This window comes from Glaciimonas immobilis, from assembly GCF_011947285.1.
Taxonomy (GTDB): domain Bacteria; phylum Pseudomonadota; class Gammaproteobacteria; order Burkholderiales; family Burkholderiaceae_D; genus Glaciimonas; species Glaciimonas immobilis.
On record NZ_JAAOZT010000001.1, the window covers coordinates 229,534 to 287,204 of the forward strand.

The 57,671-nt window shown below is 50.8% G+C and carries 42 protein-coding genes, 1 tRNA gene, 1 other RNA gene and 2 pseudogenes (2 of these 46 only partly in view); 27 read left to right on the forward strand and 19 right to left on the reverse strand.

Annotation, left to right across the window (positions count from 1 at the left end):
* From HAV38_RS01045 to HAV38_RS01055, 3 genes are all read left to right on the forward strand, one after another.
* A protein-coding gene (locus tag HAV38_RS01045; RefSeq protein ID WP_168051560.1) for an OmpW/AlkL family protein crosses the window boundary here: on the forward strand, positions 1-586 show its 3' portion. Its footprint begins 140 nt before the window's first position; 586 of the gene's 726 nt are visible here — the last part of the coding sequence; the start codon falls outside the window, past its left edge; it ends in the stop codon at positions 584-586.
* 318 nt (positions 587-904) lie between these two features.
* On the forward strand, positions 905-1,435 hold the full coding sequence (gene msrA, locus HAV38_RS01050) for a peptide-methionine (S)-S-oxide reductase MsrA (RefSeq protein WP_168051562.1): 531 nt from the start codon (positions 905-907) through the stop codon (positions 1,433-1,435).
* A gap of 217 nt (positions 1,436-1,652) precedes the next feature.
* Positions 1,653-3,320 (forward strand): PAS domain-containing sensor histidine kinase, encoded by a 1,668-nt coding sequence (locus HAV38_RS01055; protein ID WP_168051564.1) that lies wholly within the window; start codon positions 1,653-1,655, stop codon positions 3,318-3,320.
* Positions 3,321-3,449: 129 nt separating this feature from the next.
* On the opposite strand, the gene HAV38_RS01060 is transcribed toward HAV38_RS01055, so the two are convergent.
* The 3 genes from HAV38_RS01060 to HAV38_RS01070 form a co-directional block, all read right to left on the reverse strand.
* Positions 3,450-4,661 (reverse strand): SAM-dependent methyltransferase, encoded by a 1,212-nt coding sequence (locus tag HAV38_RS01060; RefSeq protein ID WP_168051566.1) that lies wholly within the window; start codon positions 4,659-4,661, stop codon positions 3,450-3,452.
* Between the two features lie 132 nt (positions 4,662-4,793).
* Positions 4,794-5,429 carry a pyridoxamine 5'-phosphate oxidase gene (gene pdxH / locus HAV38_RS01065; RefSeq protein WP_168051994.1) on the reverse strand — a complete coding sequence of 212 codons (636 nt, stop codon included), beginning with the start codon at positions 5,427-5,429 and terminating at the stop codon, positions 4,794-4,796.
* A 20-nt stretch (positions 5,430-5,449) separates the two neighbouring features.
* Complete coding sequence (locus HAV38_RS01070; RefSeq protein ID WP_168051568.1) at positions 5,450-5,986, reverse strand: hemerythrin domain-containing protein; 537 nt, start codon at positions 5,984-5,986, stop codon at positions 5,450-5,452.
* 376 nt (positions 5,987-6,362) lie between these two features.
* Between HAV38_RS01070 and tcdA the strand changes: the two genes are divergently transcribed.
* A complete protein-coding gene (gene tcdA, locus HAV38_RS01075) occupies positions 6,363-7,289 on the forward strand; it encodes a tRNA cyclic N6-threonylcarbamoyladenosine(37) synthase TcdA (RefSeq protein ID WP_168051570.1) in 927 nt (308 codons plus the stop codon).
* A 61-nt stretch (positions 7,290-7,350) separates the two neighbouring features.
* Here the strand turns inward: tcdA and HAV38_RS22200 are convergent, their stop codons facing one another.
* Together HAV38_RS22200 and HAV38_RS01085 are read right to left on the reverse strand one after the other, a co-directional pair.
* A complete protein-coding gene (locus HAV38_RS22200) occupies positions 7,351-7,554 on the reverse strand; it encodes a spore coat protein U domain-containing protein (RefSeq protein WP_375791680.1) in 204 nt (67 codons plus the stop codon).
* 669 nt (positions 7,555-8,223) lie between these two features.
* Positions 8,224-9,117, reverse strand: a complete 894-nt coding sequence (locus tag HAV38_RS01085; protein ID WP_168051573.1) for a LysR substrate-binding domain-containing protein — start codon at positions 9,115-9,117, stop codon at positions 8,224-8,226.
* A gap of 253 nt (positions 9,118-9,370) precedes the next feature.
* Between HAV38_RS01085 and HAV38_RS01090 the strand changes: the two genes are divergently transcribed.
* From HAV38_RS01090 to HAV38_RS01105, 4 genes are all read left to right on the forward strand, one after another.
* Entirely contained in the window at positions 9,371-10,183 is an 813-nt protein-coding gene (locus HAV38_RS01090; RefSeq protein ID WP_168051574.1) for a class II aldolase/adducin family protein, read from the forward strand.
* A 213-nt stretch (positions 10,184-10,396) separates the two neighbouring features.
* Positions 10,397-11,734, forward strand: a complete 1,338-nt coding sequence (locus HAV38_RS01095) for an MFS transporter (protein ID WP_168051575.1) — start codon at positions 10,397-10,399, stop codon at positions 11,732-11,734.
* A 309-nt stretch (positions 11,735-12,043) separates the two neighbouring features.
* Positions 12,044-12,943, forward strand: coding sequence for a LysR substrate-binding domain-containing protein (locus HAV38_RS01100; protein WP_168051576.1), 900 nt, complete (start codon positions 12,044-12,046; stop codon positions 12,941-12,943).
* 241 nt (positions 12,944-13,184) lie between these two features.
* Complete coding sequence (locus HAV38_RS01105) at positions 13,185-13,772, forward strand: thiamine phosphate synthase (RefSeq protein ID WP_245182126.1); 588 nt, start codon at positions 13,185-13,187, stop codon at positions 13,770-13,772.
* A 141-nt stretch (positions 13,773-13,913) separates the two neighbouring features.
* On the opposite strand, the gene HAV38_RS01110 is transcribed toward HAV38_RS01105, so the two are convergent.
* Positions 13,914-15,443: a Rieske 2Fe-2S domain-containing protein gene (locus HAV38_RS01110; protein ID WP_168051578.1), complete on the reverse strand. Its 1,530-nt coding sequence runs from the start codon at positions 15,441-15,443 to the stop codon at positions 13,914-13,916.
* A 369-nt stretch (positions 15,444-15,812) separates the two neighbouring features.
* Between HAV38_RS01110 and HAV38_RS01115 the strand changes: the two genes are divergently transcribed.
* Positions 15,813-16,817 (forward strand): PDR/VanB family oxidoreductase, encoded by a 1,005-nt coding sequence (locus HAV38_RS01115; RefSeq protein ID WP_168051579.1) that lies wholly within the window; start codon positions 15,813-15,815, stop codon positions 16,815-16,817.
* A gap of 58 nt (positions 16,818-16,875) precedes the next feature.
* On the opposite strand, the gene chrA is transcribed toward HAV38_RS01115, so the two are convergent.
* A complete protein-coding gene (chrA, locus tag HAV38_RS01120) occupies positions 16,876-18,240 on the reverse strand; it encodes a chromate efflux transporter (RefSeq protein WP_168051581.1) in 1,365 nt (454 codons plus the stop codon).
* A gap of 620 nt (positions 18,241-18,860) precedes the next feature.
* Between chrA and HAV38_RS01125 the strand changes: the two genes are divergently transcribed.
* Entirely contained in the window at positions 18,861-20,486 is a 1,626-nt protein-coding gene (locus tag HAV38_RS01125) for an OpgD/OpgG family glucan biosynthesis protein (protein ID WP_168051583.1), read from the forward strand.
* Positions 20,487-20,587: 101 nt separating this feature from the next.
* On the opposite strand, the gene HAV38_RS01130 is transcribed toward HAV38_RS01125, so the two are convergent.
* Both HAV38_RS01130 and HAV38_RS01135 read right to left on the reverse strand, forming a co-directional pair.
* Entirely contained in the window at positions 20,588-22,186 is a 1,599-nt protein-coding gene (locus tag HAV38_RS01130; protein WP_168051585.1) for a sensor histidine kinase, read from the reverse strand.
* Between the two features lie 586 nt (positions 22,187-22,772).
* Positions 22,773-23,216 carry a hypothetical protein gene (locus HAV38_RS01135; protein ID WP_168051587.1) on the reverse strand — a complete coding sequence of 148 codons (444 nt, stop codon included), beginning with the start codon at positions 23,214-23,216 and terminating at the stop codon, positions 22,773-22,775.
* A gap of 229 nt (positions 23,217-23,445) precedes the next feature.
* On the opposite strand from HAV38_RS01135, the gene HAV38_RS01140 reads away from it, so the two are divergent.
* Both HAV38_RS01140 and HAV38_RS01145 read left to right on the forward strand, forming a co-directional pair.
* Positions 23,446-23,787: a helix-turn-helix domain-containing protein gene (locus tag HAV38_RS01140; protein WP_168051589.1), complete on the forward strand. Its 342-nt coding sequence runs from the start codon at positions 23,446-23,448 to the stop codon at positions 23,785-23,787.
* 384 nt (positions 23,788-24,171) lie between these two features.
* On the forward strand, positions 24,172-24,855 hold the full coding sequence (locus tag HAV38_RS01145; protein WP_168051591.1) for an SOS response-associated peptidase: 684 nt from the start codon (positions 24,172-24,174) through the stop codon (positions 24,853-24,855).
* Positions 24,856-25,055: 200 nt separating this feature from the next.
* Here the strand turns inward: HAV38_RS01145 and HAV38_RS01150 are convergent.
* The 3 genes from HAV38_RS01150 to HAV38_RS01160 form a co-directional block, all read right to left on the reverse strand.
* Positions 25,056-25,166: transfer RNA gene (locus HAV38_RS01150), tRNA-Ser, on the reverse strand.
* A 78-nt stretch (positions 25,167-25,244) separates the two neighbouring features.
* Positions 25,245-26,594: a type II toxin-antitoxin system HipA family toxin gene (locus HAV38_RS01155; RefSeq protein ID WP_168051593.1), complete on the reverse strand. Its 1,350-nt coding sequence runs from the start codon at positions 26,592-26,594 to the stop codon at positions 25,245-25,247.
* Between the two features lie 7 nt (positions 26,595-26,601).
* Positions 26,602-27,105 carry a helix-turn-helix domain-containing protein gene (locus tag HAV38_RS01160; protein WP_168051595.1) on the reverse strand — a complete coding sequence of 168 codons (504 nt, stop codon included), beginning with the start codon at positions 27,103-27,105 and terminating at the stop codon, positions 26,602-26,604.
* A 1,089-nt stretch (positions 27,106-28,194) separates the two neighbouring features.
* On the opposite strand from HAV38_RS01160, the pseudogene HAV38_RS01165 reads away from it, so the two are divergent.
* Together HAV38_RS01165 and HAV38_RS22205 are read left to right on the forward strand one after the other, a co-directional pair.
* Positions 28,195-29,748 (forward strand): annotated as a pseudogene (locus tag HAV38_RS01165) (IS3 family transposase).
* 46 nt (positions 29,749-29,794) lie between these two features.
* Positions 29,795-29,971, forward strand: a pseudogene (locus HAV38_RS22205) (hypothetical protein); the annotation flags it as partial.
* 204 nt (positions 29,972-30,175) lie between these two features.
* Here the strand turns inward: HAV38_RS22205 and ssrA are convergent.
* Both ssrA and HAV38_RS01175 read right to left on the reverse strand, forming a co-directional pair.
* Positions 30,176-30,538: a transfer-messenger RNA gene (gene ssrA / locus HAV38_RS01170) on the reverse strand.
* 85 nt (positions 30,539-30,623) lie between these two features.
* On the reverse strand, positions 30,624-30,905 hold the full coding sequence (locus tag HAV38_RS01175; protein ID WP_168051597.1) for a hypothetical protein: 282 nt from the start codon (positions 30,903-30,905) through the stop codon (positions 30,624-30,626).
* Positions 30,906-30,940: 35 nt separating this feature from the next.
* On the opposite strand from HAV38_RS01175, the gene HAV38_RS01180 reads away from it, so the two are divergent.
* Complete coding sequence (locus HAV38_RS01180) at positions 30,941-31,408, forward strand: hypothetical protein (RefSeq protein ID WP_168051599.1); 468 nt, start codon at positions 30,941-30,943, stop codon at positions 31,406-31,408.
* 92 nt (positions 31,409-31,500) lie between these two features.
* On the opposite strand, the gene HAV38_RS01185 is transcribed toward HAV38_RS01180, so the two are convergent.
* The 3 genes from HAV38_RS01185 to ubiG form a co-directional block, all read right to left on the reverse strand.
* Positions 31,501-35,229, reverse strand: a complete 3,729-nt coding sequence (locus tag HAV38_RS01185) for a DUF748 domain-containing protein (RefSeq protein ID WP_168051601.1) — start codon at positions 35,227-35,229, stop codon at positions 31,501-31,503.
* A gap of 291 nt (positions 35,230-35,520) precedes the next feature.
* Positions 35,521-36,192 (reverse strand): HAD family hydrolase, encoded by a 672-nt coding sequence (locus HAV38_RS01190; RefSeq protein ID WP_168051603.1) that lies wholly within the window; start codon positions 36,190-36,192, stop codon positions 35,521-35,523.
* 260 nt (positions 36,193-36,452) lie between these two features.
* Entirely contained in the window at positions 36,453-37,151 is a 699-nt protein-coding gene (gene ubiG / locus HAV38_RS01195; RefSeq protein ID WP_168051998.1) for a bifunctional 2-polyprenyl-6-hydroxyphenol methylase/3-demethylubiquinol 3-O-methyltransferase UbiG, read from the reverse strand.
* A gap of 605 nt (positions 37,152-37,756) precedes the next feature.
* On the opposite strand from ubiG, the gene HAV38_RS01200 reads away from it, so the two are divergent.
* Positions 37,757-39,571, forward strand: coding sequence for a GGDEF domain-containing protein (locus HAV38_RS01200; protein ID WP_168051605.1), 1,815 nt, complete (start codon positions 37,757-37,759; stop codon positions 39,569-39,571).
* A gap of 315 nt (positions 39,572-39,886) precedes the next feature.
* On the opposite strand, the gene ompA is transcribed toward HAV38_RS01200, so the two are convergent.
* Both ompA and HAV38_RS01210 read right to left on the reverse strand, forming a co-directional pair.
* The gene (gene ompA, locus HAV38_RS01205) at positions 39,887-40,525 is read right to left on the reverse strand and encodes an outer membrane protein OmpA (protein WP_168051607.1); all 639 of its coding nucleotides are present in this window, start codon (positions 40,523-40,525) and stop codon (positions 39,887-39,889) included.
* A gap of 357 nt (positions 40,526-40,882) precedes the next feature.
* Entirely contained in the window at positions 40,883-41,182 is a 300-nt protein-coding gene (locus tag HAV38_RS01210) for a hypothetical protein (RefSeq protein ID WP_168051609.1), read from the reverse strand.
* 128 nt (positions 41,183-41,310) lie between these two features.
* On the opposite strand from HAV38_RS01210, the gene gyrA reads away from it, so the two are divergent.
* From gyrA to HAV38_RS01265, 11 genes are all read left to right on the forward strand, one after another.
* Positions 41,311-44,058, forward strand: a complete 2,748-nt coding sequence (gyrA, locus tag HAV38_RS01215) for a DNA gyrase subunit A (protein WP_168051611.1) — start codon at positions 41,311-41,313, stop codon at positions 44,056-44,058.
* Positions 44,059-44,316: 258 nt separating this feature from the next.
* Positions 44,317-45,429 (forward strand): 3-phosphoserine/phosphohydroxythreonine transaminase, encoded by a 1,113-nt coding sequence (gene serC, locus HAV38_RS01220; RefSeq protein WP_168051613.1) that lies wholly within the window; start codon positions 44,317-44,319, stop codon positions 45,427-45,429.
* A 95-nt stretch (positions 45,430-45,524) separates the two neighbouring features.
* Positions 45,525-46,598, forward strand: coding sequence for a prephenate dehydratase (pheA, locus tag HAV38_RS01225; protein WP_168051615.1), 1,074 nt, complete (start codon positions 45,525-45,527; stop codon positions 46,596-46,598).
* A gap of 186 nt (positions 46,599-46,784) precedes the next feature.
* A complete protein-coding gene (gene hisC / locus HAV38_RS01230; RefSeq protein WP_168051617.1) occupies positions 46,785-47,891 on the forward strand; it encodes a histidinol-phosphate transaminase in 1,107 nt (368 codons plus the stop codon).
* 228 nt (positions 47,892-48,119) lie between these two features.
* A complete protein-coding gene (locus HAV38_RS01235; protein ID WP_168052000.1) occupies positions 48,120-49,016 on the forward strand; it encodes a prephenate dehydrogenase in 897 nt (298 codons plus the stop codon).
* Complete coding sequence (gene aroA / locus HAV38_RS01240; RefSeq protein ID WP_168051619.1) at positions 49,016-50,377, forward strand: 3-phosphoshikimate 1-carboxyvinyltransferase; 1,362 nt, start codon at positions 49,016-49,018, stop codon at positions 50,375-50,377. The genes HAV38_RS01235 and aroA overlap by 1 nt, the downstream gene beginning before the upstream one ends.
* A gap of 6 nt (positions 50,378-50,383) precedes the next feature.
* Positions 50,384-54,034, forward strand: a complete 3,651-nt coding sequence (locus tag HAV38_RS01245; protein ID WP_168051621.1) for a DEAD/DEAH box helicase — start codon at positions 50,384-50,386, stop codon at positions 54,032-54,034.
* Between the two features lie 159 nt (positions 54,035-54,193).
* Complete coding sequence (gene cmk, locus HAV38_RS01250) at positions 54,194-54,865, forward strand: (d)CMP kinase (protein ID WP_168051623.1); 672 nt, start codon at positions 54,194-54,196, stop codon at positions 54,863-54,865.
* A gap of 276 nt (positions 54,866-55,141) precedes the next feature.
* Entirely contained in the window at positions 55,142-56,857 is a 1,716-nt protein-coding gene (gene rpsA / locus HAV38_RS01255) for a 30S ribosomal protein S1 (protein WP_168051625.1), read from the forward strand.
* A 23-nt stretch (positions 56,858-56,880) separates the two neighbouring features.
* Positions 56,881-57,186 (forward strand): integration host factor subunit beta, encoded by a 306-nt coding sequence (locus HAV38_RS01260; RefSeq protein ID WP_168051627.1) that lies wholly within the window; start codon positions 56,881-56,883, stop codon positions 57,184-57,186.
* A 414-nt stretch (positions 57,187-57,600) separates the two neighbouring features.
* A protein-coding gene (locus tag HAV38_RS01265) for a LapA family protein (protein ID WP_168051629.1) crosses the window boundary here: on the forward strand, positions 57,601-57,671 show its 5' portion. 244 nt of this gene lie beyond the right edge of the window; only the first 71 of its 315 coding nucleotides appear in the window; its start codon is at positions 57,601-57,603; its stop codon lies beyond the right edge, outside the window.

Consider the following 57,671-nt stretch of genomic DNA (forward strand, 5'->3'; position numbering starts at 1 on the left):
CCAGAATCTGACCATTGGCGGCAATACGGTGCCGAACACCGGCGCTGGCGTGAGCACTGCAGATACTTTAGGCCTCCAATTTAGCCATTTTCTCACCGATAACTGGGTGATATCCGCTGACGCCGGTATCCCGCCAAAATTCAAGTTAGATGGTGAGGGTATCTTGCAAGGAACCCACATTGGCTCGGCCAAACAGTGGAGCCCGGCAGTGCTGGTTAAATATTACTTTGGGGACAAAAATAGTCAATTCCGTCCTTTCGTGGGTGCCGGTGCTACGTATGTCTGGTACTCGGATATCAAACTGGATCCAGCCTTTCAGCAAAAATTAAGCGGTGTTATCAGCCGCGGCCGAACTGGGGCACTAACAACCAGTGCCGATTTGAGTAGCTCATTGGCACCGGTAGTCAGCGCCGGTGCCAGTTATAATTTTGATGCGCACTGGTCGGTGGGTTTCTCGGTTTCTTATATTCCGTTGAAGACCAAAGCAGACCTGAAGACCAGCACGCCGGGCGGCGATGTCCACAGTACAACAAAGCTCACACTAGATCCGATCGTCAGTTTTCTATCAGTAGGATATAAGTTTTAAAACCTGTCTACAATCTGGCTGCGCGGACGTGATTTGATGTTAACCGGTGCTCGAAGTCCTTCTGGTCTCAAGAACACTCCGATTTTTCCGCGTCTTTTACCACCAACAGACGTCTCGCTCGTTGCAGATCGTGAATAGGTTTGGTGATAATAAAGTTTTCCCTGCATTCAGGTGATGCGTAGTCAAAAAACCTCGATTCATCGGGGTTTTTTTAATGCATGTCGACTCTAGACAGCAACAAAATCCATAGGGAAAGCATGCACAGGCGCGCGGAGTGCGTTAAAGTCACTGTTCACGATAAACGACGGGGGAATGAGGATGGCTAACGAAACTGCGGTTCTCGGAGGTGGTTGCTTTTGGTGTGTGGAAGCTGTTTATCAGGAAATCAAAGGTGTCACACATGTCGAGTCTGGCTATACCGGCGGCCAGGTCGTCAATCCGACCTACGATCAAGTATGCAGCGGGACAACCGGTCACGCGGAAGTAGTGGTTGTCACGTTCGATAATGAGGTGATTAGTTATCGTGCTTTGTTAGAAATATTCTTCACAATACATGATCCTACGACGCTGAATCGGCAGGGCAACGATATCGGGACGCAATACCGTTCAGTAATCTATTATCAGTCTCCCGAACAGCAAGAAACCGCAAAGCATGTCTTAGCAGCAATGGCTTGTGTGTGGGACGCGCCCATCGTGACTCAGCTCATGCCGGCTGAAATTTATTATAAGGCTGAGGATTATCACCAGAACTATTTCAGGCAACACCCGCTACAAGGCTACTGCGCTTTTGTCGTAGCGCCAAAAGTAGCCAAGTTGCGGAAGACTTTTATGGATAAGGTTAAGACCTGAACTTCTATCTGGATCGACCATCAAGTAAAAACGCATTACGGCCTTTTTGCCCTGTAAAACGGGAATCGAACGAGTAGGGCATCCCGTAGCGGACAGGTAACTTACTTAGCGAGCAGCAATGTCATTGCGCGCGCGTTGTAGTATTTGCCGGGTGCCGCCTGAAAAATCTGCGCGACTGATACCACACTGATAAACCGACACTAGACGGGGATTTATTTTGGCAATTACTTCTGACACGTGGCCGCCGGAGGGGGGCAAAATGGGGGAGATGGTTCGCCAGTTTCAGTGGGCCGACACCGTGCTGGGGCCGATATCAGACTGGCCTGTAAGTCTTTGCATCGCCGTTACCATGGCCCTTGATTCTCCGATCCCGACGATCGTGTTGTGGGGGCCTGACTTAATTCAAATTTATAACGACGCCTATCAACCGATTCTCGGCCTGCGCCATCCCACAGCGTTGGGACAGCGCACGCAGGATTGCTGGCCTGAAGTGTGGGAGTTCAATGCGGCCATCTACAACCGCGTGCTAGACACTGGCGAGCGCGTCCTTCTGGAAGATCAGAAATATGTGATCTCTCCCTCCGGCGTTACCGAGTCGCGGTATTTTACAATCATTTATGCGCCGACCCGGGATGAATGCGGGCGCGCATGTGGCGTGTTTGTGGTGGTAATGGAAACCACCAGGAGGGTATTGGCTGAGTGCGAAAACGTCACGTTGTTACAAGCAACGCAATTTGCGGCGGGTCAACTGCAGCATATGTTTGATCATGCGCCCAGTTTCATGGCCATGATCAAATTGCCCGAGTACACGCTCGATATTGCCAATACAGCCTTCATGCAATTGTTCTCCCGATATGACTTGCTCGGAAAGTCAGTCAAGGATGCGCTGCCAGAATTCGAGAAGCACCGATTGCTCCAATTATTGGATGGCGTATGCAGGACCGGGGTGCCTTATGTTGCTTCCGAGATGCCGGTCTACTTGCCGGCCCGCGCCGACAGTGCAGCAAAACACTATTACCTGGACTTCGTATTTCAACCGATCAAAGATGCCAGCGGTCGGGTTACCGCTATTTTTGTAGACGGCAGTGATAAAACCGAACAGCATCATGCGCGGCGTGAGTTGCGCCGCCTGAACGAGAGCCTGACCGATAAAGTACATCGGCTTGAAGAGGCGCAAACCGACCTGCAACAATCTCGTGCAGCATTGCGTAAGCTTATTGACCATCAGGAAACGATAAAGGAAGAAGAGCGCAAACGCATCGCGTTGAATATCCACAATGATTTGGGTGCGGTATTGACCGGGATTAAAGCCAACGTCTCTGTTTCACTCGACCGCTCTTTACGCGCGGGGCGTCCGGAGGATTTGCTATTGGTAGAGGCAGTCGATCAGACGGATGCTGCCATAGAAACCGTGCGGCGCGTTATCACTGATCTGCGGCCAAGCGTGCTTGATCAGTTGGGCGTCTGGGCCGCGTTAGAATGGTATGCGGGACAAGTCGAAGTACGTACGGGTCTTCAGTGCGAGTGTATTTTTAGCGATGAGGCAGTCGGCATTGATCTGGATGCTGAGCGTAGCACGATGTTATTTCGGGTAGTGCAGGAAGCACTCACCAACGTGGTGCGGCACGCCTCGGCCAAACAGGTGAAACTTCGTGTTATTCACGAAAGTAATACCCTCACACTTGAGATCAAGGATGACGGTAAAGGGATTAAAGAGCATCAACATTTGGATGAAAAATCGTGGGGTATCTTCGCCATGCGCGAGCGAACCCTTCATTTTGGGGGGGAGCTAAATATTTCAGGCACCTCTGGAGAGGGGACGAAAGTCGTCATGCGACTACCTCTGAAGCCGATGCCGTACCAAAATCGCGACAATCAAAGGTAGCGCTGATAGTCGCCGGTAACAGACTCGGCTGCAATGGGCATTCAAGCCTGCATGCTGTTATAACAAACCTGAAGGCGCGGACCTGAGTGTACGATATTGAAACGCCTGCTCCACGCGCGAGGCCGTGTACTACCCCGCAGCGTAGATATACTTACGCGACCAGGGCAGGGTCGCCGCGCTACGACCAGATTTTCGGCAGATTACCTGAAAGAGTGACATCCAGTCCCGCTCAAATCCATAGGCGCTACCCGCCAGATACAAACGCCAGATACGGTAGTGGCGATCATCCGAAGCTTGCCTGACGTCGTCCGAACGGGCCTCAATATTGTCGGCCCAAATGCCGCAGGTTTTGGCATAGTGCCGGCGTAGATTTTCGACATCCATGACTTCCAGTCCACCTTCCTGCATGCTTTTGAGTACGAACCCGATGTGCGGTAACTCGCCGTGGGGGAAAACATATTTTTCAATAAATTGACCGCCGCCATACGGGGATTCACCGTTGTCTATGTCGGTCGTGGTGATGCCATGGTTCATCGCCACGCCATCGTCAGCCAACAATGCGTTTATCTTTGAAAAATACATCGAGAGATTTTTGAGTCCGACGTGTTCAAACATCCCCACGCTGGTGATGCGGTCAAATGTACCCGTCACCTCGCGATAGTCTTGCAATCGTATTTCGATCTGGTCCGCTAATCCTGCTTGCGCGACACGTTCTCTGGCGAGCGAAAATTGATTTTCGGAAAGGGTGACCCCCACGCATTTTGCGCCGAATTTTTGCGCAGCACGGATTACCAGCGCGCCCCAGCCACAGCCGATATCCAGCAAATTCTGGCCGGGTTTGATTTGGATTTTTGTCAGAATATGGTCTATTTTTTTGATCTGTGCGTTGAATAAATCTTCATCCCCATTCTCGAAATATGCGCACGAATACACCATGTTTTGATCGAGCCAGAGTTGGTAGAACTGGTTCGATACATCGTAGTGATAGCGAATCGCTTCTGCGTCTTTACCTTTGTTGTGGCGAATGCTGCGTGTGACGCGGCCAAATTTTCCTTCGGGCTTCAGATAGGCAGAAGCGAGGCCATTGGCAACGCTGATGATTTCCTTGAGCTTGCCTTCGACTTCGATTTTTCCTTCTACATAAGCTTCGCCAAGACTGGATAATGATGGTGTCAGCAGATACGCCAGAGAGGATGCGTTAGGGACGCGCACGGTGACATCGGGTGCCACGGCACTGCTAAAATCAAAGCGCTGTCCGTTCCATAATTCAAGCCGTAAAGGTAAGGTCGCATGATTGCGGACTTCGTCGACCCAGTTCTCAAGTTTCTTTTCCCAGAACATTCTGTATTCTCCTCAGAATAACCAACGCTAAAAAAGCCGGCACTTTCACACTCAGACTATTGTCATTTGTGGTCATTTGCGACCAACTTTCTTCCACTTTTATAAGCGGTTGCAGGGTGGTTATGGCTGAGGTTATGGTTGCAATCGTTCGCGTTGCCAGACGCCATATTCATCGAGCCGATACACGATCCGGTCATGCAAGCGAGATCGCCGTCCTTGCCAAAATTCTACCGTATCCGGAATAAGTTTGTAGCCACCCCAGTTTTTTGGCCGTTGCGGGTGCTCTCCACATTTTTTTTCGGCCTCCAGAAAACGGGTCTCCAGTAGCGCGCGATTAGCGATAGGCTGACTCTGATCCGATGCGATCGCACCGAGCTGACTACGCAACGGGCGACTGGCAAAGTAGACGTCGTTATCTGCCTCCGACACGAGCACAACTTTACCTTCAAACCGCACCTGACGTTCCAGCTCTACCCAGTGAAAGAGTAGCGCTGCGTGGGGGTTGAGCGCCAATTCTTCACCTTTGCGACTGGCATAATTGGTGAACCATGTGATGCCGCCGGCGTCGAATTTTTTGACCAGAACTATGCGCGATGAGGGCTTTCCTTCTGCGTTAACGGTGGCTAGACTCATCGCGTTCGGCTCTGGTATTTTTGCCTGCACGGCTTCTTCCCACCATTTGCCAAACTGTGCCATCGGATCGGGATCGGTATCCGACCGGGATAAATTTGCATGGCTGTAATCGGTGCGCAGATCAGCGATCGACAACGCTTTGGTATTCTGGTCGCTCATGCCAACATTCCTCTGCGGCGTTGCATGGCTGTTCCTAACTGGGACATTTGTGCCGGACTAAAGATGCGTTTTGCCATGGGTGCAATCCAGGTTTCTTCCTTCTCCATATGGGCCAGATACAGGCTGGAAAAAAGCGTGACATCAGCACTCGAAAGTAGCGCAGTCTGACCGTCCTGAATCGCAGCCAGTTGTTCTTCCAGCCTGGTCCACAACTGTCCCATCTGCAAATGCTCGCTGACGATTTCCGGGCCTAGCCTGCGCAAGACTTCCGCGTCGTCATCTTTGGCGGTCGCAGTCAGCATCGGAAATAAATCCTGTTCTTCATCTTCATGGTGATGCGGTGCAGATTTACTGAAATAGCGCAGCACCGCGGTCGCCGCCTGTTGCGCCTCATCGTCCGCGCCATGTTCCGGCAAATGTGCCCGCAACCGTTCCAGCGTTGTCAGTTGTTTGCGGATGCGGTCGTGACAGTGTTTTAGTACGGCAATCGGCTGATCGAAATCCGGCGCTGCGTCGAAAAGGGGCTTGTCCATATTTATCCTGTGAAGGTCATAAAACGAAATTTATAATGGCAGATATTGCGCAGAGCAATTCTGCTATTAGAACACTTCTCCGGAGTCAGCGTAAACACGCTGAACGCACTGAAAATACCCGACCTTGCAGAAAGTGCATTAAAACCACATTTGGCTGCCCGGTTACAATGCCAACGTCAGACTGTCTACGTGGAAATACATTCAGAAGAATGGTTCGGTAAAATAGACGACATAGCGAGAATCTGGCGCTTGGGGTTAAGTGCTTCCGCATGGTGCTTAATCTTAATGGCGTTGCCTTACGGGGCGTGCCGAGCTTGCAGTCATTACTTATGTTGTTTATTTGATATCTATTATTTTACTCTTTTTGTAAGAACTTATGTCCTCATCTGTCCTCCCCGCCCAGATTTTATCCGCTGCTGATGCAGTCACCGAAGATAACATCGATTTTGACCGTCGCTTTGGCGGTATCGCACGGCTCTATGGGGCACCTGCGCTGGCAGGTTTTCGGCGGGCAAATGTATGCGTAATCGGCGTCGGCGGCGTCGGGTCGTGGGCGGTCGAAGCGCTGGCCCGCAGTGCGATTGGTAAGTTAACGTTGATTGATCTCGACAATTTGGCCGAATCCAACGTCAACCGTCAGATTCACGCGCTTACCGCTACCCTCGGGCAAGCAAAAGTGACTGCTTTAGCGGATCGCATCAAGCAGATTAATCCGTATTGCGCAGTCACAGAAGTCGAGGACTTTATTGCCATCGACAACGTGGACCAAATGCTAGGCGGCAAGCATTTTGATTACGTTATTGACGCCATCGACGATGTCCGCGCCAAGACTGCGGTGATTGCTTATTGCCGGGACCATAATATACCTCTGATCACCATTGGCAGTGCTGGCGGCAAGGTCGACCCTACCTGTATTGAAGTGCGTGATTTAGCACGTACCGAGCAGGAGCCTTTATTGGCAAAGGTACGCAAGCTGTTACGGTCGGGACATGGTTTTCCGCGCGGTGAAAAAAGTAAATTCGGTATCGATGCTGTGTTTTCAACTGAACCATTAAGGCTGCCGATCAGTCCAGTCTCAGCTGCGACTTCAGACGCAACAAATGGCAAGGTCGCCGCTGCCGTCAGCGCCCCTCCCAGCGCCTCTGCAAGCACCTCTGTTACCGGCCTGAACTGCGCAGGTTATGGTTCAGCGGTGGTCGTTACCGCGACCTTCGGTTTCGTCGCTGCGGCCCATGTTTTGCGCAAACTGGCCGCCATTGCGGACTTGAAGGGCGCGCTAGTGAACGAGGTCGTGGCGAGCTGAGTCAGGGAAGCACTCTAGTGGTGTTGAAACACTGCTGACAAACAACTGCATCCCGGTCCGATTAATAGGTTGCCGTCGCGATAACATTGTCTGTATAAACCGCCGCTTTGACAAATGTTTGAGCGGAGGGAATGCGTGCATAGATCGTATTTGTCGTTTGCGCAGCGGTCGCCACTACGGGAAGCGGTGCAGTACCTGAAGTATTATCCCGGATCACTGTGCGGCCCATGTCGGCGTAGAGCGAATAATTCAGATACGCTGCCAGGGCACCTCAACTGGAAAGTCGGCGAAGTGGCGCCGCATCGGTGGATCAATTACTGCCGTTCAAACATTGTCCTAACGTAATAATAGGAGCGGAACCCACCGTGCACGTGGTAGTCACGCTGCCCCGTCACGTCTTGATTGGTAGTTGCGTTGGCGGCCACCGGATCGTATGTCGTTGTAATGCCTTGTGCGGTAATGGTGCAACTGTTAACGAGGGTCACTGTATTGACCATGTTGGATGTAGCGGTTGCCGCATTAGCGCTTGTACAGGCTGTGGGCACCGCTATAAGAAGAATGACACCCGGTAATATTTTTTCATTATGTTCATCTTCGCTTGATGTTGCAGGGAAATTATTTTATTTAGTTTATTGCTCGTTAAACACCGTCCTGCTTGCGCTTTTAACTTTTTTCCGGGACTCATTCTGTTGCGTAGGATTAATAAAGCAATAGTTTCTTGCGGTTAATAACCCAAGGCCGGTTGTATAACTTTGAAGAACAAAGCGTAAGGATGAAGATATATTTAAAAATGCAGGAACAATTGGTGGGAGGTGAAGGAGTTAGTACCGACCCTTTGGCGCGTTCTTTTTGCGGCATCGTAATGTGCGGGTCCAGGCGTGTTTTTTTCGAAGATATGTTTAAAAATTATTTTTTTGTTCATCACCAAGTTTGTTCAAACGATGTCGGTTTGGATAAAAAGCCAGTCTCGGAACGATTTAATTTTCCGGCTGTTAGCGCGCGCCGCTCGATAACACACAAAATGCATTTCTCGTATGAGGGGTCGAAACGTGGTTGTCCCTAGTTGCACTAATTCCCCGCTGGCAATCTCCTGCCGCGCAAGACGTGTACTTTCCAGAGAAACGCCCAAACCGTTTAACGCCGCAGATATCGCCAGCGAGCCGCGATCAAATGACAGGCGTGGTCGATCTGGGAGTGTCAGGCCATGCAGGTCGAACCAGTTTTGCCATGTCACAGGACTGAGTTGAGAGTCGATTAATGTGAAACCGGTCATGGCGTTGATGTCAATCTCGGCACTCCCTGTGAGTAGCTTCGGCGAGCAGAGCGGTGCAATAACCTCAGTTCCCAACGCTTCAATGGTGACGCCCGAGCGTGCCTTTGCGCTGCCATACGCGATGGCGATATCGATCTCTTCATGCTGAATCAAATCGATCGGATCCGCACTGGATGACATGTGAATAGTGATCCGGGGAAATGCCTGCATGAACTGGGGCAGGTGAGGGCCCAGCCATTTTGAGGCAAAACTTGGCGTGCAATGCACTGCAAGGGACTCGGTCTCTTCCGGCAGGCTGATGTCAGCACAGGACGACTCGATCAAATCAAAGGCGCGCGATAAGCCGGACAAGAGTTGCGTGCCGTCGGGCGTCAATTCCACACGCCGCGTCAGTCTGTCAAATAACGGTTTGCCGAAATAAGCCTCCAATCCATGCACCTGATGGCTGATCGCCGAGGGCGTTAGGTGCAACTCTTTTGCGGCGAGCGCAAAGCTGCCCTGCCTGGCGGCAGATTCAAAGGCACGTAACGCAAAAAAGCTAGGAAGTTTTCTCATGATATATAGGTGAATTGGATTCATCATTCGTGAAAAGGTATCGTTTGTCAAGACGCTTTGTAAGTCCGATGATGTATCCAGTCATTGACAAGGCGGAAGGATCGCCGTCGACAAGGCGCAAGACGTTGTAAAGACGCGCCGTAAAGTCGTTATTCAGTGCGGAACATCAAACAAACTGGACTTATCAAATAAAAGTAATACTAGAAATGCGGTACAAAAATACTGCATCCAATCAAAAAACGAGGAGAACACCATGTCAGAAGTTATCGAGCGCGTATCGCTTTATCAGCCTAAACAAAAGGGGCTTAAATTTCCGAGTATTCCCAAATTTGAGACGCACGCACAAGAGCGTCAGCATCGCAAAGAAAGACTTGTAGCATCTTGCCGTGCGTTTGCGGTGCACGGTTTGGATTACGGTTTCGCCGGTCACCTGACGGTGCGCGATCCGGAGTTTCCTAATCTGTACTGGACCAATCCGATGGCGGTCCATTTCTCTCAGGTCAAGGTCTCCAATCTGATCCTTGCCGACCATAAGGGGGAAGTAGTTGAAGGCGATTACGCATTGAATCGTGCCGGGTTTGTGTTGCATTCGGCGGTACATGAACTGCATCCGGAAATCATTGCCATGTGCCACGCGCACACCATCTATGGCACCGCATGGGCGGCGACCGGACGTATGCTGGACCCGATCACGCAAGATGCGGCGGTCTTTTTTGAAGACCATATCGTCATCAACGACGAGGCCGGTGCTGTCGCGGTAGAAGAAGGTGCAGGCTACTCGGTGGCGGGCCAATTTAAAGACGTCAAAGCAGTGATTCATCAAAATCACGGCTTGATGACGGTCAGCAAACACAGTATCGAATCCGCAGCGTTCTGGTTTATCGCGCTCGAACGCGTCTGCCAACAGCAGTTGCTGATAGAAGCCAGCGGGATTAAACCGACTATGGTGACACCGGATCGTGCGCGCTACAGCCGTGAACACGTTGGTAGCCCGTATATCGGATGGCTGCATTTTCAGCCGATCTATGAACATCTGGTCGCCACCCAACCCGACATGTTCGATTAATGGGTTTGATGTATTTTTGTTTCATTGCTTTGTCATAAAACCGCAGTAGTCAGGTCTGGTAGTGCGCACAGGACGCATACCAGACCTGAATAATAAAAACTGCCGGGAGCCCGCAGGGTTTGTAGCCGAATGTCCGTAAACCCTAGAGGGCCCTGAAACTTGGAAAAGCATCCGCTTTCCCAAGTTATAAGTTAAAAAAACTGGAGACAATACATGGTCACAACAACGGTCGACGCCACTGGCGTGGGCGTCAATAATCCTACGCTCGATTTACAGGGCAATACCAGGACCGATTCACAAACTTACGCGCAGGTCATGTGGCGTCTGATCCCTTTCCTGTTCCTATGCTATGTTTGTTCGTACATGGATCGTGTGAACGTGGGTTTTGCCAAACTACAGATGATGAGCGATCTCAACTTGAGCGAAGCTGTCTACGGGCTTGGCGCAGGGATGTTTTTTGTCGGCTATTTGCTGTTTGAAATTCCTAGTAACCTGATCATGCAAAAGGTCGGCGCGCGCTTGTGGATTGCGCGCATCATGGTCACCTGGGGCGTGATTTCCGGCGCGATGATGTTCGTTACGACGCCGACTAGTTTTTATATCATGCGCTTTATTCTTGGCGTAGCAGAAGCGGGCTTTATTCCTGCCATATTGCTGTATCTCACCTACTGGTTTCCGGGTTCGCGACGCGGCAAGGTGACGGCGCTTTTCATGACGGGTATTCCGATGTCGGGCGTGATCGGTGGACCGGTGTCAGGCTGGATTTTGCATGCGATGAGCGGATCTCACGGCTTGGCAGGCTGGCAGTGGCTGTTCGTGCTGGAAGGCATCCCGACGGTAATACTGGGCGTTATGGCGTACTTTTTTCTCGATGATAAAATTGCTGACGCCAAATGGCTCTCGCCTGGTCAGCGCAAGATGCTGGAAAAAAATCTGACAGCGGATCAACAAGGCAAAGCGTTACATTCGCTACGCGACGGATTTACTAATCCCAAGGTGTGGTTGTTGAGCTTCATCTATTTATTTTTCACAATGGGATTGTATGGCGTCAGTTTTTGGCTACCGACCATCGTAAAAGCCAGCGGCGTGGCCGACCCACTCAATATTGGCTTGCTCACCGCTATTCCTTATGCCGCTGCCACGGTGGCGATGATCGTCGTGGGACGTAGCTCAGATAAGCGCGGAGAGCGACGCTGGCATCTTGCGCTGGCCGGTTTTGTCGGTGCGTTGGGTCTGTTGTTTAGTGTGATGTACGCGCAAAACACCGTGATCGCGATGGTAGCGTTGACCTTCGCAACGATGGGGATCATGAGCACGATTTCGCAATTCTGGGTATTGCCACCGACGATTCTGGGCGGCGCTGCAGCTGCAACCGGTATTGCGCTGGCCAACTCAATTGGTAGCGTCTCCGGTCTGATCAGTCCTTATCTGCTCGGATGGGTCAAGACTGTCACTGCGAGTACCAACAATGGGGTGCTGGTACTGGCGGCCAGTCTGGTCATTGGCGGACTGCTGGTATTCACTATCCCCGCAAAGCTGGTTAATCGGTAGTCTGTAAAGCACACTGTTACCGAATAACGCCGCAACATAGCAATTAGCAATAGAAGCTGGCGCAAAAGCGTCACAACAAAGGTCGCCCGGCGTTATTGTCGTGTGCGACCTTTGTCATTTTTGCATCGTTATTGCCTGTGTTTATTGAACGTGTTTGTTGTTCGTAAAACGTCGGCGGTCTACTTTTTACAGTAAAAGACGTTCTTGGACAGCACAAGGAAGTGCGAGAAGTACAAAGAAGCAAACCGTTAAAGCGCAGAGTCCTCTACAATTCCGCCATATAAGTGGAACGAGGAGCGTCTTTTGGCCATGAACTTTCATCAGCTGCGTTGCTTTCACGCGGTTGCCCTGCACGGCAGCTTTACGGCCGCTGCGCGCGCGTTGTTTGTCGGACAGCCCAGCATCACCACGCACGTGAAGGCGCTCGAACAGCGCTTTGGCGTAGAACTATTTTCCCGTCACGGCCACAATGTCGAACTGACCGATACAGGTCAACGTCTGCTGTCGATCACGCACCGCATTTTTACGCTGGAAACCGAGGCCGAAGAAACCTTGCGCGCCGCCGGCGGTCTGCTAGAAGGTCGCATCCGGATCGCCGCTTTCGATCCGGTGCAAGTCACGCAAATGGTGGTCGCCTTCGGCAAGCGTTATCCCGAGGTACGCGTGTCCGTGGCTTTCGGAAATTCCGGCGAACTGAGCGGCAGCCTCCTGGAATTACAGGCCGACATCGCGGTACTCCCACGCTTGGGCGATAAGCGCTTTTTTTCGGTCCCTTATCGACGCGCCAAAATCGCCTTGTTGGTCGGCACCAGCCACCCATGGTTTGATCGCACCGATATTCATGTGGAAGAATTAGAGGGGCAACGCATCGTCACGCGAGAAAGCGGCTCGATGCAGCAAAAAGTCTTCGACGATTATCTGGCAGAATGCGGCGTCAGCGTCCGCCGCGTTTTAGAAATCGATAGTCAGGATGCGATCCGTGAAGCGATTGCAGCCGGGGTCGGCGTGGGGATCGCACTGGACGCGATATACCCGGACGCGCGGCTCAGAATTTTACAAATCGCAGAAGCACCGATGTTCATCGATCTGGAACTAGCCTGCCTGGCAGAGCGCCGCGAAGCGCCCGTGATTAAAGCGTTTTTTGAGGTGGTCAATGATTTACGTAATGACCTTGATTGCGTGCCGCAGGGTAGTGTGCTTGGGGCTTGATTTAGTAGAATGTATTTCAGAAATAGTGTCATCAAGCGATCACGATACTCTCGGCCTTTTGGTGCTGCTAAGTGACTTAACAAATTCGTCGGGGGCGGCGAATATATCTAGTACATCTATGCGAAGAAAAATTCGAAATTATCTGGCGTTGGTAATTTTTTCGTTATAGCGGTAATCATACCTTTGGGCGCGCTCTATATACTTTGACTAGCAGCGCTTCCTGAAGCTCGGAAAAAAGAACGTGGACATATCAAAGCTAGCATTACCTCCAAAGTATCTTGTAACGCCCGAGCCAGCCAGCAAAAACGACACGGCGGATTTTATCCGTCAACTGGATAAATCCCTCTCTGCTGGTATCCGACTGGTGCAACTGCGGGCAAAAACACTCGACCCCACACAATACAAAAAATTAGCGACCGATGTTCTGGATTGTTGTCAGCAACACGGTGCAATCCTGCTGCTGAATGCCGACCCGAAATTCCTCAATGAAGTGGATGCTCAGGGGGTTCATCTGGATGGAACACGCCTGGCTACTTTGCAGCAACGACCTCTTGGTTCTGATAAATTGATCTCGGTCGCTTGTCATACGCTGGAACAGCTAAAAAAAGCGGAAATGCTGGGTGCGGATTTGGTGACTTTGTCGCCTGTTTTACCGACAGCGAGTCATCCAGAAGCGCAACCGTTGGGGTGGGAAAAGTTTGCTTCTCTCACAAAGCAAACGAAGCTTCGTGTTTATGCATTGGGTGGAATGACAAATCAGTCGCTGGATTGCGCTCAACAAAACGGCGCTTATGGGATTGCTGGCATTAGTGCGTTCTGGAATGGTTAACCAAATGTTGATGCCCAAAAATATGCGCCCTATCCGGATGAGCGAATAAGGCGCAATTTTTGGATTGAGGCAATGTACCCCCGCACGTTCCTGTTGCGCCAATCAAACCATTATCAATCAACCTTTATAACGCACTACCAATTACTTCTTCGTAGATTGCTCCAAAGCCTCAAAACCTTCCATCACAAACTGCGTCCGGGCGTCACCTTTCAGATTGTCGCTATCAGTCAATATCTGCACAATTTTGCGAGTGACCTGGCGACGTTGCGCGATTTCTTCTTCGATGGTGGCGCCTTCGGCGACTTCCATCACGTTGCCGCTACAGTAGCTGTTGGGCGCACCTTTTACTGATTGTAGCCAATCGTAAAAATGTTCTGCGCTGGCCTTCGGATTAGTGCCTCGGACCGCATCGCGTAACAGTTTGCGGAACATGAAGACGCCTGCATCAAATTTGGTTGGATTTTCCAACGCATGCACGGCGATAGGACGCTGGCTGATAATGGCTTCGTAGTCGCCCGGCGCTTGCTGTGCATCTTTGTAGCAATCGCGTTCACGATGGTTGGTCGGAATTGGCGGAAAATCTTCGAGCTTGTATTTGCCAAAACGTTCCGGGCGACGCATCGCAACCTGGCCTTCCAGAAAGTCGATGGTCTCGTAACCGACCATGCCTTCGTCACCGATACCGCGGGTATCGATATTTGGGCCCATCACGCGCCAGCCGATCATTTTGCTGTTCTCGTCATCCACCGGGACCGTCCAGCGCACGATATGGAAGCGGCTGAATAATTTCTTGGCGGCACCGTCTTCGGATGTATAAGCGTGCAGACTCAGGTTAGGTAGTGCTTGGTGCTGAACGCGGATAAAGAGACGATCTTTGTCTACGCGGCGGGCACCGGCGCAGGCTAATCCACGGCCTTCATGAATCGGAATAAATTGCATGTCCGGAGCGACTTCCATCGATGCTGCGCCGACTTCGTTGAAGGTAGTGCCTTGATAGTTTTCACCGACCACGTTAGAGGAGTTATGCAGCGCTGTCGGATGGTAGTTATCCGCAGCATTGTCTTGTACCTGCAACCAGTTGCAATGTTGAAAGTTGCTGTAAGGCACTAATTTGTCGCTTGCGTGGACGGTGAAATTGCTTTCCCACTCGGGGAACGGCGGTTCTTTTTCTGGCGAGCCCATGTAAGCAAATACCAGACCGTTACGTTCGAATGCCTTGTATGCGCCTTGCTGAATTGAGCAGGCAAATTTTGCGGCTTCTTTTTCTTCGCCTTTTGGATAGGGAACGTGCAGGCAGGTGCCATCCACATCAAAAACCATGCCGTGGTAACAGCAGCGGATACCATGTTCCTGAATTGCGCCATACTCCAGCGACGCGCCGCGATGGACACAGTGGGCGTGCAAGACGCCAATGGCACCACTCTTGTCGCGGAAAGCCACTAATTCTTCGTTGAGAATTTTAATGAATTTTGGCGTATCGCCCAATTCGATCGACATACATACGGGATGCCAGAATGAGCGCATGTATTCGCCCATCGGTGTGCCCGGACCGGTTTCGGTCAGTTCTGGATCATGCCCTGGCGTCTTGCTCGTAAAATAGCCGCCGTAAGGGATAAGTTTCTTTGGCTTTGACGTGTCTGGCAGCTTGGTATTATCGACTTTCGTGTCCATCTATGGTCTCCTCAATCAACTATTATTCGGTGGGATCAATTGTCCTTGACATTAAGATACGTGGAGGGCGCTAAAATGTCGAATTCAATTTTAGGATGACATTCATCTGGAAATCCGAATTGGTTGATACGTCTGCAGGGTCTTTGTAGAAAAACCTTATCCTTTGTAGAAAAACCTTATCGTTACCCTTGCTAACCTTATCTATATTCCAGATAGGGTTCATGGATTATTCCCATTGGACGTTTAGATAGGAGAGACTTAAGATTTATCATCGGAAAGCGGCGCGCAGCGCAGGCTTCTTCGACCAGACTATACAAGCAGCGATGCCTATGATGCATTGCAGCATAAGACTAAAGAGACCGAGGCCCTATGGAAAGTACTCCAACACAACCGCGTTCGACTCCCGCAACCTTGTCGTTACTGATTCGCCAAATCAGGTCCGAGGCGTCCGGCATTAACTCCTTCGAACTGGTGCATCCCGCAGGAGAACCCTTGCCAGCCGTTGCGGCCGGTGCGCACATCGACCTGTATCTGGACGGCGGCGTGATTCGGCAATACTCGTTATGCAATGATCCGGTCGAGCGGCATCGCTATGTGATTGCCGTTCTGCGTGAGGACGCAGGTCAGGGCGGTTCGCGCCTGATGCATGATAATGTGCGGGTCAGGGATATCGTGTCGGTCAGTTATCCCCGGAATAATTTCGGCCTTGTGCCCGGCGCAAAAAAACATATTTTATTGGCCGGTGGAATTGGGGTCACGCCACTAAAAGCGATGGCGCATTATCTTGAAAGTACTGGAGAGGATTACGCACTTCATTACTGCGCAAAGAGTGAAGAGCATGCTGCGTTTCGCGAAGAATTTGCCGTTCAGGTCGCAAAAGGACGTGTGATTTTTCACTTTGATGGCGGCAATCCCCGCGATGGTCTGGATCTGGTTTCCTTGTTGGAATCCCATGTTGAGGGAACCCATGTTTATTATTGTGGCCCCGGTGGCTTTATGGCTGCCTGCGCCACAGCAACGCAACACTGGCCGCGCGAGTTGGTCCATTTTGAACATTTCAAAGCACCGGTGCAAGCTGCGCCGACGATCAGCGCCACGGTAGCCGTTTCAGCGGAAATATCCTTTTTAAAAATTGCCAGTAGCGGGGCTTTATTTGCTATGTCAGAGGATAAAAGTATCGTCGAGGTACTTGCCGAGAACGGCATCGACATTGAGACCTCGTGCCAATCCGGCCTGTGCGGTACCTGCAAAACGCGCTACCTTGAAGGCGAGGTTGATCATCGCGATTACATTCTGTCTGATGAAGACCATCTGGAATATTTGACCGCGTGTGTATCACGTCCTAAGGGTAAGTTGCTGGTGCTGGATTTATAAAAACTTATCGCTTGCCTTAAATAAAATCCGGCGACGAGAGAGTAAGAAATTCTTTGGCTTACCCTGTCGTTACCTTCAAAATCAGACCGACCACCGCACAGGTGGCGATGACATGCATGACATTGCGTCGAAAGCGAACCAATGCAATCGCCGCTGCCAGCGTGATTAACGCTGATATCCAGTCAAATTCTGCGCCCAGGCCATGTGGCCAGAGCACGTGGTAGCCAAAGTACACGGCCAGATTTAGAATCACCCCGACCACGGCGGCCGTAATAGCGGTTAGAGGGGCAGTAAATTTCAGATCACCATGGGTTGATTCGATCAATGGGCCACCGGCCAATATAAAGAAGAATGACGGTAAAAAAGTGAACCAGGTCACCAGCATGGCCGCGACCGCGCCCGCCAGAAAACGACTTTCTGGCCCGAACAACGCTTTCGTATAGCCACCCACGAAGCCCACAAAAGCCACCACCATGATTAATGGCCCCGGCGTGGTTTCACCCAACGCCAGTCCGTCAATCATCTGGGTTGGCATCAGCCAGCCGTAATGCTCGACCGCCCCTTGATTGACATAAGGCAATACCGCATAAGCACCGCCGAACGTTAATAAAGCCGCCTTGGTAAAGAACCAGCTCATCTGCGTCAACGTGTGGTCCCACCCGTATGCGGTGGTGAGATAGGCCACGGGAATTATCCACAATAAGGCACCGGTCACGATGAGTTTGAGGAGACGCTGCCAGCGAAATTTTGTGTGCTCTGGTGGTGGCGTGTTGTCATCGATCAGTGCCGGGCCAAAGGATTTTTCTGCCGCCTGATGATTGCCTCCCATTGCAAATTTATCGGGGGCCATGCGACTGCCGACATAGCCAGTTAATGCAGCGACGGCGATAATCGCCGGGAACGGCACGTTCAGGACAAATAGGGCCAAAAACGAAGCCGCGGCGATACACCAAAGTATCCTGTTCTTTAGGGCACGTGAGCCGATCCGATAAGCCGCCTGAACGACAATTGCGGTCACCGCGGGTTTAATGCCATAGAACAGTCCCGCGACCAGCGGCAAATGACCAAAGGCAATATACATCCAGGACAAGGCAATCAGGATTATTAACGAGGGCAGCACGAACAATGCACCTGCCACGATACCGCCCCAGGAACGATGCATCAGCCAGCCAATGTAAGTGGCGAGTTGCTGTGCTTCCGGTCCTGGCAGGACCATGCAAAAATTTAGTGCATGCAGGAACCGCTGCTCAGAAATCCAGCGCCGGTTTTCAACTAACTCCTGATGCATGATAGCGATTTGTCCCGCCGGACCGCCAAAGCTGATAAAACCTAACTTCAACCAAAAGGCAAAAGCTTCCCAAAAGCTTACGGGAGCAGGGCTGCATGCTGTTTCCTGCGCGACGGATGCTTCCAGCTCACTCATGCGGAGGGGTCTGCGTGTAAGGTTGGCGTGTTCGAGGTTCCAGTTTGGACCCTGTTAAGGCCAGCGATTTGGCGCTGCCTGGGTCTCCCCGTCAGAGCGTTGTCCAAGATTAACCGCTATTTATCGTTTTGCCAATCGAAACCACTTTCTGTTGTGATTATGAACTGGGACATTGTTGATGAATACACGTTCCATGCAAGTCTGTATATACATTAGCCATTTGATACTTAAATGGGCCATGCTTCCATGGGTTATTCGCCGCCGAAAGCGTGGTGTGGCGGCGCGCCGGGCTTACGTGCCCAATGCTATTGCGATTAAATAGGAACGTTTTTTGGTTGATAGGTACTAAACTGACCGTGTACTTAGTAATTTGTGCCAAGTAAATGCTTATGACTTCTGAAGCCACCGATTAACGAAACATGCTGTCGGTGAGGTCAATCCGAAAAATATCGATAAATTCGGCGATAACTTTGAATTCACAGGCTACACTTTTGCGATGCAAATATGTAAGATTTTAAACGTTGAGTGCTGCCTACAACAAAAACAATATCCCCCTTAAAACTGGACGCCGACTGGTCCGACTCGCCTTTCAATATAATTTTATTTGAGATTGCCTGCCCATGATAAATCGCCGTACCTTTCTACATTCTGCCGCTGCCACAGCGACGCTCGCCGCTCTTGGCATTCCACTGGAAGTCATTGCCGCTAATCGCGTCAAATTTGGTAAAGCCAGCGCCTTTTCTTTCGATGCTCTCATCGCAAAAGCGCAGGCGCAAGCGAAACAACCATATGCTCCTCAACGCACAGCACCGCGCGAAATACTCGAAAAAATCGATTATGAAGCCCTCGGAAAAATTTCTTTCAATACTGATTACGCGTTGTTCGCAAATGGCCCCGGGCAATTTCCTGTGACTTTTTTTCACTTAGGAAAATTTTTTCAGTCCCCGGTTCATATGCATCTTATCGATGGAAGCGGGCGCGGCGGCGCGGCGGTAGAGAGTGAGATTCTTTATGACGAAACTTATTTTGACATGCCTGCCGATAGCCCTGCGCGTAAGATGCCGCGTGGCAGCGGCTTTGCTGGCTTCCGTTTTCAGGAAAGCACAACGGGTGACCAGAGCAAACTCGACTGGCATAAGAACGACTGGGTTGCTTTTCTCGGCGCTTCTTATTTTCGGGCGATTGGTGACTTGTATCAATATGGTTTATCCGCTCGCGGTATCGCTCTTGACGTTGCGCAGGCCGGTCAGCCCGAAGAGTTTCCTAATTTCACGCATTTCTACTTTACGGTTCCGGAAGATAACAGCGATACCGTCGTCATCTACGCGATGCTGGAAGGCCCGAGTATTTGCGGCGCGTATAAATTTACTATGCAACGTGGCGCGGGTGTGACGATGGAAGTCGAGACTGCCTTGTTTTTGCGACGCGATATCGGGCGTTTCGGCATCGCTCCGGTAACTTCAATGAACTGGTTTTCTGAGGCGGTTAAAGCCACCGGATCTGACTGGCGTCCAGAAGTCCACGATTCGGACGGTCTGGCACTATGGAGCGGCGGTGGCGAGCATATCTGGCGTCCGTTAAATAATCCTGGTCAAACGATGGTCTCGGCCTTCGGGGACAACAATCCAAAAGGTTTTGGTTTGTTGCAACGCGATCGTAACTTTGATCATTATCAGGACGGCGTGCATTACGAGCGAAGGCCCAGCTTGTGGGTAGAGCCGCTGGACGGTTGGGGTAAGGGCGCGGTGCAACTGGTTGAAATTCCGACCGACGACGAGATTCATGACAATATTGTGGCGATGTGGGTGCCGAGTGCAAAAGCGGTTGCTGGTAACAATTACCGTCTGCGGTATCGTCTGTATTGGCAAAAAGACGAGCCTTTTCCATCGCCGTTGGCCCGCTGTGTCGCCACCAGACTTGGCAACGGTGGTGTCCCGGGACAGCCGCGCCCCGAAAACGTGCGTAAATTCATGGTTGAGTTTATCGGTGCGCCGCTCGAAAAGCTGGCCTACGGTGAATTGCCGGAAGCAGTCCTGACCACCTCGCGCGGGGCGTTTTCTTATATCTTTACCGAGGCCGTACCCGATGGCGTGGCCGGTCACTGGCGCGCGCAATTTGATTTAAAGGTTGATGGCACCGCGCCAGTCGATATGCGTTTATTTTTGCGTCACAAAGATGTCACGCTGTCGGAGACCTGGCTATTCCTCTATAACCCATTCAAAACCCGCACCGTATACGGGAATTGATGTAACGCCGCGCAACTCTTAAGGGTTGCGCGGTGATGCGTGTTATTAAGTACGTGGGCAATTAACGCGCCTCCAACGCTCCCAAAGGCGACGCGCCCGATTCAGTCCAGGGGCAAATTCAGCAGGACTGTGGTGCCGGTAGTACCGGTGCCGAAGATTTTTAGTATGCCGCCGAACTGGCGCGTACGTTCATGCATACCGAGGATTCCCCAAGCTTCGCCACACAGCAGATGCTGCGCGTCAATGCCTTTTCCGTTGTCTTTGATTTCAACGATGATGGCGTTTTGCTGGCACATTACATCGATTGTCACCTTTGACGCTCCAGCGTGACGGACCACGTTGGTCAGCGATTCCTGAACTACCCGGAACAACATGGTGCTGCGCTCTGGGTCCAGTTCAATATCCATTACGTCAGGACGAATGTTGCATTGGCATTGCAGATTGGTACGCTCTTGTATCTGGTCCGTATACCACTCCAGCGCCGCCCACACCCCAAGATGATCAAGCACGCTGGGCCGCAGATCGACAATAATTCGGCGCACCGTTTCAACTGCCATGTCCACTTGGGCGGTCGCGTCTTCCAAAAGAGGGTCTGCGGGTTTGCCGGGCACATGTGATCGTTCAATGGAGACCGTTAGATTGGCCTTGATACCGGTGAGCAAACCGCCCAGCTCGTCATGAATTTCGCGCGCGATACGTTTTCGCTCCTCTTCCTTGACTCTCTCCTGGTGCTCTGATAATTGTCGCAACTGGACATAGGATTGCTGTAAATCCAGTTCTGCGCGGGTGCGATCGGCGTCCAGTTGGTCGGCGATAAGCATACTGTATTGATGGGACCTGTTAATCTCCTTTAAATACACCAGCATCATGACGGAGGAGGAAATCAGCCCGCTTGTACGTCCGAGGTACCAACCCATAGACAGACGGCTGCCGCCTGCCATGGTAATGGCGTTGTCGCATAAGAGGGCTATCAAAGAGATCGCAAGCCATACATGCAGCACATTACGGAAGCGGCTGGCCCGCCATAAAAAGAATAACGCCAGTAGAAGCAGAAATTGAAGCGCGGGGGCGATCCCGGAGGTCGTAATGCCACGGTAGTCGCCGTTAACATCCAATACCGGTAAATACTCTATAAAGATCGAGGTTAAAGCGGCAGTCGCAGTAAATGCAAAAACTAACACGAGGGCCGTGCGTCGCAGGGATTGGGGATGGTCGAATGTAATGTGGTTAGGATGATGCAGCTCACTCCACGCGAAAAGCAATATGCCTATCGCAGGTCCAGCGTGCCAAAACAGCCACAGCCAACTACTGGTTTGCGGTCCGCCGAACAATACCTGCCCTTCTACAAACACGCCGCGAAATGAACAGAACTGCAACACCAGCACGGCCGCGGTGTAACAACATCCGGCGCTCAAATGTAATAGCGCTACTGATCGTGTGGCCTTGTAATGACCATACATCTGATATGCAGTGATCATGTAGGTGCCGATGACTGCGGTTTGATAAATAGCAAGAAACGACGGGACTTGGGGCCACCTCAATTGAGCGAACGGAAATATGAGTAAGGTGAGTATCCCCAACGCCATGCAGATTCCTATTGCAAACTTCCGTTGGCGAAGTGTTGCCACTCGAATCGCGGGCGAAGATGCGACCCGATCACAAGGGAGCATCGGCACGTCGGTTGCTGTCCCGCTATACATGATGGTGAATCTCCGTAATGGAGTTAATTTTCATTAACTGGGTGTGACTTGTGGTCAATTTTTGTTATTTATGGATACCCACAGTGGCTCAAAGCAGAGAACGGCATTTGTTCCAGTTAAACGTGGCGTTAATTCGCAGTGTTCGAACTGCACAGTGTTGAAGAACCTGTGTCGGGCAAACTTTGGTATCGCGTCGTTCTCTTTTTTCATGGTTTATTATTTTACTAAACGTGAAGCGTGAGCCGGACACCGGGACGCCAAATGTTGCATGTTACCAAAATATAATGTAGATATTTTGTCTATGATCGCTTAAATCCTACTTGATAGCTAGTTTGAATATCAACAGATCGATAAAGAGTGCATATTACTTAGCGCGCCCAGCGGCAGATAGCGTGAGAGATACAACGTGGTGGACGCAATTGCGTGATATCGGGGAATGATAGCTAAGCTCGCCGCAGATGCATGGGTAATCGTCTATCGACTATGGTGAGTATTCGAATGAAATTATATGCAACGCATGCAAGGACCAGTCTGCGGTGGCCCAGTCGAACGTTATCTACGGCGCATGTGCCTGTCGGCGCCTTAGTCATTGCGCACGCCTTTTTTTGTGCTCCGCTACCGCGTCGGTCATCAAGTCGCCGATGTCGCGCATCAGTTGACACTCCACAGTCAGGTGTCTGATAATTTCACCTATGGCCGAAACTGTGCCGCCCTCCAGTGTCGTGTTGAGACTGCAAGCCGCAATAGATACCATCTCACCAATGGCCTCTAATCCACGTGAAATAACATCGAGTTCGTTTTCTGCATGCTTGGCGATTGCCTCGGCTTGCAATGCTTCGTCGTCGGTTATTGGTGCGTAAGACGAAACAGAGTCATTAATACCTTTCAGCAAAAATCCGATCTCATACGGTGCACGGCTGATATTGCGGAAGTGCGGGTTAATTTTTGGAGTTAATGCCACAAGTGGAGTTTGCTTGGTAGTTCCAATCCCGCTCTCTTTTTTCTTAGGGCCAAGATTAGTGTACATCATGATTTGACACCCTTCAAAGATTGATTGTGTAAAACATATCGGCCTGCCATTACGTACTTGAGAAGGCCGGAAATGGATGCCATCAAATGATGAGACATACTTTATTGATATGCGACATAATATGATTATTGATCTTTTTGTGTCTCATTGCAACATCGTGTGTCCTTTTCGCCTCATGAATCGCAATCCACTATCTATGTCTTATGTAGACTTGACGTGTTGGATAATTATGAATACGAATCACGAATTGGCATTGGGGCAATCTATCGGTAAAGTCCTCGGCTTCTATCGAAAGAAGATAGGCTTAACGCAAGATCAGGTAGCAGAACGGCTTGGTGTGGAGCGAGAGACTATCTCTAGATTTGAGCGTGGTGCGGTAATTCCGCCAATTCCACGACTATTTGAACTAGCTGAGATTTATGGCTGCACAGCAGGGGAGTTGCTTACCCAAGGATCAGCCAGAGCGCTTGATCAAGCTGAAGACATTGCAAACATGCTGGGGGGAATGAATGAGAGTGATCGGAAGCTAGCATTGGCGATCATGCGTGAATTGTCTGCTCACTTGAAATAAACTTTGCAAGTGAACAGGTTTATATCATCAGCCAATAACTTGCTGGCACCTTCAGGCCGGTTCTGAAGCTGGTGGGGCAAGATTTGATGTCTGACTTGAATCGCATCACTCGATACCCATTGTTTATGAGCGACTTCTTAACTACTATGCGCCGGACGGAAGACATCAGCTGCGATGGACATTGCGGCTATGGTGACGGGTTGCTGGCTTTGACGGGACGCTATTGTGATGTTGATTGCGCGATGATTTTAAGCTGAGCGCGGGGCTTCAGTGCGCTCAGAAAAGGTTTTAGGTTGATATAAAAATTGCTTTACTCATTGCATTCTTAGGCTAATATAAAGAATTAGATTTTTAATAACTATCTTGATCTGAACCTCTATTCTTATGTGCGGACGCATTACTCAAACCAGAACTGCTGAGTCCTATGCCCGAGAAATGGGCTGGACTGACGCGCAATATCGACAACAGGATTGGCAGCCAAACTGGAATGTGCCGCCCGGTAGCGAGCCACTATTGATGCATCAGTTCGGCGGCAAGAGAGCTGTCGATTCGGTCCCTTGGGGCTTTCGTCCAAAGTGGGCAGTCGACAGAAAACTGCCGATGATGATCAATGCGCGGTTGGAAAAGGCGGCGACCGGTCCTGCGTTTCGAGGGATGTTTCGGAACGGACGCGCGATTGTCCCTGCCGAAGGATGGTTTGAATGGACCGGAGAAAAGGGCCATAAACAGCCTTGGTATATCAAGCTGAAAAGCGGTGGGCCGATGTTCCTCGCTGCAATCACTGATTTCAGACCGGACAGAGAATTACAAGAGGGTTCTGGATTTGTGATTGTGACCGCTGCGGCCGAGGGCGGGCTGGTGGATGTCCATGATCGGCGACCGGTTGTCCTGGCGGCCGAGGATGCATTGTTGTGGATGGATAATAGCTTGTCGTCTGAGCAGGCGGAACAGATTGCCCGCCAGATGGCGCTGGGTCCGGATTGCTTTGAATGGTTTATGGTCTCTACCGAGGTAAATCGCGCCGGGAGAAGTGAGCCGTTTATGGTGGAGGCGCTAGCAAACCGGTAATCAATTGATGTTGATCGTAACGTCCGTTATCAACCGTAATACTCCACCGACGAGACTGTCCGCCTATCCGCTGGGTATTGAAAAGCTGTCGGACAATGTACAAAAATGCCGCCATTTTGTGATCATTTTGGGCGAAACAGCCCAAAACAACCCAAATAATGACGGTATTAATTGATTAAGTCTTTGATTTAAAAAAATCTTGGTGGGCGGCGGGAATCGAACCCGCGTCCACCCCTAGTATCCATGTGGTTTCAAGACGGTTTTCAATGTTGTCGCGGATTTGTCGCATGACTTTAAATCTTCATCTGCCCGCGCGCCGGTTGTTTTCTTCTGCTGACCATCTTCTAGCGACGGGTAACGAGTAACAGGACGTACCATCCACTTTCCAATTAGCTTCTTGATGCGCCGAGTTCGGGGGCGTGAAGTCCCGTCTGAAACGATTTTGCTTGTGCTCGCGTACCCGCATAAATGGCGTCCCATAACTTCATCGGGAAATCTGGAGGAAGTCGAGGTCGGACAGCTTCGAATATGTTTTCCACCTCGGAGCTAATTCTTATCATTGTTTCAAACGCTTCTGGCAGGCCTGATTTTTGGGCTAGCACTTGCCAATGTCGGGCCTGGATTTCTACCATCTTACGGTGCATGCTTTTTCCACGTACGCCCATGGCCATCGGAGCCTTGAATTTGCTCTGTTTATTTGGGGCATTCCCGATGACTGGCCAGAAAGAGAGTACATCGTAGAAGGGGGTCAGCATATAGCCACCTCCCTGTTGCAATGCAATGGAAAAATTCTTTGCATGACCGTCTAATGCGGCTAAGAGCCAGAACACAAAATGGACCAGCAAGAAGCGCAAACGGTCGTCTTCCCGATTTTGGCTGGCCTCCAATTTCGACAGAATGTCCACGATGCCTGGACCACCGTCGACCTCATATTTTTTAGAACTGGGGAGCCCGAATACCTGACAAAAGTCTTCTTGTGGTAGGCGAGCGAGCCATCCATTATCATCCATCCACCGGCGGTCAAAGCGTTCCACTACCAAGACTTTCTGCCCGAGGAATGAGGTCATGTCTGTCACTGCCACGTTAAATCCAATCGCAGTCAGTAGTTGTGCGCATAACCATTCGTTTTCGACAGAGGTGCGCATGTCCATTCCCTTGTATCCGCCGATTAAGCCCAAAGGTAATTTGAGGATGTGAGACGTAGGCGTGGCACCTTGAGGAAGATGCCACTCATCGCCTATGCGAAGCAATGCCGTCTTTTCTTGTGCTCCAGCAAGCGAAATACGAAAAGGATTGTCTTCAGGAGCCTGGGCCGGTGTAGTTCCTCTGGATGCGTCGATTAAGATTTGAGAAACGTCTGCTTCTGACAGAGGGCGGCTGTCAATTCTGTCGAATCCTTCGGGTTTTTCACCTAGCGGTAAAAGCTGTACTGCCCCGACACAATCGCGTCCTATTGCTTCAAGTAGCGAGTAGGCGTCCGTATCTTTTGTTGTGAATTTCTTTTGCAGGCGCTCACGAATGTGCTGGGCGTCCGGAAGTAGATTGTCAAAATAGTTTTGAACGACTTCACCGCGTATTTCGCCGCCAGCAATTGGAATAGGCAAGGAAATTGACAGCGGACGCGCATATTCGGAAGCAAGCCATGACGACTCATACTCAAAGATGCTTACTCCTAAACGAGATTTTGACCACGTGCCAACCAACTGCCCGTTCATCCAAACCGCAAGTTCTTGCGCCATTGTTTAGTTACCACTTCTTCTTTGTATTGGAAAGCTTAATAGGCTTGTCAAGGGTCTTTCGAGGAGGCAATAGCCCCTGCTTTGTTAATGGAGGTTTGGGAGGCAATGAGTCTGAGACTGAAGAAAATTGCGTTCTTGTTTTGACGTCAGTGGACCTTTGTTTACTCTTGAGTAGCTCTTCATAGCTTTGTAATTTCAGATGATGTTGGGGCGCTGCTACTGCGCCACCCCCTCGTTTTGCTCGTTCGGGCTTCTTCACTGGTTCTTCAGTCACTGAGTTTGAGCGCTCGGACCGCACATCTGTCTCAATTCCTAACTTTGCATCTAATAAATGTAAAATTTGCAAAAGCTTATCGACGCTAATTGAGCCAGGCTCCCCTTCTATTTGAGCGACGCGCGACTGTCCAATGCCGAGCTTATCGCCTAAGTCTGCTTGAGACCAGCCTTTTGCTCTGCGTAATGACTTAAAGTGAGTAGATAGTTGGGCGGCGGACGTAAGAGTGAGCATCATGAGTGCATTTTATTATAAATATCTAATATTATCACTATATTAGGAATATGCGATATGTGTATTTAATTAGCAATTGCTAATATACTGCATGTATTATTAAATCCTAATAACTAGCCTGGGGAAAAAGCTCTAGAGGAAGCCATAGTTTTAACATGTTGGTGGTCTAGCCTAGCTGTATTTCGCAATCTTCCTTTGCGTCGCGGTATCGGTAGTAAAGACTTTCCGTGGCGAAGACTTTTCCCGAAAGTAGCTAATTTCATGCCTCGACATAATGGCGGCGGGTGAGTTTTTAGAAAACGGTGGTACACCAATTTTTGGAAGACTGGAGATTCGGTATCGCAAGTGGCGCACCGTCGTGACGTAATATCGAGCTTTTTAACCGGTTGCCCTCCTTAAAATTTTCGAGTTAGTAAGGGGCAATTTGATAGCATTGCACTGAAGTCAGGTCATCCTGTGTGGGAACATCATTGAAAGTTTCTGTAATCCATCCGGAATATCGTTTATCAGGCCTTATCTTCTAAGCTGGCTAGGTCAGAGCGCCGGGACGCATTGAGGCGGCTCCACGAAATATGCGGTCATCGCTACCAGAACGGTGCCATTAATTTTTGATTTCTAAAATTGGCAAAGAATGCGAGTCTCAAGACATCCTGAAAGCTAGAGTTCTTCACAATGCATCTTCAGCGGACTATTAGGTACTAATTGACGCTTGGTCCGTATTCCGTACTCACAATAACACTGATGCCAAGGCCGAAGAAAGCAACCTAAAAAGCGAACTTGAAGCCCCCAAAAAGCGAAATAACTATATCTCCCAAATTGCTGACCCTCTCATACGTGCACAGATTCTGTCATTTATAGAACAGAGAGACTGCTTGCGGGTAATCTTGACCTGGTTGAAGCTGACAAAAACTTGCGTGACCATAGGGACGCGAAGCAAGCGGTCTTTGAAAAAGCTTCCGCAAAACCGCCGCTACGCCGACCACTTAAAAAATGTTTTAGAGTGGACATTGAAGCCCAAGCCCCCCTGTGTCACCCTATCTGTCGCGTTATTTAATTTAATTCACCATTCAGGGTACGGAGTAAAGAACTGCAGTGAGTCGTTATTCAATTGAACGTAAAGAAGCGATATTGCGACGCATGATGCCGCCGGAGAATTGTCCGGTTTCCGTGCTTGCCCGGGAGAACGGGATATCGGAACAGACGCTTTATAATTGGCGACGAGAATTAAAAGGACAGGGAGTCGCAGTGCCAGGTGATGGAAAGAATGCGAAGGAATGGTCCTCGGAAGACAAGTTTGCGGTGGTGCTGGAAGCGGCGCCCCTGAACGCAACGGAGTTGGCCGAATATTGCCGGCGCAAAGGCCTCTATGTTGAGCAGATTGCGGCATGGCGGCAGGTGTGCCTGCTGGCTAACGCTACTGCCGTTGAGCGTGGTCGTGTCCATGCCGTGCAAGGTAAAAGTGACCGGTTGCGGATCAAGGAGCTGGAGAAGGAATTGCGTCGCAAGGAGAAAGCGCTGGCAGAAGCTGCTGCACTGTTGCTGTTGCGAAAAAAGTTACAGGCGATTTGGGACGATCAGGCGGACGATTGATCCGCACCCCGGATCGCCAGACGATTGTGGCCTTGGTGGCCGATGCAGAAAGACTGGGCAGCCGTCGCAGCATGGCCTGTGCAGAAGCGGCGATCAGCATGCGCACCTTACAGCGCTGGCTGCGTGAAGGCGGTGGCAGCAGTCATGACCGGCGCACTTCTACAGGTCGATGCGCGCGCCCTAACAAACTCAGCGTCGCTGAACGCGCAATATTGCTGCAGGTTGCCAACAGCGATGAATTTGCTAGCCTGCCACCGGGCCAGATTGTGCCAGCCCTGGCGGACCGGGGTGAATACCTGGCGTCGGAGTCGACCTTCTATCGGGTCCTGAAAGCCGACGCACAGCAACATCACCGGGGACGTTCGAAAAAGCCGGTTACGCGCACTGTGACGAGTCATTGTGCCACTGCGCCGAACCAACTCTGGTCCTGGGATATTACGTGGATGCCGGCAGCGGTGAAGGGGCAGTATTTTTATTGGACCATGCTGCTTGACGTGTTTAGCAGGAAGATCGTGGGCCACGAAGTGCATGTGGCTGAATCGGCTGAACTGGCGGCAATATTGATGCGCCGGGCCAGTTTGGCCGAGGGTCTTGCAGGGCGTCCGTTAGTGCTGCATTCGGATAATGGCAGCCCTATGACGGGAGCGACGATGCTGGCGACGTTGGAACAACTGGGCGTGGGCACCCTCGTTTAGCAGGCCACGGGTGTCAAATGATAATCCATTCGCCGAAGCGCTCTTCCGTACCTGCAAATACTGGCCCGACTATCCCCGCAAGGCATTTGCTACGGTCGAGGCAGCACGCAGTTGGACGACGCACTTTGTGCGCTGGTACAACCATCAGCACAAGCACAGTGGATTGAAATTCGTCACGCCAGCACAACGGCATGATGGAAAAGCACAGGCGATATTGCAGCAACGGGAAAACGTCTATGAAGCTGCGAGAAAACGGACACCGCAACGCTGGTCAGGCACCACCAGAAATTGGGCATTACAAAACGAAGTGTGGCTCAATCCAGAACGAACTCAACCGAAAATAGTAAAGATTGCTGCTTGAAATAATGCGACGGGTAGCTTGACGGTTACCGGACCGAGCAGTCCTCAAGAAAGCCATTTCACCCGAATTCATGAAAAGCCAAGCATGGCAACTTGGCCCAAAAGGAGAAATTCGTAACTCGCTTGGGGAAATTGTCTATGAGGCAGGTTACCTTCAGGGAATCAAGAAGTGTTTGGCGAATGAACGCCGCCACCTTTCTGAGGAACCGCTTGCGAGGAATTAAAATTCGAAGAATAAGTATGTATTAAAAGAAGGCCGGTTTTGAATTTGGATTTCGTCGCAATTTCTTTGTATTACCCAAACGAGAATAGCCCCCGTGACCACTTTTAAAAAGTTATATAATAATCAATCCCGTTGTAAGGGACTGATTATTAAAGAAAAACATGATTTTTATTGGCTACTTGAGCGATTGCCCAAATCTAAATCTTGGTGGAGGCGGCGGGAATCGAACCCGCGTCCAAAAGCCCTCTACAGACAGTTCTACATACTTAGTGCTGTCATTTGATTTAGCCCAGCCGACGCGGACGCACACGCTTCGTTCAGGCGAGTTACCTAAATTTAACTTTTAACCAAGTAACCCGGCTAAAAGCGATTCTCTGTAAATGACTCTACTGCTGTTTGACCAGCCCACCCCAGAGACGAGATGGTGTAGAGCTAACCGGTTATTAAGCGGCTAGTGCGTACGAGTTATCGTTTGCAGTTATAGTTTTTCTGGTTGTATTTACGAGGTGACCAGCCCTCGGTATGCCCTGCGCTGCTTTGTAGCCCCTGTCGAAACCAGGTCGCCCCCAAGCAAGCTCTATTGTATCGCAATTTGGCGGGTCTCACTAAACGCTGATACGAACGATGGTGCTCGTGAACGATTTTCCCCTTTTTCAAGGCCCCGATAGTGCATTGAGGGGGCGAGTAGTAGCCTTAGTCCAAGCTTGATTGCCCATATAGCCGGTGAAAATAAAAATCCTCGCCCAAATCCCTTCCCGTTCTTTTGATCGGCTGACGTAAAATTGATTCTTGTAGAGGCGAAACAACGGAGCTTTGGTAAAATTGCGATAATTCATGCGCAGGCTTAATGAGGCATTTTTGGGTAATTCAATAATTGTATGGTGCGGCTGCATCAGGGCAATCCCGCAGAGGTTGGCGTCAAGAGGGTCAAGCATTCATGCTTCCCTTCACATACTTAAAAAAGCAAATAATGAAGTCGACTATTTTTTCACTATTAATTGCGTTTGCAATCGCAGGATGCGGGTCATCCACTTCGGGGCCTAGCGAGAAGGTTGTCGCCGTGCAGCGCGACCCGGTGGTTAGTGTAGTTCCGGTGCTGAAAGCCCCGGAAAAGCTAGTGCCACAGGTCCAGGAAGTCGGGTTTGGAACGGTCGTGATTTCACGCGATACGACGCATCCTGACCCGGGGTGCATGATCGGTGTATTTCTGAATAAGCAGATGGTGCATCAATTTGATGCCGAACAGAAGGCGACGTTTATTTTGCCCGCCGGGGATCAGGTCGTCGCCGTAAATAATTCTGATGGACGCAGTTCGTGCGCGGTCGTAGCGGGCGAACCGCATCAATTGGCGTTCCGCCTCAAATCTGGCGATGTCAAAAATTGGCACGTTCAGTTGCAACCCGGTAAAGGTGCGGTCATTGAGGCAACTGAGCGCTGAACCATAGCAGTGTTATCGGTACTGATCGGCGTTACTGTTCAATACCGCTATTGCTCAATACTTTTAGTGTATTGACGCTACCAGGCAGGTGATTAGCGCAACGCAAAATCAACCCGGCTCGGCGTCGCTTTATCCTTGATCCCGTCGGCCGACAGTTTAGGTGCTATAAGAAAAATGCGTTCCAGCGGAATTTTACCTTTGGTTTCCAGATAATTGCGCACGGCGCGGGCGCGTCGGTCTGCCAATGACCGGAGGTCATCCGTCGTTACCTTGGTGTTGGTCAGGATTAATTGCTCCATCTCTGGGGCGGGCAATGATTTGGCAAACCCAATAACATTTTTTGGCTTGTCGAATTTTTCGCTTTTGTAAACTTTCTCCATGTACTGCGTTTTATCGGCCTCAGTCAGCGCAATCGCGGTAGGCTCTGGCGCTAAGGCCCCGGTGTCGGTATTGGCCGCGACATCCTCTGCTTCGGCGCTCGGTTTTGTTTTGCCATCGGTATTTTTTTGTTTCAAAACAATGATCTTTTTGTCGAGCGCATCCTGACGCAGGCCGACGTCATCGGCGACTGGATCAACGCGTCCGATGATGTCCAGTTTTAACGCCGGACGGTCGAGTAGTGCCTTGGTAAGCGTATCCAGCTTGACCTTGGTTGGCGTAGTCAATATTGCGGAACCGGGTCTGAATTCTGCGTAACCTAGTTCATCTCCGCCGCCAAAGGCGGAACTAAGCAACGCAAAAGGCGAGGTTACTGCTTTTGCAATCAGGTTAACGAAGACTCGCAGAATAATGCCCCCGACCGAGAATTGCGGATCGGATAGCGAGCCAGAAATCGGTAAATTGATATCGATCTGACCGTTACGGTCTTTTAGTAATGCCACCGCTAAACGCACAGGAAGTTTGGTCGCGCTTGGGCTGTCGATTTTGTCGCCAAATGTCAGCTGGTCTATGCGTACATGGTTTTGTGCGGTAAGTTGTTGTTCTTCCACTTTGTAATTAACATCCATCGATAGCTTGCCTTTAACGATCGCGTAGCCAGCGTATTTAGCGGCGTAGGGCGTCAAACCTGGTAGTTCTACACCATCGGCGCTAGCTTTGATATCTAGAAACACTGGCTGAAATAGCGGGTTAAGCGATCCCGAAATCGCTACCGGCGCGTCGTTATCGATCTTGCCGGTCAGGTCGATCGCTGCGGGCGCTGGCTTGTCGGATGCGACCGCGCCAATGCTTCCGGACATGCCGGTCATGTTGGCTGTGTAGTTTGGCTTGATGAAGTTGTCGGTAAAATTGACATTGCCGTTCTTAACGATGACCTGACCTATCCGGAACACTGCACTGTTGGGGTCGGGGGGTGTTGTTGGCGATGTCGGGGGCGCAACCGGTGCTTTGGCTTCTGCCGCTACCGCGACTTCTGCGGCTGGTACTGTGGATTTTTTCGGTCCTGAGATGGTTGCGGGCTCTGATACGACTAACGTTTTACCCGCTTTGGAAACGACGATATCCTGCAAATTTAATCGACCTTCTGGCGACAGAATAGCGCGCGCGTAAAAGTCATCGATAGCGATCTTGCCGAGATTAATGTTCTGAGCTGAGCCGTCGATATTGGCATCAATTCCGTTGATGTCGAGGGATTTCCAGTTGAGAAAATCTGCGCCGTTCTGCTTGTCGATAATCTTGAATTTAGTCAGACTCAGCATGCCCTTGTAGCCCGCACTCATGGCCTTTTTACCCGCCGCTGGCGTCAGATGTAGTTTGCCTTTAGTGCTGCCGAAACCGCTGCTCAGGGTAACGTTTAACAACTCTGTAAAGTAAGGCTGCAGCGCGGCGATGGGCAAATTTTGCCCATCTATAGCCAGATCAAGCGACCTGTACTGCGGGGCGGCATTGCCGTCGATTGATAATTTTCCGCTCTTATTAAGTCGCGTCGCAAGTGCGATTTTGACAGTCGTGTCGCGCTTGGTGGAGAGATTATCCAGTTTTAAATTAACTACGTCCGCGCGTAAATTGACCGCTGGCATGACCGACTTGTCGCTGTAAATGAATGTACTATCGGTAATTGCCGTGCTGTTCAAAGTCGCGATCCAGTCAGGGGTCGCGGATTTTGTGGTGGAGGCTTTGGGGGCTTTGGAAGCCGCGCCGCTAGTTTTGATGAACTGTTGAAGATTGATATTTCCGTTGGCATCTCGGCGTACGTCAGCCTGCAAACCCGCCACGTCAAATGCTGCAGCCCGAAAGGTACGGGTTTCCGTGTCGATCTTAGCGTCATGTAGCGTTATCTTTTTGATTTGCACACCACCGATAGCGGACGATTTTGCGGCGATTTTTGCATCGCTTAGTTCTGCGTTCAGTTGCGTCAGGACCACGTTGCCGCTGTTGACTGCTACCAACGTTTTGATCGACAGGTCGCCGGAAAGATTAGCCGCCAGCGCGTTGTTGAGATACGGTTGATACAGCGCTAATGGCAGGGCGGCGATACTTGCTTCGCCGTTGACTATCGCGGCCGCGGGCGTAACCTGTCCTTTAAAGCGTATTTGTTGAGTACCCTCAGCTCCTGTAGAGAGCGTGATCGCGGCCGGTTTTGCATTGGCTGCGAGTGAGAGATTTTGCACCACAAGCGACACGTTTTTTAATTGCGTATTAAATGCCGGCGACGCGTTTTTTGCATCTGCCCAATTGATGATGCCGTCATGAACAGTGAGTTGATCCATCGCAAATTGCGGGACCGATGTTGCGGGCACGGAGGTGCTGGTAACTTTTTTGTGCGATACGGCAGCCGTGGTGTTGGAGGAGGGCGAGGTCGCTAGCGTGGCCCAATTTAACGTACCGTCGGCGGACAGCGCGGCCCAGACTTCCGGTGCCTGAATGTCAATTTTTCTTATATCCGCGCTGACCGTCAGAACGTTAAACTTGTTGATGTGGGCATCAATGCTGTGGGCTTTGAACAACGGCGCGGTGTGTTTGTCGGCGAGCGCCACGTCGCCGAGACTGATGTCGCCAGAAAGATTAATCTCCGGCTTGTCGTTGGTGCGCACAAAGGTCAAATCAAGATTGGTGGACAGCGTACTGCTTTGGATGGTTACCGGTAGCGGCAAAGGTGAAAACGCAACATAACTGGCGACATCCAGATGATCGATATCGATCGCCAGCGTGGTATCGAGACTGTTGGCAAACGGTTTGGTGCGGCCTTTAAGTGCAAATGGTGCGCCATTCACGTTCATCGACAGGCTCGGTTGCACAAACACATTTACTGCGCTCTGAAAATTGGATATATACGGCAAGCCGATGTTCAATGCAGTGATATTGACCTGCTTGCCGGTGACCGTGTCGTCGAATTTGATCGTGCCGTTTTCCAGCCGAATATTTGCCACTGAAAAGTGGGTTTCTCCTGTGCTCTTGGGTTTGGCAAGAATGCGGTCAATGATGTCAGAGAAATTATAGCGACCGCTGCCTTCTGCGCTGACCCGGATAACATGGACCTCGGGCTTGGACAGCGTTACCTGCTGCAAGACGGGTGCCAGCCGAAAGAGCGACGTGATCGATGCATCGACCAGCAAGCTTTTTACGGACGCGGCGGGGGTTATTTTATCCGCCTCATAGAGAGTGAAATCGGCAACCGACAATGTGAGCGTGAACGGATTAAAGCCCAGTGCTCCGATGCTTGCCTTGCGGCCAAGTTGTTCCGCGATTTGTTGCTCTGCAGGATGCTTGGTCAAGGGCACGGCTAGCCAGCTTAAGGCAGCTAAAAAGACTAGGGCGGTCACTGTATAAATAGTCCAACGTACAGTACGGAGTAGCCAGATAGGGCGTTTAGATGTGATCATTGCGTGATTCCTTGCTGGACGACGCCTCATAATATACTGCCAGAGTGCATTAAATACCTGTTAATTTGCAACAAGTTTGAACGAATCATGTCCATATGGAATGAATACGTGGTCGCGGATTCTTGAGACGGCGATTCCACCGAGCGCACTGAGCACGATCTCGCGAGGGCGTGGTTTAGCCAGGCTGTCAAAGCGTTGCTGACTCATCAATCACAAAAAAATAGATGTATCCGAGTAGCTATTGCCTTATTGTTAGCCGCACTGCGAGGTGTGGGCTGCGATCCTGGCGGGTTATTGCGCCAGCGATTGTTGTATCAATTTGATTAAATCAGCGGGTGCAGTTGCCAGCGCGTCTGCTTCCCACGTGGTGGGTGCTGCATGACCGCAATAACCCCAGGCGGCGGCAATAGTCGGCATGCCTGCTGCGCGGCCAGCTTGAATATCGCGCAAGTCGTCACCTACATACCAGCACGTTTCCGGTGGCAGATTCAGACGTCGTGCCGCTTCGAATAGCGGGTCAGGATGCGGCTTGGGATGCGCTGTGGTATCGCCAGAAATCACGCAACCCGCTTTTTGTAATCCGATGTGGGGAATAAGGATTTCTGTAAAACGTGCCGCTTTATTGGTTACGATGCCCCAAGCGAGGCCACGTCGGGTCAAGTCTGCAAGAAGTTCTGGCACACCTTCGAACAAGATACTTTTTTCTGCAATAGCAGCAGCGTAATTATCCAGAAAACCAACCCGCAAATCTTCATATCCATCATCGCCGGGCTTCAGCCCGAACGCAACGCCGATCAAACCGCGTGCGCCAGCAGATGCGACTGGTCGCAATAATGCATAAGCCGTCGGCTGCAGCCCTTGTGCTTGTTGTAGACGCGTCATTGCTGCGGCGAGGTCCGGTGCAGTGTCGGCGAGTGTGCCGTCAAGATCAAAGAGGATCGCGCGAGGTATTGGCAGAGGCATAATAATTGGCTCAGTTATGGCTGAAGAAGGACGATAAATAAGGTGGCTAAATAAGGTGGCTAAAAAGTAGTAAAGTAGCGCCAGAGTTAGAAAGCGTAAAAATCTATTTTTCGATGCGCGCTAACACCAACCACCGATGTAAAGGTGATTCCTCTCAGGCGGCCTGAGGATTATTTCACCGCCGATATCTGTTGTCAGCAGCGTCAGAGAGTTGATGGGAGAGACTTGATCGCGTTGCGTTTGTAAACGGTGCGATCAAATTACTCGGCGGCGCGGGTGCAGGCCACCATATAGTTGACGCTGATGTCTTGATTAAGAGAATAGATACGGGTGATAGGGTTGTAAGTCATGCCTTTGAGACTATCCACGGTCAGTCCGACGTTACGCGCAAATTGCGATAATTCGGCAGGCGTAATGAATTTTGCGTAGTCATGCGTCCCTTTGGGCAGTAATCGCAGCATATACTCCGCGCCCAGAATGGCGAACAGATACGCTTTTGGATTACGGTTCAGGGTGGAAAAAAAGACTTTTCCACCGGGCTTTACTAGCGTGGCGCACGCGCGAACAATAGAGGCAGGGTTGGGGACATGTTCCAGCATTTCCATGCAGGTAACAATATCAAATTGACCGTTTTCACGGATTGCCAGGTCTTCGGCAGAGATTTTTTCATAATGGACCTGAACGCTGGATTCCAGTCCGTGCAAATCTGCTACTTTCAGGGCTTTCTCGGATAAATCGATACCTGTTACGATAGCGCCTTTTTTTGCCATTGATTCAGCCAAAATGCCGCCCCCGCAGCCGATATCCACCACTTTTTTACCGGCAAGGGGCGCGCGGGCATTGATCCATTCAAGGCGGAGTGGATTGATTTCATGCAAAGGGCGAAACTCTGCATTAGGATCCCACCAACGGTGTGCGAGATCACTGAATTTTTGGACTTCTGATGGGTCAACGTTCATATTCATTATGATAGCCGGAAATCTCAACTTTGCGGACATCCTTTTAGCCAGCAAGCGGATGACTTTAGTTTTCTGGTAACGGCGGTGCAATCTTGTAGGTTGTGATTCGTCGGTAAGGGTAGTATCGCCGCACGTCAGTGTCACATGTAGTTATCATCGGCTTAGTCACCATCCGTTTTACTTAAATCCATCCATTGACTGACTTCAGCGAGTCAATTGCGCATTTACGCCTTAGCATCAATCAATAGTTTCAAGCGTTGAACAAATTCATGCTGTTATTAGGTAATAGGCCCCAGGCGTCACAGTTGGGTCATAAATTTCGACCATACTTATATTTGGTAAAGGTTAAGTTTACACGACTCCTGAAACACAAAAAATTAAGGGAGCTTCTATGACCTTCCGCTTGCTTTCAGCCTTCCAATTTTTCGCCAGGTTGGAAAATTATCCATAATGCGTTTTCTGCGCCTTTGGAGTGCCTGCCATTTTGTTGGACGATGAGTTAGCAATCGTCGGCACCAATCGCAGTCAGGGCGCAGCGTTGACGCAGTGGACTAAGCGTAAGACACGCCAATGTCGCACTGGCTGCGATTCTTTTCAGGGCAACAATGATTGATGTTACGCCAGATATTCCAAATAATGAGAGCAGCATGTTACTGGCACATCTTCAGGAAATTCTCGTAAAACGCCAGCTGAGCGCTATATTTCAACCGATTGCCGGCATGCAGAGTGGCGTGATTCTTGGTTACGAAGGATTAATTCGTGGCCCTTCGGACAGTCTTCTGCACTCCCCAATGAGTCTGTTCAAGGTCGCAAAAGAAAACAATTTCACCGTTGAACTTGAGCATCTCTGTCGGCGCGTGGTGCTGGAGCGCTTTGCAGAGTTGCAATTGCCCGGTAAGCTGTTTTTAAATATCAGTCCGGAAGCGCTATTGCAACCCGACGCACAGCACAGCAAAACTCTGGAGTATATTCAGCGTAAAGGTCTTAGCCCGGACCGGGTCGTCATAGAGCTAACTGAAAGTCTTCCTACCATTGATTATCAGTTGCTGCGGGAAGCGGCCATTCTTTATCGTTTAATGGGGTTCCAGATCGCGATTGATGATCTTGGCGAAGGATTTTCTAGTTTGCGGCTGTGGTCAGAGCTGCGGCCAGAATACGTCAAAATTGACATGCATTTCATTCAGGGTATTAACCTTGATCCGGTGAAGTTACAATTCGTTCGTTCGATTCAAGAGATCGCGAATAAATCGGGCGCAGTGGTGATCGCCGAAGGCATCGAAACCCAGGCAGAGTTGTTGTTGGTTCGTGATCTGGGTATTGCCTACGGTCAGGGCTATCACATAGCGCGTCCCAAAGAATACCCGGCGAGGTCACTTTCGACTCTAGTGGTCCAGGACCTCCGCCGCAACCTCAGCACCTCACCTCTCCCAAGGCTGGCGATTAAAAAAAACACGGTGACCGCATTCAAGTTGATGCTTACCGTTCCAATCGTTACGCCAACAATGCACAATAACCAGGTGTATGACATATTTGTCAACGATCCTGACTTGCAAACCGTTCCGGTAGTGGAGAATGGGAAGCCGCTTGGGTTGATTACGCGGGCTAACCTGATCGACCGTTTCGCACGGCCGTACTTACGCGAGTTGCATGGAAAAAAAGCGTGTACGTTGTTCATGGATTCAAATCCGATGATTACCGATAAAGACACTAGTCTTCAGGAGCTTAGTCAGGCCATCGTAGACGCAGATCGCCACCATTTATTTAATGGATTCATTATTACTGCGTACGGGCAATATCTCGGTATGGGTACAGGACACGATTTGATGCGGGAAATTACACAGATGCAAATCTGTGCCGCCAGTTATGCCAATCCTTTGACGCTCCTGCCGGGTAACGTGCCCATTAACGAACATATCGATTATCTGTTGCAGAGTGGGGTTCAATTTCATGCTTGTTATGTCGATCTGGATCATTTCAAACCGTTCAACGATGCTTACGGGTATCGAAAGGGTGACGATATAATCCAGTTGATCGGTACGACACTTATCAAAAACTGCGATCCGGATCGCGATTTTATTGGTCATATCGGCGGTGATGATTTTATTCTTCTATTTCAGAGCGAGGATTGGGAGCAGCGTTGTCAAGCGATATTGGCGACCTTTGGTGCCGCCATTCCGGTCCATTACGATGCAGATGATGGTGAACGTGGTGGTTTTTACAGTGAGGACAGGCGTGGGAATAAAGTATTTTATGCGTTAGTCAGCGTGTCACTCGGCGTAGTGAAGGTTCAGCCGGGACAATACTATTCGCACCACCAGATTGCAACCGCGGCGGCCGAAGCAAAAAAGCGGGCTAAAAAAATTGCGGGAAATAGTTTGTTTATTGATCGACGCCAAGAGCCGCAATTGGCCATCGCTTAAAAGCAGGCTGGCGTGGCTTGCCTGTCAGAAACGCATGTCGGCCGTTTTGGAAAATAAACCGAGTGTTTTAATTGCGCAGCGCCAGTAAATTGCGGCAACTTAACGTGATCGACAGGTCATTGTCGCTATCCGCAGAGCGACTTGGCAATGATTTCGATGCGTCTATGCCTTACTGAGTAACCGGGATGAAATCTCCGTTTCACCTTTTTTTCGCTAATTTTTAAGTATCGTCCAGCATCGCCTAATTCGCGGCATACAATAATCCAGACGAAAAAAAACCCCGCCGAAGCAGGGCTTTTATCGAGTCTGAATCGATTACTTGGATGTACCAACTACTTCGATTTCAACGCGACGGTTTTTAGCGCGACCAGCAGCGGTCTTGTTATCAGCGACCGGTTGTGACTTGCCTTTACCTTCAGTGTAAACACGATTTGATTCAATACCTTTGTGAACCAAATATGCTTTAACAGCTTCAGCACGACGGATCGACAGTTTTTGGTTGTAAGCAACCGAGCCGATTGAGTCAGTGTGACCAACAGCGATGATGACTTCCAGGTTCAACTCACCCAGTTTTGAAGTCAGGTCATCCAGTTTAGCTTTGCCTTCTGGCTTCAGGACAGCTTTGTCGAAGTCAAAGAATGCATCAGCAGCGAAAGTAACTTTTTGCGAAGTTGGGGCAACAGCAACTGGTGCAACTGGTGCAGGAGGAGCAACCGGTGGAGGCGGCGGTGCAGCTTGCGCTAATTCACCATCGCAACCTGGTACTGAATCAGCAGGTGTCCAGTAGCCAGTGTGCCAGCACAGACCGTACGGATCACGTGCGATAGTGCCACGGACGTCTTGTACGTAAGCACTCGTAGGAGTTTTTGCCTGGATATCTTTTATTTCCTGCGCGGAGGCAGTCAGTGCGACGACTGCGGACGCAGCGAAGACGAGTTTTGCTAATTTATTCATGTTTCTCCTCTCGGTTGAGATATCCGCAGATTAACTGCGCAACTAATATACGACATCAAAAATTGGATAATACCACGTGATTCGAGCCGTTCCATATGAAATTGGCTACATGGAATGTACTAGGCATCATTCTGCCACAGGCTTCTGGCGGTAGCTAAGTATGGCAAAAGCAACCGCCACGTTTTTCTCACTTCGTTGTTTTCTTACAACGTAACAATTTGAAAACATCTCTGCGGACATCATCATATATTGGTTTCGGGAACTATACGAATTATTTGTTTTGAAGCATTTTTTTTACGTGACCGTGAGGGCAGGCAGATCAGCACTGAAGCAAGCGATTAATTTCTTGCAGAGCTGTTAATTGCTGGAAAGCCAACCCTCGGGTACTTTCTCTGCTCCGCTCACGTTTACTGCGATGGTGATTCCCTGCGTTTTTGGAAAAGCCGAAGAATCACCGCCTCGTGCTAAAATCATGGGTCTTAATGTGACCTTTAGCTGCATTTTCGGCAGACCTTGATGATCGATGGTGTTTTTTAGTAGTTTGTCGATGTGGTCGTTGGTTGTTAAAAATAGACGTGCTTTAGAAGCGTAGCGAGCAGGTTCCGAAAAACAGACTTCCTTCGGAGCATCAGCGCGCGTCGTGAAGGCAAGGCGCACAGGGTACCCAAACCGGAGCAACCGGAATGCGTCGCGCAGCAGGTTCCGAAGGAAGTCCAATGAAAGCCAGACCAGGGCTAGCCGTACCCCTGATCAATCAACCTAAGTAAAGACTCGCCGACTCGCCAATGGATCAATTCGCTAAAGAAACAATACCGATTTCCCTCGAAGAAGAAATGCGCAAGAGTTACCTGGATTACGCGATGAGCGTGATCGTGGGCCGTGCGCTGCCCGATGTGCGCGACGGCCTCAAACCGGTGCATCGTAGGGTCTTGTTTGCCATGCATGAAATGAATAATGTCTGGAATCGCCCATACGTCAAATGTGCACGTGTGGTGGGTGAAGTGATGGGTAAATATCACCCGCATGGTGACCAATCGATTTACGACACGCTGGTACGGATGGCGCAAAACTTCTCGCTGCGTTATATGCTGGTCGACGGCCAGGGCAATTTTGGCTCGATTGACGGCGATGGCGCTGCCGCGATGCGTTACACCGAGTGCCGACTAGATAAAATTGCCAGCGAAATTCTAGCGGATATCGATAAAGATACTGTTGATTTCGTGCCCAATTATGACGGTAAGGAAAAAGAACCGTCGGTACTGCCGACCCGAATTCCTAATTTGCTGATCAACGGTTCGTCGGGTATTGCCGTCGGTATGGCGACCAATATTCCGCCGCACAACATTACTGAAGTCATCAATGGCGCGCTGCACGTTTTGCGCAATCCTGGTGCAACGATCGATGAGTTGATTGAAATAATTCCAGCGCCGGATTTCCCGACTGCCGGTATCATTTATGGCGTCTCTGGCGTCCGTGACGGCTATCGCACTGGTCGTGGCCGGGTTGTGATGCGCGCCAAGACCCACTTCGAAGAATACGGTCGCGAGGGGCGCACCGCCATCATTATCGATGAATTGCCGTATCAGGTGAACAAGAAGGCGTTGCTGGAACGCATCGCCGAATTGGTCCGCGACAAAAAGCTCGAAGGTATTTCTGATCTGCGTGACGAGTCCGACAAGTCGGGTATGCGCGTTGTGATCGAACTCAAGCGCGGTGAAGTCGCCGAAGTCGTACTGAATAATCTGTACAAGCAAACGCAGTTGCAGGATACGTTCGGTATGAACATGGTTGCCCTCGTAGACGGTCAGCCCAAGTTGCTAAACCTGAAGCAAATGCTTGAGTGCTTCTTGTCGCACCGCCGCGAAGTCGTCACGCGTCGCACCGTGTTTGAACTGCGCAAGGCCCGCGAACGTGGTCACGTGCTGGAAGGTCTGGCGGTTGCGCTCGCTAACATTGATGACTTCATTGCCATCATTAAAGCCGCGCCGACACCACCGGTGGCGAAAGCTGGTCTTATGCAGCGTTCGTGGGACTCTTCCGTTGTGCGCGATATGCTGCAACGTACCGGCGCAGAAAACACCGCCGGTATCAATGCTTTCCGTCCAGAAAACTTGCCACTGCATTACGGTATCCAGTCTGATGGTCTGTACAAACTGTCGGATGATCAGGCGCAAGAAATTTTGCAAATGCGTTTGCAACGTTTGACTGGACTGGAGCAAGACAAGATTGTTAACGAGTACAAAGACGTGATGGTGACCATCGCTGACCTGCTCGATATTCTGGCTAACCCAGAGCGCGTCACCGTCATCATTACCGATGAAATGAACGCCGCCAAAAACGAATACGGCATCGGCAACAAAGATGAGCGTCGTTCGCAGATTGAGTTGAATCCAACCGATCTTGGCACGGAAGATCTCATTACGCCGCAAGACATGGTGGTGACGTTGTCGCACACCGGCTATATGAAATCGCAGCCGGTTTCCGAGTATCGTGCGCAAAAGCGCGGCGGTCGCGGCAAACAGGCGATGGCGACGAAAGAAGACGACTGGATTGACCAGTTGTTCGTCGGCAATACGCACGATTACATCCTGTGCTTTAGTAACCGGGGTCGCTTGTACTGGTTGAAGATTTGGGAAGTCCCACAAGGTTCGCGTAATTCACGTGGTAAGCCAATTGTAAATATGTTCCCGTTGCAAGATGGCGAAAAAATTACCGTGGTGTTGCCGTTGTCGGGCGACAACCGCACGTTCCCTGAAGATCGTTACATCTTTATGTCGACTAGTTTAGGTACGGTCAAAAAGACACCTTTGTCCGACTTTAGCAATCCACGTAAAGCCGGGATTATTGCTGTCGATCTGGACGACGGTGACTTCCTGATCGGTGCAGCGCTAACCGACGGTCAGCATGATGTTATGTTGTTCTCGGATTCTGGCAAAGCAGTACGTTTTGATGAAAACGATGTCCGTCCGATGGGACGTACCGCTCGCGGTGTCCGTGGTATGAATCTGGAAGACGGTCAGCAAGTCATCGCATTGCTGGTGGCCGAAAACGAACAACAATCCGTCTTGACGGCGACCGAAAACGGTTACGGCAAACGTACGCCTATCACTGAATACACGCGTCATGGTCGTGGTACCAAGGGAATGATCGCGATTCAGACCAGCGAGCGTAACGGTAAAGTCGTTGCCGCCACGCTGGTTGAGCCTAGCGACGAAATCATCCTTATTACTACGGGCGGTGTATTAATTCGTACGCGGGTAGCTGAGATCCGTGAAATGGGCCGGGCCACGCAAGGTGTTACGTTGATCGCAGTCGAAGACGGGACCAAGTTGAGCGGCTTGCAACGCGTGATGGAAAGCGACGTCGAAGAAGTGCTTACGGAAGACGGCGCAGTTACCGATCCTTCGGCGAGCGCTGCGCCGAATGGCGCCGATGGTGCTGACAGTGCCGATGGTGCCGTTGATAATGGCAATGGTTCAGCTAACGACGACGCTGCAGCAGACGACGAAAGCGGTCCTGCCGACGCAGAATAAGTAGATACATGTGTCTGGTCAGATACTGAAAAGTGTCAGATCCGCTCGCGAGGAAAATTGGTCAGGTAGCAGAGGTAATCCTGCTACCTGACCAAATGTTTGTTCAGCGTATGTTTTATTATGCAATGTTGCGTTATTGCATTGTGTTGCAAGGTATTGCATTGGATTATGTCGCTGATATGCTTTCGTTTCAGCCACTGTTCCGACTATTAGTTCTCAACATTCTGCTGTCTCCGGTTTCAATTGAAGAGTGTCAACATGTCCATTTATAATTTTTCCGCTGGTCCTGCGGTACTGCCAAAAGAAGTGTTGCAACAAGCTGCGTCCGAAATGCTGGACTGGCACGGTTGCGGCATGTCGGTGATGGAAATGAGCCATCGTGGCAGTGAATTCATGTCAATACTTGCGGCTGCACAACGGGATTTTCGCGAACTGCTCGCCATCCCGGTTAATTATAAAGTGTTGTTTGTACAGGGCGGGGCAATTGCGGAAAATGCTATCGTTCCTCTGAATCTGGCGGCCCGTCTGAGTGTGGACAAGTCGTTCGGTGGAGTCGCCGATTACATCAACACCGGGTCCTGGTCGACCAAGTCAATCAAAGAAGCAAAACGTTATTGCGAGGTCAACGTCGCCGCTACTTCTGAGGCGCAGCACTTCGCGCAAATTCCGTCCCGCGCAGATTGGACGCTATCAAAGAACGCGGCCTACGTACATATTTGCACTAACGAAACAATCGACGGCGTTGAGTATCAATATACGCCTGACGTCGCCGCAGACACTAACGGCGCACCAGTAGTTGCGGATATGTCATCGCACATCTTGTCGCGTGCGGTGGATGTGTCGCAATATGGGGTCATTTACGCTGGCGCGCAAAAAAACATAGGCCCGGCAGGCTTGACGATACTCATCGTGCGCGATGACTTGCTCGGTCATGCGATGCCGGGTTGTCCATCTGCATTCGACTGGAAAATCATCGCCGACAACGATTCCATGTACAACACGCCGCCAACCTACGCGATATATATCGCCGGTCTGGTGTTTCAATGGCTTAAGCGCCAAGGTGGCGTGGTCGCAATCGAGCAACGCAATATCGCCAAGGCGGCATTGTTGTATGACTATTTGGATTCGACCGATTTTTATCTGACCAAAATCGCCGCCGACTGCCGCTCGCGCATGAACGTCCCCTTCTTTTTACAGGACGAAACGCGGAACGAAGCGTTTCTGGCAGGTGCCAAACAACAAGGCCTGCTGCAACTGAAAGGCCATAAATCAGTCGGCGGCATGCGTGCATCAATTTATAACGCCATGCCCCATGAGGGTGTAGAGACGTTAGTTGTTTATATGAAAGAGTTTGAAAAGCGCCACGGTTGATGTATTAGACGGTTGATGTATCAATTAGGTAAGCTAGTCGGGCAAGCAAATTGCCTCAAGCAACAAGTAGTAAAGAAAGCGATGCGATCAACATCATGAGCCAAGAAAAACTTCTACCGTTACGTCACAAAATTGACGATATAGACGCACAAATTCTGGTGCTGCTTAACCAGCGTGCGCAAGTAGCGCAAGAAGTGGGTCACGTCAAAGCGGAAACCAACGCGCCCGTTTTTAGACCGGAGCGCGAAGCGCAGGTGTTACGGAGCGTCGCCGATCGCAATCCCGGCCCTTTGCAATCCGTTGATGTACAAACTATATTCCGTGAAATTATGTCGGCGTGCCGGGCGCTGGAAAAACGGGTGACCGTCGCTTATCTTGGCCCCGCGGGCACTTTCAGCGAGCACGCTGTATACCAACAGTTTGGTCATGCAGTTGAGGGACTGCCGTGCGCATCAATCGACGAAGTATTTCGTGCGGCAGAGGCGGGAACCGCAGATTTTGGCGTCGTACCGATAGAGAACTCGTCGGAAGGCGTGATCAATCGGACGCTGGATTTACTGCTGCAAACGACCTTGCGGATCAGTGGCGAAGTGGCGATTCCGGTGCACCACAGCTTGATGACTAAGGATGGGACGACCGATCGCGTTACCCGAATTTGTGCGCACTCGCAGGCCTTGGCACAATGCAGCGCATGGCTTAATCAGCATTATCCTAATATCGAGCGCCAGGCTGTTGCCTCTAACGCGGAAGCCGCGCGGATGGCCGGTGAAGATCCGACGGTCGCGAGCATTGCCGGTGAGCAGGCCGCGCAGACTTACGGATTACAAATTGTCAGCGCCCATATTCAAGACGATCCACACAATCGCACCCGCTTTGCGGTAGTGGGTCGGCTCCAGACCACGCCGAGCGGTAAAGATCAGACTTCACTCGTATTATCAGTGCCGAACAAAGCCGGTGCCGTGTATAGCCTGTTGTCGCCCCTTGCCAGCCACGGCGTTTCAATGAGCCGGTTTGAATCGCGGCCCGCGCGCATGGGGGCCTGGGAGTATTATTTTTACGTCGACGTTGAAGGTCACGAGATGGATGAAAAAGTTGCCAGGGCCTTGGAGGAACTCAAGCAAAATGCGGCGTTCTTCAAATTGCTCGGCTCCTATCCGCTTAGCCTTTAATGCATCAGATTTTGTGCGTGCGGGGTAATTGTTTGGATGCAATGCGCGCGCATGCAATGGATTTCTGTGCCGAAGTCTTGCTCCAGATGAGCGTTTAATCCGCTGTCTTTAGGTGACGAAGTCATTTACCTGAGGCCACGGCAAAACCAACAAAATTTTTCTTCATATTTTTATAGAAAGCGCACGATGTCGATTCAATTTGGTCCAGAGTACGTTCGTGCCATCGCCCCGTATCAAGGTGGCAAACCGATAGCGGAAGTCGCGCGCGAGTTCAATCTCGATGAAGCGAAGATCATCAAACTGGCGTCGAACGAGAACCCGTTAGGTATGCCCGAGTCTGCCAAACTGGCGATGCAGGCAGCGGTCGCCGATATCGGCCGTTACCCTGACTCCAACGGATTTGAATTGAAAGCCGCTATCACGGCCAAATATGATGTCCCTGCAGAGTGGATTACGTTGGGTAATGGCAGTAACGACATTCTGGAACTGGCGACGCATGCATTTGTGCAACCGGGACAGGCCGCGATGTATTCGGAATACTCATTCCTCGTGTACGCGTTGGCGACCCAGGCAGTCGGCGCGCGCGCCATCGTCGTGTCGGCCAAAGATTTTGGTCATGATTTGCCTGCCATGCTGGCGGCGGTCACGGATGACACGCGACTGATTTTTATTGCGAATCCCAATAATCCGACTGGCACCTTTATTCCTGCAGCGGAACTTGAAGCCTTTTTGCAGGCCGTGCCGCCGCAGATCGTAGTTGTTCTGGACGAAGCCTATAACGAATATCTACCGCCCGAATGCCAATATGAGTCGATTGCCTGGGTCCGTCAATATCCAAACTTGCTGGTCTCGCGCACTATGTCGAAAGCGTACGGACTGGCCGGATTGCGGATCGGATTCGGGATCGCGCAGCCCGCGATAACGGATTTGCTGAACCGGATTCGCCAACCGTTCAACGTTAATTCGCTTGCGCAGGCAGCCGCCGTTGCCGCCCTCAATGACAAGCCGTTCCTGCAAAAAAGTGCGGAGGTTAACGCCGCCGGTTATCTTCAGCTAACTGCCGCGTTTGATGCATTAAAGCTCATCTACGTGCCATCGTTTGGTAACTTTGTTATGGTAAAAGTGGGCGAGGATGACGGCGCTGGTGCGCGGGTGAATCTGGCATTGTTGAAGCAGGGCATCATCGTCCGGCCTGTGGGAAATTACGGTTTACCCCAATGGCTTCGGATCACGATAGGTTTGCCGCACGAAAATGCGGCATTTATCGCGGCGTTAAAATCCTTGCTTGGCTGATCAGCCTCAAAGACTTTGCTGACTATATTGTTGATAATGCGCGCATTTTTAGCGCATTTAGCGCAACGAGTTAGCCCAATAAGCTAATATGGTCAGTTGTTTTACATCGCCGGTGGCATCTGTCGCGATGGCAGGCTGACTGTGGTGTTGGCCGCTATGTTTTTAGCTTATATATTAGCCTGCTCAAAGTTTCACCTCCTTTCAACTCCTTCAGAAGTCGTTATCGTGTTGAAAAAAATTGCTATTTTTGGCGTTGGCCTGATTGGTGGCTCATTTGCGCTGGCGCTCAAGCAAGCGGGCGCGGTGCAGCATGTCGTCGGTGCTGGCCGTAGCCTTGCGTCTTTACAACGGGCATTACAGCTCGGGATCATTGACGCCATCGCGACTTCGCCCGCCGATGCAGTGGCGGACGCTGATCTGGTGTTGATCGCTGCGCCGGTGGCACAAACTGGGGCAATTCTCGCCAGCATCGCGCCCTATTTGCAAATTGGCACTGTCGTGACTGACGCTGGCAGTACCAAAGGAGATGTTGAAGCGTCGGCACGTTTGGCGTTAGGCACAAAAATCAGTCAGTTTGTGCCCGGACATCCTATTGCAGGTCGTGAGAGTAACGGGCCTGATGCGGCGATTGCCAATTTGTATGTGGGCAAAAAAGTCGTGTTGGCGACGTTGCCGGAAAATGGTCAGGCGGATATCGAGCGGGTCGCAAGCGCCTGGCGGCAATGCGGCGCGGTAATTCACCAGCTTTCCTGTGCGCAGCATGACGTAGTGTTCGCCTCGGTTAGTCATTTGCCCCACTTGTTGGCCTATGCATTGGTAGATGATATCGCCAACAAACCGCACGCCGATATGTTGTTTCAATATGCCGCAAGTGGGTTTCGTGATTTTACGCGGATTGCAGGGTCGTCGCCCGAAATGTGGCGCGATATTTCGCTGGCAAATCAAGAAGCTTTATTGCAAGAGCTGGACGCATATCAATTAAAGTTGACGCAACTGCGTGGGTTGCTTGCATCGCGTGATGGCCCTGGCCTTGATGCAATTTATCAAAATGCGCAGCAATCGCGCCATCGCTGGATTTGTGCCATTGAAGCAGCAGAAAAACAAAATAAGGAAGGCGGAGATTAATGACCAATCAGTCCAAACAAAAAATCAAGCACGCCAAAAAACACTATCCGAAATTTATCGATTTGCATCCGGTAGCGGTCTGCCGTGGAATTGTGAAGCTGCCCGGTTCCAAAAGTATTTCTAATCGCACGTTGTTGTTGGCAGCGCTGGCCAAGGGCACGACCGTGATTCACGATTTGCTTGCCTCCGATGACACGCTTGTGATGCTGATGGCCTTGAAGCAACTTGGCATTAATTGGGAACAGGCTGAAGGGACGCAAAATTACACTGTGCACGGCTGTGATGGTCGCTTTCCGACGCATCAGGCTGATTTGTTCATGGGTAACGCCGGGACCGCAATTCGCCCGTTAACTGCCGCATTGGCTGCGATGGGCGGCGACTACACCTTGCATGGTGTCGCAAGGATGCATGAACGTCCGATCGGCGATCTGGTGGAGGCCCTGAACGCTATCGGCACCCGAATTGCGTACACCGGTGTTGCAGGATACCCGCCGTTGCATATTCATCGTGGTCAGTTGCACGCACAGCAGATGTCGGTCCGGGGCAACGTATCCAGTCAGTTTTTGACCGCATTATTGATGGCTTCGCCGCTAATGGCGAGAGACCAGCCAGTGTCGATCAATGTCATCGGCGACCTGATTTCCAAGCCGTATATCGAGATCACCTTAAATTTGTTGCAGCGCTTTGGTATCTCGGTGGAGCGCGACGGCTGGCAATCATTCATCATTCCTGCGGGACAAAATTATCAGAGTCCGGGCACGATTCACGTTGAAGGCGATGCATCATCGGCTTCATACTTTTTAGCCGCTGGCGCTATTACTGGCGGACCGATGCGAGTGGAAGGGGTGGGTAAAAATAGTATCCAGGGTGACGTTCGCTTTGTCGAAGCGCTTGCACAAATGGGTGCAAATATCACGATGGGCGATAACTGGATTGAGGTCTCGTCCAATGGTGTATTAAAAGCCATCGATGCCGATTTCAACCATATTCCGGACGCGGCCATGACGATCGCGATTGCAGCGCTGTATGCGGACGGTCCCAGCACCTTGCGGAATATTGCTAGTTGGCGGGTCAAGGAAACTGACCGCCTGAGCGCCATGGCAACAGAATTACGCAAGCTGGGCGCAACGGTTGAAGAGGGCGAAGATTATTTGCGGGTGACGCCGCCTGCGGCCATGCAGCCCGCCACTATCGACACCTACGATGACCACCGGATGGCGATGTGCTTTTCGTTGGCGTCGCTGGACGGCGCCGCGTTGCGCGGCACGACAGTGCGGATTAACGATCCACAATGTGTAGCGAAAACATTTCCTGATTATTTTGACGTTTTTGCCAAGCTCGCTGAGCAAACTTTACTGTAAGGCGACATGCTGACTATTCCCTTTATATTTCAAGATATCGCTACGCTGGTCTCGGACGTGACCCTCGTGCGAGCTCAGGAATACGTTCGGCAGCAGCGGATAATGCTTCTTGATGATAACGGCCGCAATGGTCTGATTAGTCGCGTGCGTGGCAATCAGGCTGAAATTTACGATCAAAAAATCACGCTCACCGATATCGATGGTAGTGTCGATATTGAGGGCATCTGCTCTTGCCCGGTTGGTTACAATTGCAAACACGTTGTCGCAGCCATGCTGACCTATTTGCAACGCGCTGATCAGATTAAGACAGAGCGGGCCGATAGCCAGTCAGTGTCCGGTGCGCTGCCGCGGGTGATTGGTAACTGGTTACATCGGGTCGAGGAAGAACTGGTTGTCAAACCGATGGCGATTTCCATGCAGCAAGGAAATGCGACGCCCGATTATCGGCTCGTCTTTGCCTTGGTGCCCACTCAAAATGGTAAGCAGGTCATGCTTTATTTGTGCAAAGCAAGGATGCGAAAAGATGGACGGTTCAGCGCGATCAAGCCGCTTGGCGATAGCTTTAACTTTTACAATGCGGTGCGCGAATTTTTACCGGAAAGCGATCATGACGCAGTCAGTCTGTTTGTTGCGCTGGTAAGTCGCAAAAATCAAAGTACGCCATTTTATCAATCTCAAATTCAACAAAACAACTGTGAGTTGAACGGCAAACTCGGTGCGCAATTATTGCGTTTGTTGCTGGAGCAAAAGAATCTGGTATGGGCCAATACCTCTGCCGATCTGAGCAAAGGACAAGCGCATTTTGTCGCCTTGTCAGGGGCCCGTAATGCGATTCTGCAATGGCGTGAGCAGCATCAGGAAGAGTCATTGGAAGAGCCACGGGAAGCGCCGACCAAATGGGCGCGTCCTAACGGTCAGGCGCTCAAGCCGGTGCGTGATACGCCACGGGAAGTCTCGAAACTGGTTTGGCAATTTGCGCCCGCTCACGAGGGTAGCAACGGCCTGTCGGAACCGGAGGCCGTTTCCGCAAACGGGCAAACGATCGACTATGTGTTGCCGACGACGCCGCCGTGGTACATCGATAATTTGTCCTGCGGTGAGTTGACGTTACCGCCGCTATTTCATCAGATTGCCCAAACCGATTTGATCAATCTGGTGACACAGGCCCCATTATTGGATGCTGAAAATAAAAAGCAGGTGGCCCAATTATTACTCAGTCACGGTGTCAGCGACGTGATCCCGTTGCCGGTTGCGATTCCTTTTACTGTTCTCGATAACATCACTCCACAGCCTATATTGGTGCTCGATAGCGTGCCCGACGGTCACGGTGGAATGCAAGATTTTGCGCAACTATTGTTTTCATACGATGGCGCGATCACTTCGGCGGAGTTTGTTCCCGTATTTCAGCGCAACAGTGATCGTGGTGTTGAAAAAATCGTGCGGCATCAAGGTGTTGAGCGCGCAGCCAGTCAGACCTTGCAGGATTTACGTTTGCAGGTCATGCACAATAGCGACCAATTGCTGTGCACCAGAATGCGGGCCACCAGAACTGCTACCTTCGTCATGGACAATGACGCGGCATGGTTGCACTTCGCAAAAAACGGATTGCCAGCGCTGACAGCCGCCGGGTGGCAGATCGATAAGTCGCCCGACTATCGGTTCGACGTGGTTGAGATCGAAGACTGGTACGCAGACATCACGGAGGCTGACCGCCAGCAGGACGACGCAACGCAAGCCGGTGAAAAAAAACACGGCGCGCTCACCGGCACCAATGGGGCCGCCGCAGCTGACTTCGATGGTACCCAAGATAGCGTTCAAAACGGAAGCCAACCCAGCAATCCATGGTTTGATCTGGCACTCGGCATTGTAGTTAATCAAGAGCGGGTGTCGTTATTGCCGCTATTGATTGATTTGATTCGGCAGGCACCGGACAATTTCAGCGCGCGCGCGCTGGCGCAACATCCCGACGACGACGCGTTTCTTATTCAGCTTGAAAGCGGCGTACGGGTGGCGTTACCGTGGGGGCGAATTAAACCGATTCTGAATACATTGGGCGAGCTTTATTTCACCGATAAGGTCGGCGATTCGGTACGTTTGTCCGTGCTTGACGCGGCCCGATTGGCCGAGCTGGAAGGCAGTGCGGAGTTGCGCTGGATGGGCGGCACGCGTCTGCGTGAACTGGGCGAAAAACTCAATAGTTTCGGTGGTGTACAGCAAGTCGCGGTACCCGAAGGGTTACAGGCAACCTTGCGCGATTATCAGCGCGATGGTTTGTCGTGGATGCAGTTTTTGCGCGAATATGATTTCGCCGGTATTCTGGCCGACGATATGGGTTTAGGAAAAACCATACAGACGCTGGCACATATTCTGATCGAAAAAAATGCTGGTCGTCTGACTTCGCCAGCATTGGTCGTAGCACCCACTAGCCTGATGTCAAACTGGCAGGAAGAAGCGGCGCGTTTTGCGCCCGGCCTGAAGGTATTAATATTGCAAGGTAAGCAGCGGCTGGCGTTGTTTGACCAGATTAATGCGTTCGATGTGGTGTTGACGACCTATGCTTTATTACCGCGCGATGAGGAGCGTTTGCGCGCCTATCAATACCATTTACTGATTTTGGACGAGGCGCATTATATTAAAAACGCACGTTCAAAAGCAGCGCAAAGCGTTAGCCTGCTCGATGCACGGCATCGTTTGTGCCTGACCGGAACCCCGGTTGAGAATCATCTTGGCGAGCTTTGGTCCCAGTTTCATTTCTTGTTACCGGGATTGTTGGGATCAGAAAAAGAGTTCAATCGTGATTTCCGTACGCCGATAGAAAAATACGCTGACGACAGCCGCAGAACATTGTTGGTGCGACGGATAAAACCGTTTTTACTGCGCCGCACTAAGGATGCGGTCGCTAGCGAGTTGCCGCCTAAAACCGAAATGGTGCGCCATGTCGAGCTTTCCGGGGCGCAACGTGACTTGTATGAAACCGTGCGTTTGGCGATGGATAAAAAGGTCCGTGCGGCAATTGAGAGCAAGGGCGTCGCTGGCAGCCATATTATTATTCTGGAAGCATTGCTTAAATTGCGGCAGGCCTGCTGCGATCCGCGTCTGGTGAAAGTCGCGGGCGACACCGCGCGCACCGCGCACGTTCCTTCCGCCAAATTACTTGAGCTAATGGAGATGGTCGATGAGCTGCGCCAGGAAGATCGCCGCATTTTGATCTTCTCGCAATTTACCAGCATGCTCGCGTTGATCGCCGAGGCGCTGACCGCTGCCAATATCACCTATGCACTCCTCACTGGCGATACGAAAGATCGCGGTGCGGTGGTGCGCTCGTTTCAAAACGGTGAGGTGCCGGTGTTCCTGATCAGCCTGAAAGCGGGCGGGGTTGGATTGAATTTGACCACCGCTGATACCGTGATCCACTACGATCCATGGTGGAATCCTGCGGCCGAGTTGCAGGCCACTGATCGCGCCTGGCGCATTGGTCAGGACAAGCCCGTATTTGTTTATAAGTTGATTGCCAAAGGCACGGTGGAAGAAAAAATCCAGGCGCTGCAAGGCAAGAAGGCAGCGTTGGCCGAGGCAATTTTAGGTACTACCGGCGCAGCCATGAACCTTAAACTAACCGCTGAAGACCTGCAGGCCATCTTCGAGCCCTTAGATTGACCCCACTAAGGTTGACCTGTTTAGGCGACTTTTCCACAATAAATTTTCCATAGCCTTCCATAATGCCGTTGCATGCGGGACAATCCGCTTGCAATGGACGTTTTTACTACATATTGACATTAAGTTAATGTGCCAAATTTGTTAATAACTTGAATCTTCATGCCTAACTCTCAAACACCCGTCATTGCAATTGACGGACCCACCGCATCGGGTAAAGGCACGGTCGCGCAAAAGGTAGCGCAGCGTCTCGGTTTTCACTACCTCGATTCGGGCGCTTTATATCGCCTTACGGCGTTGTCGGCACTGCGTCGCAATACTGCATTAGACGACGAGCACGCGTTAGCCAAGGTGGCTTCTCGCTTGAATTGCCATTTTGACAGCGGGCATATATTTCTATCCGAGGAGGATGTGTCGGAAGCGATTAGAGCTGAAAATGTTGGTAATGTGGCATCAAAAATCGCAGCACTGATGCCGGTGCGTCAAGCGCTTTATGGGCTGCAACTTGGCTTCCATCGCGCTCCCGGGCTGGTCGCCGATGGTCGGGACATGGGCTCGGTAATTTTTCCGCACGCAGTGCTTAAAGTATTTCTTACGGCAAGTGTTGCAGCGCGAGCGCAAAGACGTTATAAGCAATTGATTGACAAGGGAATTTCTGCTAATATGCAAGACCTCACAAATGATTTGAGTGAGCGTGATGCGCGCGACACCCATCGCAGCTCGGCCCCATTAAAGGCTGTTGAAGGGGCATATCTGCTGGATACCTCTGCGCTAACCGCGGAACAAGCGGTTGAACAGATACTCGGATGGTATGCATTAGTTAAAACGGTTTAGCGTAAGCCGCTTAATGGTGGATCATTTGTTGCGTCGTGCTTTGTTTGCGTCGTGCTCGCATCATCTGTAAGAAGTAACCGGCTTTACAGTAATTAGTAACGTAATTTATACGTTGTTTAACTTGTTCTCCTTAGTTGTTCGATCTGTCGCAAAGTTGGATCGGACTCTTAATAACCTAACCCTTTATTGATCGTATTCTGGTTGTTGTACTTATTTAAGAGTTTATTATTTAGGTCGTTCGAATGCGTCGCAATACTGGCAAACTAGTCAAATCCTATGTCAATCACAGTTCTGTCCTCTACCTCTGGCGAAGCAAGTGCTTTTGCCGCACTATTTGAAGAATCGCTGTCACGTCAAGACATGCGTTCTGGTGAAGTGATTTCTGCTGAAGTCGTTCGTCTTGATCATAACTTCGTTATTGTCAACGCCGGCCTGAAGTCAGAAGCGTTCATTCCAATTGAAGAATTTAAAAATGACCTCGGCGAACTCGAAGTAAACGTTGGTGATTTCATCTCCGTTGCTATTGAATCGCTGGAAAACGGTTTCGGCGATACAATCCTGTCGCGTGACAAAGCTAAACGTTTGGCATCGTGGCTCTCGCTTGAAAAAGCGATGGAGTCTGGTGAGATCGTCACTGGTACTGTCAATGGTAAAGTTAAGGGCGGTCTGACCGTTCTGACAAACGGCATTCGTGCTTTCTTGCCGGGTTCGCTGGTTGATACGCGTCCGGTTAAAGATACGACGCCGTTCGAAGGCAAGACCATGGAATTCAAGGTCATCAAGCTAGATCGCAAGCGTAACAACGTTGTGTTGTCACGTCGCGCTGTGATCGAAGCATCGATGGGCGAAGAGCGTCAGAAACTGATGGAAACGCTGAAAGAAGGCACCATCGTTAATGGCGTGGTCAAAAATATCACTGACTATGGCGCATTCGTGGATCTGGGCGGTATCGATGGTCTGTTGCATATCACTGATCTGGCATGGCGTCGTGTGCGTCACCCATCAGAAGTATTGACAGTCGGTCAAGAGATCACTGCTAAGGTTCTGAAGTACGATCAAGAGAAAAACCGTGTTTCACTGGGCGTCAAGCAATTGGGCGACGATCCATGGACTGGTTTGTCACGTCGTTACCCACAACATACACGTCTGTTCGGTAAAGTCACTAATCTGACTGACTATGGCGCATTCGTTGAAGTCGAGCAAGGTATCGAAGGTTTGGTTCACGTTTCAGAAATGGACTGGACTAACAAGAACGTGGCACCAAACAAAGTCGTTCAACTCGGCGATGAAGTTGAAGTCATGGTTCTGGAAATCGACGAAGACCGTCGCCGTATCAGCCTGGGTATGAAGCAATGTAAAGCTAATCCTTGGGACGATTTCGCGATCACCCACAAGAAGGGCGATAAAGTCCGTGGCGCGATCAAATCGATCACTGACTTCGGTGTATTTATCGGCCTGGCCGGTAACATCGACGGTTTGGTTCACCTGTCGGATCTGTCATGGACAGAAACTGGCGAAGAAGCAGTCCGTCGCTTCAAAAAAGGTGACGAACTGGAAGCCATCGTATTGGCTATCGACGTTGAGCGTGAGCGCGTTTCTCTGGGCGTTAAGCAACTTGAAGGCGATCCATTCAACAACTTCGCTGCCATGAACGACAAAGGTTCACTGGTAACAGGTACTGTTAAATCGGTTGAGCCTAAAGGTGCTGTGATTCAATTGTCTGAAGAAGTTGAAGGCTACCTGCGCGCTTCCGAAATCTCCCGCGATCGCGTGGAAGATGCCGGTACTCACCTGAAGGTTGGCGATGTGTTGGAAACAATGGTCATCAACGTTGATCGTAAAGCACGTGGTATTCAGCTTTCGATCAAGGCTAAAGATAGTGTTGAAACACAAGAAGCAATGCAGAAGATGTCTACTACAGACTCTAACGCTGCTTCGGGTACAACTAGTCTCGGCGCGTTGCTAAAAGCTAAATTCGACAACAAGAACTAAGTAATAGTTAAGCGAGCACGCTAATGACAAAGTCGGAGCTGATTGCCCGCCTGGCCGAGCGTTATCCGCAGTTGGTTGCAAAAGATGCGGATTACGCGGTCAAAACTATACTCGATGCAATGGGCGACGCTTTGTCGACCGGCCAGCGGATCGAGATTCGTGGTTTTGGCAGTTTTGCACTGAATCGCAGACCACCGCGGATCGGTCGCAACCCAAAATCGGGGGACAAAGTGATGGTGCCGGAAAAACGGGTGCCGCATTTCAAACCAGGTAAGGAGTTGCGTGAACGGGTCGATGCAATGGTCGGGCAACCAATCAAAGAAGACTAAGTTGTGCGTACAAATAAAAACGGCATCTTCGGATGCCGTTTTTTTTCACGTACAATTTCATTTTTACAAATTTGTGCTGTTTATGCTTTTGTTGTGAATTTCAGGTACTTTAGGATGTACGCAAAATCGTCGCGGCGCTGAGACCGGCAACCTGCGGCTGACGCCAGTGCTGACCTCCGCGTGACGTTGGTTGGTCATATAATCGCCTTGGAAGCCACCACGCTTCTGGCGTGATTTGGCGTAAGTCTTATACTTAGTGGATCGCTGGACCCTGCCGAATCTGGTCGGATCGTTGTGAGGTTATTACAGGTATTTTGTCGGAGCAGGTAAACGCGTACACATCGATGGGGGTTCAACGTAAGTTAGCCATCGCAGGGCATTGCTGTCTTTACACCACCAATCAGGAACCGTGCCATGAAACTTATTTCACGCATTATTGCAGTTATTCTATTTCTGATCTTCTTTGGCTTCGCACTAAAGAATAC

Coding starts and splice junctions, on each gene's coding strand:
- msrA (WP_168051562.1), top strand. CDS start 905: ATGGCTAACGAAACTGCGGTTCTCGGAGGTGGTTGCTTTTGGTGTGTG.
- HAV38_RS01060 (WP_168051566.1), bottom strand. CDS start 4,661: ATGTTCTGGGAAAAGAAACTTGAGAACTGGGTCGACGAAGTCCGCAAT.
- HAV38_RS01070 (WP_168051568.1), bottom strand. CDS start 5,986: ATGGACAAGCCCCTTTTCGACGCAGCGCCGGATTTCGATCAGCCGATT.
- tcdA (WP_168051570.1), top strand. CDS start 6,363: ATGTCCTCATCTGTCCTCCCCGCCCAGATTTTATCCGCTGCTGATGCA.
- HAV38_RS01085 (WP_168051573.1), bottom strand. CDS start 9,117: ATGAGAAAACTTCCTAGCTTTTTTGCGTTACGTGCCTTTGAATCTGCC.
- HAV38_RS01090 (WP_168051574.1), top strand. CDS start 9,371: ATGTCAGAAGTTATCGAGCGCGTATCGCTTTATCAGCCTAAACAAAAG.
- HAV38_RS01095 (WP_168051575.1), top strand. CDS start 10,397: ATGGTCACAACAACGGTCGACGCCACTGGCGTGGGCGTCAATAATCCT.
- HAV38_RS01100 (WP_168051576.1), top strand. CDS start 12,044: ATGAACTTTCATCAGCTGCGTTGCTTTCACGCGGTTGCCCTGCACGGC.
- HAV38_RS01110 (WP_168051578.1), bottom strand. CDS start 15,443: ATGGACACGAAAGTCGATAATACCAAGCTGCCAGACACGTCAAAGCCA.
- HAV38_RS01115 (WP_168051579.1), top strand. CDS start 15,813: ATGGAAAGTACTCCAACACAACCGCGTTCGACTCCCGCAACCTTGTCG.
- chrA (WP_168051581.1), bottom strand. CDS start 18,240: ATGAGTGAGCTGGAAGCATCCGTCGCGCAGGAAACAGCATGCAGCCCT.
- HAV38_RS01125 (WP_168051583.1), top strand. CDS start 18,861: ATGATAAATCGCCGTACCTTTCTACATTCTGCCGCTGCCACAGCGACG.
- HAV38_RS01130 (WP_168051585.1), bottom strand. CDS start 22,186: ATGTATAGCGGGACAGCAACCGACGTGCCGATGCTCCCTTGTGATCGG.
- HAV38_RS01135 (WP_168051587.1), bottom strand. CDS start 23,216: ATGATGTACACTAATCTTGGCCCTAAGAAAAAAGAGAGCGGGATTGGA.
- HAV38_RS01140 (WP_168051589.1), top strand. CDS start 23,446: ATGAATACGAATCACGAATTGGCATTGGGGCAATCTATCGGTAAAGTC.
- HAV38_RS01145 (WP_168051591.1), top strand. CDS start 24,172: ATGTGCGGACGCATTACTCAAACCAGAACTGCTGAGTCCTATGCCCGA.
- HAV38_RS01155 (WP_168051593.1), bottom strand. CDS start 26,594: ATGGCGCAAGAACTTGCGGTTTGGATGAACGGGCAGTTGGTTGGCACG.
- HAV38_RS01160 (WP_168051595.1), bottom strand. CDS start 27,105: ATGATGCTCACTCTTACGTCCGCCGCCCAACTATCTACTCACTTTAAG.
- HAV38_RS01175 (WP_168051597.1), bottom strand. CDS start 30,905: ATGCTTGACCCTCTTGACGCCAACCTCTGCGGGATTGCCCTGATGCAG.
- HAV38_RS01180 (WP_168051599.1), top strand. CDS start 30,941: ATGAAGTCGACTATTTTTTCACTATTAATTGCGTTTGCAATCGCAGGA.
- HAV38_RS01185 (WP_168051601.1), bottom strand. CDS start 35,229: ATGATCACATCTAAACGCCCTATCTGGCTACTCCGTACTGTACGTTGG.
- HAV38_RS01190 (WP_168051603.1), bottom strand. CDS start 36,192: ATGCCTCTGCCAATACCTCGCGCGATCCTCTTTGATCTTGACGGCACA.
- ubiG (WP_168051998.1), bottom strand. CDS start 37,151: ATGAACGTTGACCCATCAGAAGTCCAAAAATTCAGTGATCTCGCACAC.
- HAV38_RS01200 (WP_168051605.1), top strand. CDS start 37,757: ATGATTGATGTTACGCCAGATATTCCAAATAATGAGAGCAGCATGTTA.
- ompA (WP_168051607.1), bottom strand. CDS start 40,525: ATGAATAAATTAGCAAAACTCGTCTTCGCTGCGTCCGCAGTCGTCGCA.
- gyrA (WP_168051611.1), top strand. CDS start 41,311: ATGGATCAATTCGCTAAAGAAACAATACCGATTTCCCTCGAAGAAGAA.
- serC (WP_168051613.1), top strand. CDS start 44,317: ATGTCCATTTATAATTTTTCCGCTGGTCCTGCGGTACTGCCAAAAGAA.
- pheA (WP_168051615.1), top strand. CDS start 45,525: ATGAGCCAAGAAAAACTTCTACCGTTACGTCACAAAATTGACGATATA.
- hisC (WP_168051617.1), top strand. CDS start 46,785: ATGTCGATTCAATTTGGTCCAGAGTACGTTCGTGCCATCGCCCCGTAT.
- aroA (WP_168051619.1), top strand. CDS start 49,016: ATGACCAATCAGTCCAAACAAAAAATCAAGCACGCCAAAAAACACTAT.
- HAV38_RS01245 (WP_168051621.1), top strand. CDS start 50,384: ATGCTGACTATTCCCTTTATATTTCAAGATATCGCTACGCTGGTCTCG.
- cmk (WP_168051623.1), top strand. CDS start 54,194: ATGCCTAACTCTCAAACACCCGTCATTGCAATTGACGGACCCACCGCA.
- rpsA (WP_168051625.1), top strand. CDS start 55,142: ATGTCAATCACAGTTCTGTCCTCTACCTCTGGCGAAGCAAGTGCTTTT.
- HAV38_RS01260 (WP_168051627.1), top strand. CDS start 56,881: ATGACAAAGTCGGAGCTGATTGCCCGCCTGGCCGAGCGTTATCCGCAG.